This window comes from Massilia sp. DWR3-1-1, assembly GCF_049898325.1.
Lineage (GTDB): Bacteria > Pseudomonadota > Gammaproteobacteria > Burkholderiales > Burkholderiaceae_D > JAFCUW01.
In genome coordinates, this window is record NZ_JAFCXL010000017.1 from 56,396 (window position 1) to 114,066 (window position 57,671).

34 protein-coding genes (1 of these 34 cut by a window edge) are annotated in these 57,671 nt (G+C 63.8%); 27 read left to right on the forward strand and 7 right to left on the reverse strand.

Annotated features, from left to right (window positions below; all coding sequences use genetic code 11):
* Positions 1-51 precede the first annotated feature (51 nt).
* Together ntrC and corA are read left to right on the forward strand one after the other, a co-directional pair.
* Positions 52-1,599 carry a nitrogen regulation protein NR(I) gene (ntrC, locus tag ACP7EY_RS17605; RefSeq protein ID WP_426195869.1) on the forward strand — a complete coding sequence of 516 codons (1,548 nt, stop codon included), beginning with the start codon at positions 52-54 and terminating at the stop codon, positions 1,597-1,599.
* Between the two features lie 281 nt (positions 1,600-1,880).
* Complete coding sequence (gene corA, locus ACP7EY_RS17610; RefSeq protein ID WP_426195871.1) at positions 1,881-2,852, forward strand: magnesium/cobalt transporter CorA; 972 nt, start codon at positions 1,881-1,883, stop codon at positions 2,850-2,852.
* 37 nt (positions 2,853-2,889) lie between these two features.
* Here corA and ACP7EY_RS17615 read toward each other — a convergent pair whose 3' ends face one another.
* Positions 2,890-4,518: an NAD(P)/FAD-dependent oxidoreductase gene (locus tag ACP7EY_RS17615; RefSeq protein ID WP_426195873.1), complete on the reverse strand. Its 1,629-nt coding sequence runs from the start codon at positions 4,516-4,518 to the stop codon at positions 2,890-2,892.
* A gap of 507 nt (positions 4,519-5,025) precedes the next feature.
* Here ACP7EY_RS17615 and ACP7EY_RS17620 point away from each other — a divergent pair.
* Positions 5,026-8,130: a TonB-dependent receptor gene (locus tag ACP7EY_RS17620; RefSeq protein ID WP_426195875.1), complete on the forward strand. Its 3,105-nt coding sequence runs from the start codon at positions 5,026-5,028 to the stop codon at positions 8,128-8,130.
* A 146-nt stretch (positions 8,131-8,276) separates the two neighbouring features.
* On the opposite strand, the gene ACP7EY_RS17625 is transcribed toward ACP7EY_RS17620, so the two are convergent.
* The gene (locus ACP7EY_RS17625) at positions 8,277-9,002 is read right to left on the reverse strand and encodes a 16S rRNA (uracil(1498)-N(3))-methyltransferase (RefSeq protein WP_426195877.1); all 726 of its coding nucleotides are present in this window, start codon (positions 9,000-9,002) and stop codon (positions 8,277-8,279) included.
* A gap of 161 nt (positions 9,003-9,163) precedes the next feature.
* On the opposite strand from ACP7EY_RS17625, the gene tkt reads away from it, so the two are divergent.
* From tkt to ACP7EY_RS17640, 3 genes are all read left to right on the forward strand, one after another.
* A complete protein-coding gene (tkt, locus tag ACP7EY_RS17630; protein WP_426195879.1) occupies positions 9,164-11,152 on the forward strand; it encodes a transketolase in 1,989 nt (662 codons plus the stop codon).
* Between the two features lie 72 nt (positions 11,153-11,224).
* Entirely contained in the window at positions 11,225-12,238 is a 1,014-nt protein-coding gene (gene gap, locus ACP7EY_RS17635) for a type I glyceraldehyde-3-phosphate dehydrogenase (protein WP_426195880.1), read from the forward strand.
* A gap of 316 nt (positions 12,239-12,554) precedes the next feature.
* Positions 12,555-15,356 (forward strand): TonB-dependent receptor domain-containing protein, encoded by a 2,802-nt coding sequence (locus ACP7EY_RS17640; protein ID WP_426195882.1) that lies wholly within the window; start codon positions 12,555-12,557, stop codon positions 15,354-15,356.
* A gap of 66 nt (positions 15,357-15,422) precedes the next feature.
* Here ACP7EY_RS17640 and glnE read toward each other — a convergent pair whose 3' ends face one another.
* Positions 15,423-18,191, reverse strand: coding sequence for a bifunctional [glutamate--ammonia ligase]-adenylyl-L-tyrosine phosphorylase/[glutamate--ammonia-ligase] adenylyltransferase (gene glnE, locus ACP7EY_RS17645; protein ID WP_426195884.1), 2,769 nt, complete (start codon positions 18,189-18,191; stop codon positions 15,423-15,425).
* A 186-nt stretch (positions 18,192-18,377) separates the two neighbouring features.
* Here glnE and ACP7EY_RS17650 point away from each other — a divergent pair, with 186 nt between their 5' ends.
* From ACP7EY_RS17650 to tldD, 3 genes are all read left to right on the forward strand, one after another.
* On the forward strand, positions 18,378-22,637 hold the full coding sequence (locus ACP7EY_RS17650) for a YhdP family protein (RefSeq protein ID WP_426195886.1): 4,260 nt from the start codon (positions 18,378-18,380) through the stop codon (positions 22,635-22,637).
* A 26-nt stretch (positions 22,638-22,663) separates the two neighbouring features.
* Positions 22,664-23,461: a carbon-nitrogen hydrolase family protein gene (locus tag ACP7EY_RS17655; RefSeq protein ID WP_426195887.1), complete on the forward strand. Its 798-nt coding sequence runs from the start codon at positions 22,664-22,666 to the stop codon at positions 23,459-23,461.
* Between the two features lie 218 nt (positions 23,462-23,679).
* Positions 23,680-25,140 carry a metalloprotease TldD gene (tldD, locus tag ACP7EY_RS17660; RefSeq protein WP_426195889.1) on the forward strand — a complete coding sequence of 487 codons (1,461 nt, stop codon included), beginning with the start codon at positions 23,680-23,682 and terminating at the stop codon, positions 25,138-25,140.
* A gap of 313 nt (positions 25,141-25,453) precedes the next feature.
* Here the strand turns inward: tldD and ACP7EY_RS17665 are convergent, their stop codons facing one another.
* From ACP7EY_RS17665 to ACP7EY_RS17675, 3 genes are all read right to left on the reverse strand, one after another.
* On the reverse strand, positions 25,454-25,711 hold the full coding sequence (locus ACP7EY_RS17665; RefSeq protein WP_426195891.1) for a hypothetical protein: 258 nt from the start codon (positions 25,709-25,711) through the stop codon (positions 25,454-25,456).
* Between the two features lie 123 nt (positions 25,712-25,834).
* On the reverse strand, positions 25,835-28,699 hold the full coding sequence (locus ACP7EY_RS17670) for a TonB-dependent receptor (RefSeq protein ID WP_426195893.1): 2,865 nt from the start codon (positions 28,697-28,699) through the stop codon (positions 25,835-25,837).
* A 254-nt stretch (positions 28,700-28,953) separates the two neighbouring features.
* Positions 28,954-29,160 (reverse strand): hypothetical protein, encoded by a 207-nt coding sequence (locus ACP7EY_RS17675; RefSeq protein ID WP_426195894.1) that lies wholly within the window; start codon positions 29,158-29,160, stop codon positions 28,954-28,956.
* Here ACP7EY_RS17675 and aroG point away from each other — a divergent pair.
* A complete protein-coding gene (gene aroG, locus ACP7EY_RS17680; RefSeq protein ID WP_426195896.1) occupies positions 29,159-30,217 on the forward strand; it encodes a 3-deoxy-7-phosphoheptulonate synthase AroG in 1,059 nt (352 codons plus the stop codon). The two genes, ACP7EY_RS17675 and aroG, sit on opposite strands and share 2 nt — an antisense overlap.
* 100 nt (positions 30,218-30,317) lie before the next feature.
* Here aroG and ACP7EY_RS17685 read toward each other — a convergent pair whose 3' ends face one another.
* Positions 30,318-33,104 carry a TonB-dependent receptor gene (locus tag ACP7EY_RS17685; RefSeq protein ID WP_426195898.1) on the reverse strand — a complete coding sequence of 929 codons (2,787 nt, stop codon included), beginning with the start codon at positions 33,102-33,104 and terminating at the stop codon, positions 30,318-30,320.
* A 562-nt stretch (positions 33,105-33,666) separates the two neighbouring features.
* Between ACP7EY_RS17685 and ACP7EY_RS17690 the strand changes: the two genes are divergently transcribed.
* The 17 genes from ACP7EY_RS17690 to ACP7EY_RS17770 form a co-directional block, all read left to right on the forward strand.
* The gene (locus ACP7EY_RS17690) at positions 33,667-34,605 is read left to right on the forward strand and encodes an ABC transporter permease (RefSeq protein WP_426195900.1); all 939 of its coding nucleotides are present in this window, start codon (positions 33,667-33,669) and stop codon (positions 34,603-34,605) included.
* Positions 34,602-35,627, forward strand: coding sequence for an ABC transporter permease (locus tag ACP7EY_RS17695; protein ID WP_426195901.1), 1,026 nt, complete (start codon positions 34,602-34,604; stop codon positions 35,625-35,627). Before ACP7EY_RS17690 ends, ACP7EY_RS17695 begins: the two co-directional genes overlap by 4 nt.
* Positions 35,624-37,324 carry an ABC transporter ATP-binding protein gene (locus ACP7EY_RS17700; protein ID WP_426195903.1) on the forward strand — a complete coding sequence of 567 codons (1,701 nt, stop codon included), beginning with the start codon at positions 35,624-35,626 and terminating at the stop codon, positions 37,322-37,324. The genes ACP7EY_RS17695 and ACP7EY_RS17700 overlap by 4 nt, the downstream gene beginning before the upstream one ends.
* 33 nt (positions 37,325-37,357) lie before the next feature.
* On the forward strand, positions 37,358-38,320 hold the full coding sequence (locus ACP7EY_RS17705) for a VTT domain-containing protein (protein ID WP_426195905.1): 963 nt from the start codon (positions 37,358-37,360) through the stop codon (positions 38,318-38,320).
* 133 nt (positions 38,321-38,453) lie between these two features.
* Positions 38,454-39,470, forward strand: a complete 1,017-nt coding sequence (locus ACP7EY_RS17710) for a glucokinase (RefSeq protein WP_426195907.1) — start codon at positions 38,454-38,456, stop codon at positions 39,468-39,470.
* A gap of 396 nt (positions 39,471-39,866) precedes the next feature.
* A complete protein-coding gene (gene scpB / locus ACP7EY_RS17715) occupies positions 39,867-40,667 on the forward strand; it encodes an SMC-Scp complex subunit ScpB (protein ID WP_426195909.1) in 801 nt (266 codons plus the stop codon).
* Entirely contained in the window at positions 40,651-42,672 is a 2,022-nt protein-coding gene (gene rluB / locus ACP7EY_RS17720) for a 23S rRNA pseudouridine(2605) synthase RluB (protein ID WP_426195911.1), read from the forward strand. Before scpB ends, rluB begins: the two co-directional genes overlap by 17 nt.
* 340 nt (positions 42,673-43,012) lie before the next feature.
* Positions 43,013-43,501: a ribosome maturation factor RimP gene (rimP, locus tag ACP7EY_RS17725; protein WP_426112334.1), complete on the forward strand. Its 489-nt coding sequence runs from the start codon at positions 43,013-43,015 to the stop codon at positions 43,499-43,501.
* A complete protein-coding gene (nusA, locus tag ACP7EY_RS17730) occupies positions 43,498-45,063 on the forward strand; it encodes a transcription termination factor NusA (RefSeq protein WP_426195913.1) in 1,566 nt (521 codons plus the stop codon). The genes rimP and nusA overlap by 4 nt, the downstream gene beginning before the upstream one ends.
* A gap of 46 nt (positions 45,064-45,109) precedes the next feature.
* A complete protein-coding gene (infB, locus tag ACP7EY_RS17735) occupies positions 45,110-47,971 on the forward strand; it encodes a translation initiation factor IF-2 (RefSeq protein ID WP_426195915.1) in 2,862 nt (953 codons plus the stop codon).
* An 81-nt stretch (positions 47,972-48,052) separates the two neighbouring features.
* On the forward strand, positions 48,053-48,472 hold the full coding sequence (rbfA, locus tag ACP7EY_RS17740) for a 30S ribosome-binding factor RbfA (RefSeq protein ID WP_426195916.1): 420 nt from the start codon (positions 48,053-48,055) through the stop codon (positions 48,470-48,472).
* Between the two features lie 91 nt (positions 48,473-48,563).
* Positions 48,564-49,484 carry a tRNA pseudouridine(55) synthase TruB gene (gene truB, locus ACP7EY_RS17745; protein WP_426195917.1) on the forward strand — a complete coding sequence of 307 codons (921 nt, stop codon included), beginning with the start codon at positions 48,564-48,566 and terminating at the stop codon, positions 49,482-49,484.
* 172 nt (positions 49,485-49,656) lie between these two features.
* Positions 49,657-51,489: a translational GTPase TypA gene (gene typA / locus ACP7EY_RS17750; protein ID WP_426195918.1), complete on the forward strand. Its 1,833-nt coding sequence runs from the start codon at positions 49,657-49,659 to the stop codon at positions 51,487-51,489.
* Positions 51,490-52,100: 611 nt separating this feature from the next.
* A complete protein-coding gene (locus ACP7EY_RS17755) occupies positions 52,101-53,882 on the forward strand; it encodes an OmpA family protein (protein ID WP_426195920.1) in 1,782 nt (593 codons plus the stop codon).
* A gap of 8 nt (positions 53,883-53,890) precedes the next feature.
* The gene (locus tag ACP7EY_RS17760) at positions 53,891-55,468 is read left to right on the forward strand and encodes a hypothetical protein (RefSeq protein ID WP_426195922.1); all 1,578 of its coding nucleotides are present in this window, start codon (positions 53,891-53,893) and stop codon (positions 55,466-55,468) included.
* Positions 55,465-56,313 (forward strand): hypothetical protein, encoded by an 849-nt coding sequence (locus ACP7EY_RS17765; RefSeq protein ID WP_426195924.1) that lies wholly within the window; start codon positions 55,465-55,467, stop codon positions 56,311-56,313. The genes ACP7EY_RS17760 and ACP7EY_RS17765 overlap by 4 nt, the downstream gene beginning before the upstream one ends.
* A 131-nt stretch (positions 56,314-56,444) precedes the next feature.
* Positions 56,445-57,671, forward strand: the beginning of a protein-coding gene (locus ACP7EY_RS17770) for a TonB-dependent receptor (RefSeq protein ID WP_426195926.1). It continues 1,329 nt past the right edge of the window; 1,227 of the gene's 2,556 nt are visible here — the first part of the coding sequence; the start codon lies at positions 56,445-56,447; its stop codon lies off the right edge, out of view.

A 57,671-nucleotide genomic window follows, 5' to 3' on the forward strand; every position in this document is an offset into this window, starting at 1 on the left:
CCTCTAGATCCCACATCATTGAAGATCCAAAATGCGGGAAAGCGCCATTACATGAAACCAATCTGGATTGTCGACGACGACGCCTCCATCCGCTGGGTGCTGGAAAAAGCCCTGGCGCGCGAAAACCTCGCCACGCGCAGCTTTGCCAACGCTCGCGACGCCATCGCCGCACTCGAGACCGACACGCCGCAAGTGCTGGTGTCGGACATCCGCATGCCCGGTGAGTCGGGCCTGACCCTGCTGCAGGAAGTCAAGACGCGCTTCCCGGGCTTGCCGGTGATTATCATCACGGCCTTCTCCGACCTCGACTCGGCCGTTGCTGCCTTTCAGGGCGGCGCCTTCGAATACCTGGCCAAGCCCTTCGACATCGACAAGGCCGTCGAACTGATCCGCCGCGCCCTCGAAGAGAGCCTGCGCGAGACCAGCGTCGAGTCGGCGCCCGCCGACACCCCGGAAATCCTGGGCCAGGCGCCGGCCATGCAGGAGGTATTCCGCGCCATCGGCCGCCTGTCGCAGTCAAACGTGACGGTGCTCATCACGGGTGAATCGGGCACCGGCAAGGAACTCGTCGCGCGCGCCCTGCACAAGCACAGCCCGCGCGCCGGCCAGCCTTTCATTGCCCTCAACACGGCGGCGATCCCCAAGGACCTGCTCGAGTCGGAACTGTTCGGCCACGAGCGGGGCGCCTTCACGGGCGCCCAGGCGACCCGGCGCGGCCGTTTTGAACAGGCCGAGGGCGGCACCCTTTTTCTCGACGAAATCGGCGACATGCCCTTCGATTTGCAGACGCGCCTGTTGCGGGTGCTGTCGGACGGCCATTTCTACCGGGTGGGCGGACACCAGCCCATGAAAGCGTCGGTGCGCGTCATTACCGCCACCCACCAGAACCTCGAGCAGCGCGTGCGCGACGGTTTGTTCCGCGAAGATTTATTTCACCGCCTCAATGTGATCCGCCTGCGCCTGCCCAGTTTGCGGGAGCGGCGCGAAGACATCCCCATTTTGGTGCGCCACTTTCTGGTGCAAAGCGCCCACCAGCTGGGTGTCGAGGTCAAGCGCATGAGCGACGTGGCGATGCACTTTTTGGCCAGCCGCGATCTGCCGGGCAATGTGCGCCAACTGGAAAACCTGTGCAACTGGATCACCGTGATGGCGCCCGGTCAGACCGTCGAGGTCAAGGACTTGCCACTGGAACTGACCCAGGGCCAGGAGACGCCGTCGGAATGGGCCTCGAGTGCGCCGACGCCGTCCTCGCTGGCCGCTGCCGTACCGGCTTCGCCGCTGGGCGGCCAGACGGGCGGCGACGTGCGGCCCCTGCCAGTACCGTTGACGCTGCCGGGATCGATCACCACGCTGGCCCAACTGGGCGCCGCTGGCGGCTGGGTCGGCCTGCTCGAGTTGCAGGCGGCGTCGATGCTCAGCGCCGGCCAGTCCGAGGTGATGGACGTACTGGGCAAGCAGTTCGAGTCGGCGCTGATCAAGACGGCGCTCAAGCACACGCACGGCCGCAAGAACGACGCCGCGGTGCGCCTGGGCATCGGCCGCAACACCATCACCCGCAAGATCGCCGAACTGGGGATCGACGGGGCGCGCGAAGAGTAGACCATCAAGCAAAAGTGAACCCTTACTTTTGCTTGGGTTAGTCAGATAAAAATGCCCTCGGCAAAGCCGAGGGCATTTTCAGTTTACGCAAACCCGATGCTGTTCATGCTTCGCCTCGGGGGCCATTGATCGGTTCGCTTCCCAGCAATGCGTTGCCGCTGCCGTCTGGCGCCTGCTAGAGTACTGAAACGTGCTGGGGCGCATCGCTGGTGCGCCGCTCCCTCCCTGATATCGCTGGCCCTGGCCGGGGATCGCTGTCGCTGGATTATTTACGGAACCTCATGCTCATCAATTGTGTCGCCTACCAGGAAGGCAAAAAGCTCTCCGATATCCCCGTCGCCGATATCAGCGATTACCTGGAAAAGCCGGAGACCTTCGTCTGGGTGGCCCTGCGCGACCCCGATGCCAGCGAGCTTGCCGAAGCCAAGCTGGAATTTAATCTGCATGAACTGGCCGTGGAAGACGCCGCGCGGGGCCACCAGCGGCCCAAGATCGAGGAATACGGCGACTCGCTGTTCGCCGTCATCCAGACGGTCGAGCTGGTCGAGGGGGAGGCCGAGTTGCACGTGGGCGAAGTCGATGTGTTTGTCGGCCCCAATTACGTGCTGTCCTCGCGCCGCAATACCACCCAGGGCTTTCTGGGCGTGCGCGCGCGCGCCGAGCGCGAGCCGCACCTGCTGGCGCAGGGCTCCGCCTTTGTCCTGTATGCGCTGATGGATGCCGTCGTCGACCGTTACTTTCCCGTTGCAGACAAGCTCGAAGCGGAACTGGAAACCATCGAGAGCAATATTTTTACCCAGGGCGCCCAGCGCGCCAACATCAAGCGCCTGTACGAACTGAAGGCACGCGTGCTGACCTTGCGCCATGCCGTCATGCCCCTGATGGAAGCGGTGGGGCGCCTGTATGGCGGGCGCGTGCCGGCCCTGTGCCTGAACACCGAGGATTATTTTCGCGACATCCACGACCACCTGGTGCGCATCGCCACCACCCTCGACACCATCCGCGACACCATCAGCACGGCGATCCAGGTCAACCTGTCGATGGTGGCGATCGATGAGAGCGAAGTGAACAAGCGGCTGGCGGCCTGGGCGGCCATCTTCGCCGTCTTCACCGCCTTCGCCGGCGTATGGGGCATGAACTTCAAGTTCATGCCCGAACTGGAGTGGAAGTGGGGCTATCCGATGGCGGTGGCCTGCATGGTGGTGGTGTGCCTGTACATGCACCGCCGCTTCAAGAAATCCGGCTGGCTCTAACTAAACGGACCGGTTCGGCAGGCGAGGGCGAGCCTGCTCAGGGCGCCATCGCCAGTGCCACCGCTTCGGCCACCTTGATGCCGTCGACGGCCGCTGACAGGATGCCACCGGCGTAACCGGCGCCTTCGCCGGCGGGAAACAGGCCGCGGGTGTTGAGGCTTTGCAAGTCGTCGTCGCGCCGCTTGATGCGGATCGGCGAGGAGGTGCGCGTTTCCACGCCCGTGAGCAGGGCGTCCGGATGAAAGTAGCCCTTGATCTGCTTGTCGAAGGCGGGGAAGGCTTCGCGCATGGCCTCGATCGCATAGGCGGGCAGGGCGCTGGCCAGGTCGGTCAGGTGCACGCCCGGGGTGTAGGAGGGCGCCACCGAACCGAAGGCGGTGGAGGCGCGGCCGGCGACGAAGTCGCCCATCAACTGGCCCGGCGCATCGTAGGTGCCGCCACCGAGGGCGAAAGCGCCTTCTTCCAGGCGGCGCTGGAGGGCGATGCCGGCCAGCGGATGGTCCGGATAGTCGCTGGGGGTGATGCCCACCACGATGGCGCTGTTGGCGTTGCGTTCATTGCGCGAATACTGGCTCATGCCGTTGGTGACCACCCGGCCCGGTTCGGACGCGGCCGCCACCACGGTGCCGCCCGGGCACATGCAGAAACTGTAGACCGAGCGACCGTTGGCGGCATGGTGCACCAGTTTGTAGTCGGCCGCGCCGAGGATCTTGTTGCCGGCGTTGGGACCGAAGCGGCAGGTGTCGATCAGCGACTGCGGGTGCTCGACCCGGAAGCCGATCGAAAACGGCTTGGCCTCGATATACACGCCCCGTTCGTAGAGCATTTCAAAGGTATCGCGGGCGCTGTGGCCGATCGCCAGCACCAGGTGGCGGGTAGCGATGCGCTCGCCGTCGGCCAGCACCACGCCGCGCACCTGGCCATTGCCGCTGCTGTCGCGTTCGATCTCGACATCGCTGACCTTGCTGGAAAAACGGTACTCGCCGCCCAGCGCGGTGATGGTCTCGCGCATTTGCTCGACCATCTTGACGAGGCGGAAGGTGCCGATGTGGGGCTTGCTGACGTACAAAATTTCCTCGGGTGCCCCCGCCTTGACGAACTCCATCAGCACCTTCCTGCCGTAGTGCTTGGGGTCCTTGATCTGGCTGTACAGTTTGCCATCGGAAAACGTGCCGGCGCCGCCTTCGCCGAACTGCACATTCGATTCCGGGTTGAGCACCCGCTTGCGCCAGAAGCCGAAGGTATCGACCGTGCGCTCACGCACTTGCTTGCCCCGTTCGAGGATGATCGGGCGCAAGCCCATCTGCGCCAGCACCAGCGCCACAAACAGGCCGCACGGCCCCGTGCCCACCACCACCGGGCGCTCGCCCGTGTGATGGCCGGCCGCCTGCAGGCCGCCGGCGACAAACTGGTAGCTGGTGTCGGGCGAGGGGCCGACATGGGCGTCGGCTTTGAGCCGCGCCAGCACCGCCGCCTCATCGCGTACCGACACATCGACCGAATAAATCAATACGATGGCCGATTTTTTTCTGGCGTCGTAACTACGCTTGTAGATCGACAGTGCCAAAAGGTCGCTGTCGTCGACCCCGAGGCGGGTCAATACGCTTGCGCGCAGGGCCGTTTCGGCGTGATCGAGAGGCAATTTCAGTTCATTAATACGCAACATGGCGGTGCAGGGCAGAGAGGGAGGAGGCCGCCATTTTACCTGAGCCGGGCCCGCATCAGTGCTGCATCGCACTGAGGGCCAGGCACATCGGAAAATGGACAGGCCCGCCCTGTTTCTCCGATATTCTCCGAAAATTGCACGTACGTCGCTTAAACGAAGCGATTGCCACGCCCGCAAACAGGCGTCGCAGAAAACATCTGGTGCAATGCACCAATTTGGGGCGTTTGCTGCACCAAAAAAACAGGCGAAATTGAAGTGTTGTTTATATGCACGCTGGTAAATGGCGAACATTGACACTGCTCGTTTCGATATGGTTCCATGTACAACTTAAATATTGTTGATAGCAATCAAACGATGTTTATCATTTCGTCCATTGGGCGAGCGGTTTTGTAGTAGTGGGGAACGACGCAGATTTACCGTGATTTAACGTAAACCTTTACCCAAGCCACGTAAACCTTTACCCAAGCCGATCCACTAGAGACGCTTAAAAAACAATTAGGAAATCACATGTTTAGAAAAACTGTTGTGGCGCGCGCACTTACCATCGCATTCAGCTCGGCTGCTTTGTCGGTGGCAGTGATGCAGCCGGTGATGGCGCAGTCCAGCGCAACCGGTAATGTCTACGGTACGGTCGATGCGCCAGCTGGTGCGACTGTCAATTTGCTCAACACCGACACTGGCCTGCGTCGTACCGCCAGCGTCGACGGAGCAGGACGTTACTCGGTTACTGCTTTGCCAATCGGTCACTACCGCGTCGAACTGATTCGCGCCGGTAAGGTTGCTCAGACGGCCGAAGTCGATCTGATCATCGGCCAGGGTGTCGAAGCGTCGTTCGTGGCAAGCACGGGTGCCGTGCAAAAAGTTGAAGTGAGCGGCCGCCGCTCGCGCATCGACGTTTCCAATACCAACAACGGCGCCGTGTTTACCGCCCGCGAACTGGCCAAGCTGCCGGTTGCGAGCAACCTGAGCGCGGTGATTCTGCTGGCCCCTAACACCACCAAGGGCGACTCTGCCTACGGCAATGCCAACAGCTTCGGTGGCGGCGGCGTGTCGGAAAACTCGTACTACATCAACGGCTTGCCAGTAACCAATCCGCTGACGCAGACGGGCTCGACGGAACTGCCGTTTGGCGCGATTGCCCAGGCATCGGTCATCACCGGCGGCTTCGGCGCGGAATTCGGCCGTTCGATCGGTGGCGTTTTGAACGTCACCACCAAGAGCGGTACCAACAACTGGGAAGCGGGCGCACTGTTCAGCACCCAGCCGAACTCGGCGCGTTCCAAGTCGAAAAACATCTACTACGATGAAACCGGCAATGCGGACAACGTCAAGACCAATGGCAAGCTGTATCAGCAGCGTGACCTGATCACCACCGGAACCCAGCAGTATGGCGTGTACATGGGCGGCCCGCTGATCAAGGACAAGCTGTTCATGTTCTACGCGATCGACCAGACCGAAACGCGCACCGGCAACCCCAACTCCACCGACAGCACCACGCTCGCGCGTGATGGCTGGTTCGACACCAAGACGGCACAAACCCGTTACGTGTTGAAACTGGACTGGAATCTGAACGACAACAACCGTTTTGAATTCACCTCGATCGGCGACAATTCCGACGTCAATCTGCGTCGTTACGGCCTGAACGCCGACGGCTCGCACACGAGCACCAAGTACAGCGAGCGCACGGACCGCAATGCGGCTTCGACCGGTTCGTACTCGAACGCACTCAAGTATGTCGGTCAGATCACCGACGACGTCACCTTCACCGGTTTGTACGGCCAGTTGCGCAATCCGCGCGGCGTGACGTTCGAGAACTACGACGTCAACAGCCAGCTGTACGCGGTCTCGTCGACCGTGGCCGGCCGCGAACCTGGCCTGCTGGCCGCTGGTGGTTACACCAACTTCCAGAAATTCTCGGGTAACATCACGCCGCCCGGCACCGACAACGTCAAGTCCTACCGTGCCGACCTGGAGTGGAAACTGGGTAGCCACACCGTCCGCGCCGGTCTCGACCGCAACGACATGGATTCGACCAACGCCGGCCTGTTCACCGCTGGCGGCGGCACCTGGACCTTCCGTCGCGTTCCTAACGGCACCGCCGGCGCGACCGTGTCGAACAATGTCTCGCTCAGCCGCCCTGCCATCGTCGCCAACTACGGTGGCCTCGGTACCCAGGGTTACTACGTGACCAAGTTCCAGTTCTCCAGCCTGACTTCGGCAAGCGCATCGCAGCAAGCCCAGTACCTGGAAGACCGCTGGCAAGTCACCAAGAACCTGCTGGTCACTGGCGGTATTCGTAACGACCAGTACACCAACAGCAATGGCGATGGCGTCAAGTTCATCGACATGAAACGTGAAATCGCACCGCGCCTGGCCGCATCGTGGGACGTCAACGGTGACTCGTCCGTCAAAGTGTTCGGTAGCGCCGGTCGTTACTACCTGCAACTGCCAACCCAGGTGGCAGCCCGTGCCGCCAGCCGTTCGACCTACATCCAGCAAGACTTTACCTACACCGGTATCGACGCCCTGGGTCAGCCGACCGGTTTGACCGCGATCAACCAGCCAGGTTCGCCAGATGGCGAACTGGGCCAGGCAAAAGATCCACGTTCCGTCGTCATGAAAGACCTCAAGCCGAACTATCAGGATGAAGTCACCCTGGGTTTTGAGCAGTCCTTCAATCCTTCCTTGAACTTCGGCGCCAAACTGACCTACCGCAAACTGGGCGCTGGTATCGATGACAGCTGCGACACCCGCCCAATGCTGGCGTACTCGGACAAGGTCGGCCTGCAACAAAAAGGTCGTGACTACCTGCCTTGCTACATCTTCAATCCGGGTTCGGCTGCCACCTTGTGGGTCGAGGGCCATGACAACAACGGACTGGCCATTCCAGGTTCGGGCCGTTACGTGACCTTCACCGAGGAGCAACTGGGCTTCCCGAAAGCGGAACGCAAGTACAAGGCGGTCGATCTGTTCGCCGAGCACCCAATGCGCAACGGCTGGTATGGCAAGATCAACTACACCTGGTCGCGCAGCACCGGTAACATGGAAGGCCAGACCAACTCGGATACCGGCCAGCTCGACGTCGCTACCACGGCTAACTGGGATTATCCAGAGTTCATGGCCGGCACCAACGGCGTGCTGCCGAATGACCGTACCCATCAGTTGAAAGCCTTCGGTTTCTACCAGCTCACCCCTGAGTGGTCGATCGGTGGTAACGCCCTGGTGCAGTCGGGTCGTCCTAAAGTCTGTATCGGCACCGACCTCGATGCTGAAGATGGCTTGAAGAACCCACTGTACGGCGCGACCTACGGTGGTCCTGGCTACGGCAATGTCTACATGTGGTGCAACGGTTCGGCCGCACCACGTGGCACCATCGGTCGCATGCCTTTCGAAAAACGTCTGGACATGAACCTGGTGTACTCGCCGTCGTTGATCAAGGGCCTGGCATTCAAGGTTGACGTCTTCAACGTCTTCAACAAGCAGGAAGCCTTGACCCGTCAGGAAACCTACGATGCAGGCGATGGCGCTGTCCAGGCAAGCTACAACCGGGTTCGTGCTTACCAGACCCCGCGTTCGGCCAAGTTCACCGTGCAATACGATCACAAGTTCTGATCGTCCTGGTCTGCTGGAGCCGCCGCGCTCCAGCACTTGACTGCAAAAAACCGCCAGCATCGCGCTGGCGGTTTTTTTTCGCGCATGGCGCCTTGCCCCTCAATGCCTCGCTGTGCGCCACGGCCTGCCCGTGGCGCGGTTGTATCTCAGTGTTCGCCCCAGATGGCGGCCAATGTGGCCAACACGGCCAGCCCGGCCGTTTCCGTGCGCAGCACGCGCGGTCCCAGGCCCAGCGCGATGGCGCCGCCTTCCAGCGCTGCCGCTTCTTCCTCGTCCGTCAAGCCCCCTTCCGGTCCGATCAGTACCGTCAGCGCCTGCGGCGCCCGCGCCGCTGCCCATGCGGCCAGTGGCTGTTGTGCTCGCGGACTGAGCAGGATGCGCTGCGCGCCGCCGGCGCTGGCAGTGAACTCGCGCAGTTGGGACAGGGGCGCCAGCGCTGGCAAGCGGTTGCGACCGCTTTGTTCGGCGGCGGCGACGATAATGCCTTGCCAGTGCGCATGGCGTTTCTCGGCGCGCTCGCCGCTCAGCCGCACCACGCTGCGCTGGGCCAGCACGGGCACGATCGCCGCCACCCCCAGTTCGACCGATTTTTCGATGATCCAATCCATCTTGCCCGCCTCCGGCAAGGCTTGCACCAGCGTCAGCGGGTAGGGCAGTTCGCACTCGCGCGCCGTGAAGGCGAGGATGCGGGCGCTGGCGCCTTTCTTGTCGAGCGTGAGCAGTTCGGCGTCGAACTGGCCGCCTTCGCCATTGAACAGGGTCAGCGTTGTGCCCGGCTGCAGGCGCACCACCCAGGCATGGTGGGCGACGGCGGCAGGCAGGTCGATGGTGGCGCCGGCGGCGAGCGGTTGGGGGCAGTAGAAACGTGGCATGAAAGACCTGTCGATGAGGGCAATGGCGGGCTGAATAATCTGCCGCATTTTAAGGCGCAGCCCCTCACTCTGGTAAAATAGTTGGCTCAGCGCCGCCGGTTCCCGCCGCCGGCGTGCCGCTTTCCCGTTCCACGACCTGACCTATTCGACCCATGAAACCTATGCAAACCACTACCAAGATGGCCAACGCAATCCGCGCTTTGGCAATGGACGCTGTCCAGAAAGCCAACTCCGGCCACCCTGGCATGCCAATGGGCATGGCCGACATCGCCGTGGCGCTGTGGGATGGGCATTACAAGCACAATCCGGCCAACCCGTCATGGGCCAACCGCGACCGCTTCCTGTTGTCGAACGGTCATGGCTCGATGCTCCATTACGCGCTGCTGCACCTGTCCGGCTACGAGCTGAGCATGGACGACCTGCGCGCCTTCCGCCAGTTGCACTCGAAAACCCCGGGCCACCCGGAAGTGGACGTCACCCCCGGCATCGAAACGACCACGGGCCCGCTGGGCCAGGGCCTGGCCAACGCGGTCGGCATGGCGCTGGCTGAATCGCTGCTGGCGGCTGAATTCAACAAGCCGGGCCTCGACGTGGTCGACCACACCACCTATGCCTTCCTGGGCGACGGTTGCCTGATGGAAGGCATCTCGCACGAAGTGTGCTCGCTGGCCGGCACCCTGGGCTTGAACAAGCTGATCTGCCTGTATGACGACAACGGCATCTCGATCGACGGCAAAGTCGAAGGCTGGTTCACCGACGACACCCCGGGCCGCTTCGAAGCGTATGGCTGGAACGTCATCCGCGCGGTCGACGGCCACGACGTCGCCGCTGTCGCCGCCGCCATCGCCCTGGCGCGCCAGGCCAGCAAACCCACCCTGATCTGCTGCAAGACCATCATCGGCAAGGGGTCGCCCAACCTGCAGGGCGGCGACAAGGTGCACGGCGCCGCGCTGGGCGAGACCGAAGTCGCTGCCGTGCGCGCCTACCTGCACTGGGACGCTGCGCCGTTCGAGATTCCTGCCGATGTCTACGCTGCCTGGGACGCGAAAGTTGCCGGCGCCGCCGCCGAAAGCGCATGGAACGCCACCTTCGCCACCTACCGCGCCCAGTTCCCCGCCCAGGCGGCCGAGCTGGAACGCCGTATGGCCGGCAACTTGCCCGACAATTTCGAGTCCACCTTGGCCGCGGCGATCGCCACCTGCGTCGACAAGAAAGAAAACATTGCCACCCGCAAGGCCAGCCAGAACGCCATCCAGGCGCTGGCGCCCGTGCTGCCCGAGTTCCTGGGCGGTTCGGCCGATCTGACCAGCTCGAACCTGACCAACTGGAAAGAAAGCGTCAACGTCCGTTCCGGCAAGCCGGGCAACCATATCAATTACGGCGTGCGCGAATTCGGCATGAGCGCCATCATGAACGGCATCGCCCTGCACGGCGGCTACATTCCGTTCGGCGCGACCTTCCTCACCTTCTCCGACTACAGCCGCAATGCCCTGCGCATGGCCGCGCTGATGAAACGGCGTTCGATCTTCGTGTTCACCCACGATTCGATCGGCCTGGGCGAAGACGGCCCCACCCACCAGTCGGTCGAGCACGTCTCGTCCCTGCGCCTGATCCCCCAACTCGACAACTGGCGTCCGTGCGACACCGTCGAGTCGGCTGTCGCCTGGGGTGCGGCCGTGCGCCGCCATAACGGCCCGTCGACCCTGATCTTCTCGCGCCAGAACCTGCCCTACCAGGAGCGCACGGCGCAGCAGATCGCCGACATCGCCCGCGGCGGCTACGTGCTGCAAGATGCCGCCGGTGCCAGGATCATCCTGATCGCCACCGGTTCCGAAATCGAGCTGGCGGTCAAGGCCGCCGCCGCGCTGACGGCGCAAGGCGTGGCCGTGCGCGTGGTGTCGATGCCGTCGACCGACGTGTTCGACCGCCAGGATGCTGCCTACAAGGCCAGCGTGCTCACGCGCGGCGTGCCGCGGGTGGCGATCGAAGCGGGTGTGACGGACTTCTGGTACAAATACGTGGGTCTCGAAGGCGCCGTGGTGGGCATCGACAGCTTCGGCGAATCGGCCCCTGCACCCGAGTTGTTCAAGCATTTCGGCTTTACCGTCGACAACGTCGTGGCCAAGGCCATGATCGTGTTGGCCCAATAAAACAAGAGCGGCCGCGGCCGGCCCGTCCGGTCAGTGGCCTATAAAACGGTTTTTATTACTGAGGAGCAGAAAATGACGATCAAAGTTGCCATCAATGGCTATGGCCGTATCGGCCGCAACGTGTTGCGCGCTTTCTACGAGGGCGGCAAGAAACAGGACATCCAGATCGTTGCCATCAACGACCTGGGCGACGCCAAGTCGAATGCCCACCTGACCCGCTATGACACCGCCCACGGCAAGTTTCCCGGCACCGTCACCGTCGATGGCGACAATATGATCGTCAACGGCGATCCGATCCGCGTGTTCGCCCAGCGTAACCCCGCTGAAATTCCATGGGGCGAGCTCGGCGTCGACGTCGTGCTCGAGTGCACGGGCTTTTTCACCACCAAGGAAAAGGCTTCGGCCCACCTCAAGGGCGGCGCCAAAAAGGTCATCATCTCGGCCCCGGGCGGCAAGGATGTCGACGCCACCATCGTCTACGGTGTCAACCAGGACGTGCTCAAGGCCACCGACACGGTCATCTCGAACGCCTCCTGCACCACCAACTGCCTGGCACCGCTGGTCAAGCCCCTCAACGACGCCATCGGCATCGAAACGGGCCTGATGACCACCATCCACGCCTACACCAACGACCAGGTCCTGTCGGACGTCATGCACGAAGACTTGCGCCGCGCCCGTTCGGCCACGATGAGCATGATCCCCACCAAGACCGGCGCTGCCGCCGCGGTGGGCCTGGTGCTGCCGGAACTCAATGGCAAGCTGGACGGTTTCGCCATCCGCGTGCCGACCATCAATGTCTCGCTGGTCGACCTCACCTTCATCGCCAAGCGCGACACGACGGTCGAGGAAGTGAACGCACTGATGGAAAAAGCCGCTGCCGAAGGTCCCCTGAAGGGCATCCTGACGTACCAGACCGAACCGCTGGTATCGATCGACTTCAACCATAACCCGGCCTCGTCGAATTTCGATTCGACCCTGACCAAGGTGTCGGGCCGCCTGGTCAAGGTGTCGTCGTGGTACGACAATGAGTGGGGTTTCTCGAACCGCATGCTCGACACCACCGTGGCACTGATGAACGCCAAGTAAGCGTCGCGCTGGCCAATCAACCCGGACTGCGGTCCGGGTTTTTTTACGCCTGTGCAAACTGGTCTTCAATTGTAAAATGGTTTAGGCATTTTGCATAAAATAACAACACATTTCGTGACATTTCCACTAATTAGTCAGCGCGATCTTTACGAAAATTAACATCCTGTGCGATTCTTCTCCCCCTGCGTACTTACTGCGCAGGCAGACGACGACGGTGTAGTCGCTTACTCGACAAGACCGAGAATAATTTTCACAGGGGAATTTTTTGAATCACAAGTTTTTACTCAAGCATAGTGTTGTAGCAGTTGCACTGACGATGGCATCGTCGCAGTTCGTCCAGGCCCAGGAAGCCGCGCAGCCCATCACCAAGGTCACCATCACTGGCTCGAACATCAAGCGCGCCGAAAAAGAAGGTACTTCGCCGGTCGAAGTGATGACCGCCAAGCAGATCGCCGCCACCGGCGCCAGCACGGTCCAGGACTTGCTGCACTCGATCCCCGCCTTCGGTTCGGGCTCGTCGATCGACGTCGTCGACGGCAGTTTCTCGAAAGGCGCTTCGACCGCCTCGCTGCGCGGTCTCGGTTCGTCCTCCACCCTGATCCTGTTGAACGGCCGTCGCATCACCGCGTCCGCCTACGCCGACCCGAACCAGGGCAAATCGGCCGTGTATGACCTCAACACGATTCCCATTTCCGCCATCGAGCGCGTGGAAATCTTCAAGGACGGCGCGTCGGCCGTCTACGGTTCCGACGCCATCGCCGGCGTGGTCAACTTCATCACCAAGTCCGAATACAAGGGCGCCCAACTGTCGGCCAACTATTCCGGCAACGGCAAGAATGAATTCAACCGCAAGGCCGTCAACGGCATCTTCGGTTTCGGCGACCTGAACAAGGACCGCTACAACGTCTTCGTCAGCGCCGATATCGCCGAGCGGGGCCGCACCATGATCAGCGACGTCGATGCAATCGACAAGACGCGCCTGGCCGCCATCAACAACCGCTTGAATCCCTTGTCGAGCAACTTGAGCGACCAGGCCTTCTTCTACCGCGAGCGCACCCCCAATCTGCGCAATTTTGCCAACAGCTACGCCTTGCGCGCCGACGTCATCAACCGCACCAATTGCCCGACCGGCAACCAGGTCACCGGTGACATGGCCGCCAACAATCTGCTGGCCACCTCGACCCTGGTCGGCCGCACGTTCTGTAACTTCAACCTGAACGACTACACCGAAGCACAGGGCACCGGCAAGGACTACAACGTGCTCTCGCGCGCGACCATCCAGTTGTCGCCGGACGTGCAGTCGTTCACCGAATTCGGTTACAGCCGCTCGGACCGCGACTACCTGGGCGCGCCGCGCTCGTTCCAGAGCACCTCGCCGAGCACCGTGTTCTCGACCGGCGCCGCGCAGGACTTCCAGATCATCCTGCCAATCGGTCACCCGGACAATCCATTCCCGACCTCGCGTTCGGCCGTTGGCCTGCGCATGAACGCCAAGGGCGGTTCGGACAACAAGAACGAAACCGTGCGCCTGGTCACCGGTCTGAAGGGCACCACCGGCGCCTTCGACTGGGAAACGGCGGCCATGTACAACCGCAATGAGCGCACCGAGAACTACTTCGGCCTGCTGTACCGCCCGACCCTGGCGCGCATCATGACGGAAAACCGGACCCTGGCAGCGACCCTGGCCGATCCGACCTCGACCGCCACCGTCACCAACCGCAATTTCTCGCAGGTCGTCCAGCTCGACGCCAAGGCCTCCACCACCATCGGCAAGCTCCCTGGTGGCGATATCGGCCTGGCCTTCGGTGTTGAAGGACGCCAGGAAAAAATCGGCCTGACCCCCGACGTGCTGACCCAGCGCGGCGACATCGTCGGCCTGGCCAACTCGGCCATCGACGGCAGCCGCAAGGTCTATTCGGCCTTCGTCGAAACCCGCACGCCGTTCGCCAAGACGTTCGAAATGGACTTCGCCGCCCGTTACGACAAGTACCCGAACGACAAGAGCTTCGTGCCGAAAGTGGGCGCCAAGTGGGACATCAGCCCGATGGCCACCGTGCGCGGCACCTTCGCCCGCGGTTTCCGTGCGCCAGCGCTGATCCAGGTCTCGCCAGGCGGCGTCCAGTCGTTCTCGACCGTGACTGACACGGCCCGTTGCCCCGATGGTGTCAAGCCGCTGACCGGCGCCGACCAGGTCGATTGCTCGAAAGGTATTTCCAGCTTGTCCGCCGGCACCCCCGGCCTGGCCCCGGAAAAATCGAAGAGCTACTCGCTGGGCCTGATCCTGGCGCCAACCCGCGACATCGACGTGCTGATCGACTACTACAACATCCGCAAAGAGCAGGAAACGGCTTTGCTGAGCGCCCAGTACGTGATCGATCACCCGGACCTGTACCCAGGTGCGGCCGTGCGCGCCACCAACGTCGGTTCCCTGCTGGTCGATGGCAGCGGCAAGCCGATCCCGGGCACCGGTCCTTTGACCGCTGTCAACCGTTCCTACGTCAACCAGGGCAGCACGCAAGTGTCGGGCCTGGCGTTCGAAGTTGCCATGCGCAAGTCGCTGGGCGACCAGGGCACCCTGTCGGGCAAGCTGAACTGGGAATACGTCATTGACTACACCCGCGCCGAGCGCCCGGGTGAGGCGGAAGCGAATGCGGCCGGCACCGCCGGCGGTATCTCGGACTGGGCCACCAGCGTGGGCGACATTCCCCGCAACCGTGGTTCGTACACCCTGAACTGGACGCGCGGCGTGCACGCCCTGAGCGGTTCGGTCGACTACGTCGGTCCCGTGTCGCTGCTGCGCCGTTCGGAAAACACCAACGTCTACGCGGTGCCATACTGCCATTACGGCGTCGGTCAGCCAAGCACGGCCTACCAGTTGGGTGGCCTGGCGAAATTCAGCGACTACTCGAACGGTACCTGCGGCGTCAACAGCTGGACCACCTTCGGTATGTCGTACACCTACACGGGCGTGAAAAACCTGTCGGTCAACTTCAACATCCGCAACCTGCTCGACACGGCAGCGCCGTACGATCCACGTTACGCGGTGGGCGGTTACAACACCCAGCTGCATAACGGCTATGGCCGCTTCTTCAAGCTGAGCGCGACCTACACGTTTTAAGTTGCCGCAGTTGTAGTGCCATCGAAAGCCGCCCGCAGTTCCGGGGCGGCTTTTTTCATGGCCCGTTCAGTCCGCCGCGCCGAACATCGCCTGCCACAGCGCCGTCACCGCCTGCGCGTGACCGGCCACCAGCGCCGGCGCCACCCGCGCATTGTCCTGGCCCTGCAGGCGCACCTGGTGTTGCAGGCGGCGCATGGCGCGGTAGGCGTCGGCCACCGCCAGCGCAAGGGCAGGATCGATCAGGCCCAGTTCGCCGCAGGTTTTCAGCAGGGCGATGTTGCCGCTGTTGGCGGTCAGCCGGGGCCAGGCGTGGGCGTGGCGCAGCACCAGGTACTGCACCATGAATTCGATGTCGATCATGCCGCCGGCGCCCTGCTTGAGGTCGAAGCCGCTGCCGGGCGCCTGCGCCTTGTGCATGCGCGCGCGCATGGCCAGCACTTCCTGGCGCAGCAGCGTGTCGTCGCGCTCGCGCATCAGCACCAGTTGCCGAATCTGTTCGAAGCGCGCGCCGATGGCGGCGTCGCCGGCGCAAAAACGGGCCCGCGTGAGCGCCTGGTGCTCCCACACCCAGGCCGCGCTGGTCTGGTAGCGCTCGAAGGCGGACAGCGAGGACACCAGCATGCCGGAGGCGCCGTCCGGGCGCAGCGCGGTGTCGATGTCGAACAGGATGCCGGCCGAGGTGTGCGCCGTCATCCAGGTGATGAAGCGCTGGGCCAGCCGGGCATAGTGGGCGGCGGCCTCCTGGTCGTCGTCGTCGAACAGGAAAATGACGTCGAGATCGGAGACATAACCGAGTTCCTTGCCGCCCAGCTTGCCGTAGGCGATCACGGCGAAGCGGGGCACCTCGCGGTGCCGCCTGGCCACGGTCAGCCAGGCCGCCTTGATGGTGGCCTCGACGATCAGGTCGGCCAGCGCCGACAGGTAGTCGGCCAGGCGCTCGACCGACAATTCGCCGGCCAGGTCCAGCGCCAGCAGGCGAAACAGCTGGGCGTGGTGGAAGTCGCGCAGGATGTCCATCTGCCGCTCGGTGTCGCCGGCGGCGCCGTCGAGCTGGCCCTGCAGTTCGGCCGCCAATGCCGGGCAATCGGGGCCGGCACCGCTCACCCGGTCGTCGAGCAGTTCGTCGAGCAGGATCGGGTGCTGCGACAGGAACGTGGCGGCCCAACCGGACGCGTTCATCATGCGAATGACGCGCTCGAGCGTGTGCGGGTATTCGGTCAGCAGCGACAGGTAGGAGGCGCGCCGCGCCACCGCCTCGAAAAAGTCGAGCAGGCGCGCCAGCGTGGCGCCGTGGCGGCCCACCCCGGCTTCCTTGATGACGCGCGCGATCAGGGGCAGGGCGGCGTTGAGCAGGGCCAGCAGCCTGGTGCGGCTCGCTTCCGGCATCGCCTGCAGGCGCGGCGCGTGCCAGGTCGCCATCAGGCGGCGGGCGGCGGCGCCGGCCTCGTCAAAGCCCAGGCCGGCCAGGCGCGCTTCGATCGCCGCCAGGTTGTCGATGTCGGCCTCGCCGCCGCTCGAGTGCAGCTGCATGCTCTCTTCGCCGTCTTCGCTGCCGGCGACCTTCTCGCTGAAGATGGCGTCGAACTGGGCGGCCACGAAGCGGCGGTGGCCGTCCAGCTGCGCCAGCAGGGTGGCCGCGTCCGCCAGGCCCATCATGGTGGCCAGCAGGGCGCGTTCCGCCTCGCCACCGGGCACCGTGTGGGTCTGGGCATCGTCGCGGTATTGCAGGCGGTGCTCGAGATTGCGCAGGAAGGTGTAGGCGTCGAGCAGGGTGCCGACGGTGTCGCGCGGCAGCAGTTCCTTCTCGGCCAGCACCGCCAGCGTGGCGCGGGTGGAGCGATCGCGCAGGGCGGCGTCGCGGCCGCCCCGGATCAGCTGGAACACCTGGGCCAGAAATTCGATCTCGCGGATGCCACCGCGGCCCAGCTTGACGTTGTTGCTGCGGTCCGGGTGCAAGCGTTCCTGGCGGTCGACTTCGGCGCGGATCTGGCCGTGCATGGTGCGGATGGCGTCGATCACGCCGAAATCGAGGTAACGGCGGTACACGAACGGGCGCACGATGGCGTCGAGGGCGGCGATGTCGGCCGCCGTGCCGGTGACGGCGCGCGCCTTGACCCAGGCGTAGCGCTCCCATTCGCGGCCCTGGACGATCAGGTAGTGCTCGACCATCGACAGGCTGGCCACCAGCGGGCCAGAGTTGCCGTTCGGCCGCAAGGCCATGTCGACGCGGAACACGAAACCGTCTTCGATCACTTCAGACAGGGAGGCAATCAGTTTTTTGCCCAGCCGGCTGAAAAACTCGTGGTTCGACAGGGGGCGCTGGCCGGCGCCGGCGGCGCAGTCGCCGTCTTCCGGATAGACAAAGATCAGGTCGATGTCGGACGAGACATTGAGTTCGCCGCCGCCTTGCTTGCCCATCGCCAATACCATCAGTTGCTGGGGCAGGCCCGATTCGGCGCCCGTCGGCATGCCGTGCTGGGCCACCATCTCGTCCATCAGGGGCGCCAGCGCGCAGGCGATGGCGAAGTCGGCCAGCGCCGTCATCGTCGCCACCACCTCGGCCAGGTCGGCCTGGCCGGCCAGGTCGCGCTCGATGAGCGTGCACACGACCAGGTTGCGCAGGCGCCGCAGGCCGCGTGGCAAGGGCAAGGGCGCGGCGCCCGCATCCCGTTCACGCTGCAGTTCCGCGCCGAAATCGCAGCGTTCGAGCGATAATTGGGCCAGGGCGCTCAGGCGCGCGGCGCGCGCGGGGTCGGCCGCCAGCCAGCGTTGGTAAAAGTGCGAATAACTGGCGGGATCGACAAGGTGCGGGGCTGCGTGCGGGGCTGCGTTCATGGGAGGCGGGGCGCTTATTTACGGTTGAGGGAGAGGCACGGTCGATAGCGCGGTCGTACGCAAGCGCCAGCTTCATCAATGGCGCTTCTGCCGGCCGGGCGATGCGGTAAAATTGCGACCGTGCTTGCAGCAGAACGATGGTAAGCCAGGCGGCGGCGTTGGCGCAAGCGCGCCGCCCGCACCACATTGATTGCGAACCCCTGGCCGAGGCCGGCCTTTTTTTGCGCGCTGCGCGCGGGCCGACGCCAGGGGTTCTTTTACGCGAGTACCCCTATTAACCATCTGATCGACAGCCAGGCAACCGAGGGCGTCAGCGCGCACCCGCCCCTGGCGCAGCGCTGGCGCAGTCTGCGCGCGGCCTGGCGGCTGTGCGATCGGGCCTCGCACCACATCCTGGGCTGGACCGTGCGCTTCGCGCTGCTGGTGTATTTCGCCTTCGCCATCCTGTTCCTGCTGCTGCGCTACGTGGTCCTGCCTAATATCGACTATTACAAGGGCGATATCGAGCGCCTGGCCAGCCGCGCCGTGGGCAACCAGGTGTCGATCGCCCGGATCTACGCGTCCTGGCAGGGCTTGCGGCCGAATCTGTTCCTGGGCGACGTCGTGCTGCGCGACGGCCAGGGCCGCGCCGTGCTCAGCCTGCCCAGCGTGTCGGCCACCTTCGCCTGGTGGACCGTGCTGGCCGGCGATGCCCGCTTCGAATCGCTCGAACTGATCCGGCCCAGCCTGGACGTGCGGCGCGATGCCAGCGGCCGCCTCAGCGTGGCCGGCATCGTGCTCGACAACAAGAAGGGCGGCGCCCCGAATGACTGGGCCCTGCGCCAGCACCATATCGTGATCCGCGACGGCCGCATCGACTGGACCGACCTGCAGCGCCAGGCGCCCACGCTGGCGCTCGAGCGGGTCGAGCTGAGCCTGACCAACAACTGGAACCGCCACCGCTTCGCCATGCACGCCACGCCGCCGCCGGCGCTGTCGGCGCCGCTCGACGTGCGTGCCGATTTCAGCAGTCCCCGCTTTGCCGTCAGCCGCGCCGCCGTCTCCCTGTGGAAGGGCGAACTGTACGCCGACCTGCGCGACACCGACCTGGCCGCCTGGAAACCGTACCTCGACTATCCGTTTGCGCTCAACCAGGGCAAGGGCTCGGTGCGCGCCTGGCTCACGCTGGACCAGTCGCGCCTGGCCGGCTTTACCGCCGACCTGGCGCTGAGCGCGGTGGCGCTGCGGCTGGGGCCCGAGCTGCCCCCGCTGGCCCTGCGCCAGGTCAGCGGGCGCCTGTCGGCCAGCGAAACCATCGGTCCCGTCGCCACCGCCGGCACGCCCACTTTTGGCAAGCACGGCCACCGCATCTCGCTCGATCAGTTCGCCGTCGTCACGGCCGACGGTGTCAGCCTGCCGCCCACCACGCTGGCGCAGTCGTACACGCCGGCCGCGCGCGGCAAGCGCGAAAAAACCGTGATCAGCGCGCGCGCGCTGGACCTGGCGCTGGTGGCCCAGTTGGCCGCCCAGGCCCCGCTCTCGCCGGCCGAGCGCAGCCTGCTGGCCGAACTGGCGCCGCGCGGGCGCCTGCGCAATTTTTCGGCGGAGTGGGAAGGGCGCTATCCGTCCTTGCCGACCTGGCGCGTGCGCGGTCAGCTCGAGCAACTGGGCCTCAATGCCCGGCCACCCCGGCTGGCGGTGGCAAAAACGGCCAGCCGCGAGGCGGTCACGGCCATGCCGGCCATTCCCGGTTTCGATCACTTGTCCGGTACCATCGACGCCAGCGAGCGGGGCGGCACTGTCGAGCTCGATTCGCCCCAACTGCGCATCGAGTTGCCCCAGTGGTTCGCCGACCCCGCCATCGACTTCGACAAATTCGACCTGCGCGCGCGCTGGCAGTATCCCCGCCCTGACCAGGTGGCCGTGCAGATCGACCAGTTCGAGGCCGCCCAGGGCGCCTTGCACGTGCGCCTGCACGGCAAGCATGTATTGCCCCTGGTGCATGGCAAAGGGGCGGGCGAGGCCGACCTGCATGGAGAGCTGACGGGTTTTTCCATCAAGTCGCTCGATCGCTATCTGCCCCTGCAAACGCCGGCGCACCTGCGCGCGTGGCTGGTCGGTGCGCTCGAGGACGGCATGCTGCAGGACGCCACCGTGCGCCTGCGCGGGGACCTGTCGCATTTCCCGTTCCAGGCCGACACGGCGTTCGAGCGCAACCGCGGCGAATTCCGCGTCGCCGGGCGGCTGGAAAACGCCCGCCTCAATTACACCCCGGGCCACCTGGGCAAGGACGGCAAGTCGCCCCTGTGGCCGCTGGCCGAACGTATCAATGGCAGCATCGTGTTCGACCGCACGCGCATGGACATCAAGGCCGACAGTGCGAGCACCGCGGGAGTCGCCTTGAGCAACGTCAAGGCGGTGATCCCCGATTTGCTCTCGCGCGACATGCAGCTGGAAATCGACGGCAGCGCCAGCGGGCCCCTGCAGGAATTTTTACGCTACGTGGGCGCCAGCCCCGTCACCGACTGGATCGGCCACTTTACGGACGACGCCCGCGCCAGCAACGGCGCCCGGCTGGGCCTGAAACTGCGGCTGCCGCTGGCGCACCTGCCCGACACCAAGGTGCAGGGCGTGCTGCAACTGATGAACAACGACATCACCCTGTTCGACGATCTGCCACCCTTGCAGGCGGCCCTGGGCAAGATTGAATTTACCGAGCGGGGCGTCTCGCTCAACGGCGTTGGTGCCAGTTTCCTGGGCGGACCGCTGGCGCTGACGGGGGGCACCCAGAAAGACAACAGCATTCTCATCAAGCTCGCTGGCCAGCTCAGCGCCGACGGCTTGCGCAAGGCCTGGCCGGCGCCGGCGGTGCAGCGGCTGACCGCGTATTTCAGCGGCGAGACGCGCTTTACGGGCGCTGTCGCCGTGCGCGACCACCGGGTCGACGTGACGGTCGACTCCAGCCTGGCCGGCATGGGCCTGGGGTTTCCCGCGCCCCTGTCGAAGAGCGCCGCCGTCGACACCATGCCCTTGCGGTTTGTCCTGAGCGGGCAGGCCACCGGTGACGCCGCGCTGGCGCGCGATGAAATTCGCCTGTCGATCGGTTCGGCCATGACCGCCCGTTACCTGCGCCAGCGGCAGGGCAAGGGGCCGTGGACGGTGCTGCGGGGCGGCATCGGCGTCAACGTGCCGGCGCCCGAACCGGACAGCGGCGTGATGTTCAACGTCAATATGAAGTCGCTCAATGTCGACCAGTGGATGGCCCTGGGCAGCGCGGTGGCGGGGCCGGCGGCGGCGGATGCGACCGCGGCCGCCGGTCCGCAGGGCCTGGCCCAGTATGTGACGGCCGACGTCCTGTCCGGTCGCGCTGACGAGCTGATCATCGCCGAGCGCAAGCTCGACAACGTGGTGGTGGGCGTGTCGCACCTCAAGTCGAGCTGGCAAGCGAACATCGACTCGCGCCAGGCCTCTGGCCACATCACCTGGAACGAGCCGGCCAACGGCCAGGGCCTGGGCAAGGTGACGGCGCGCCTGGCCACCCTGATCATCCCCGAGTCGGCCGCCGCAGAAGTGAAGGATTTGCTGGAAAGCAGCAAGAGCGCGGCCGCCACCATTCCCGGTCTCGACATCGTCGCCGACCGCTTCGAACTGTTCAACAAGCCGCTGGGCAAGCTCGAACTGGTCGCCAGCAACGAACGGGTGGCGGCCGGCCGCGAATGGCGCATCAACCGGCTGTCGATGGTCAATCCGGATGGCGAGCTCAAGGCGACCGGCAAGTGGCTCATCCGCGAAGGCAAGAGCACCACCAATCTCAACTTCAACCTCGACATCGCCGACGCCGGCCGCCTGCTCGACCGGCTGGGCTTTCCGGATACCTTAAAGCGGGGCAAGGGCAAGCTATCGGGCGACGTCAGCTGGAATGGCTTGCCGTACTCGCTCGACGCGCCCAGCCTGTCGGGCACGATTGCCCTCAATGTGGCGGCCGGCCAGTTCCTCAAGAAGGATCCGGGCGCCGCCAAATTGCTGGGCGTACTGAGCCTGCAAGCCTTGCCGCGCCTGCTCAAGCTCGATTTCCACGACGTCTTTTCCGAAGGCCTGGCGTTTGACGGCATCAATGCCACGGCCGTGATTGCCAAGGGTGTGCTGAAAACCGACAATCTCAAGATGTACGGGGTGGCCGCCACCGTGCTGATGGACGGCAGCGCCGACATCGCCAACGAATCGACCAATCTGCGCGTGGTGGTGGTGCCCGAATTTAACCTGGGCACGGGCCCGCTCGTGTATGCGCTGGCGGTCAATCCCGTGATCGGCCTGGGCAGTTTCCTGGCCCAGCTTTTCCTGCGCGCACCCATGATGGAGGCGTTGACTTACGAAATGAAGGTGGAGGGGCCGTGGAAGGCGCCGGTGGTGACCAAGCTGGCCAAGCGTACCGTCGTTGCCCCCGCTGGCGTACCGCCCGCCCCATGAACGGTGTCCATTCAAGAAGGTAAAACATGACAAAAGTTGCCGCCATTCAAATGATTTCGACGCCAGACGTCGCCACCAACATCGCCACCGCGCGTCGCCTGGTCGCGCAGGCGGCCGCCACCGGCGCGACCCTGGTCAGCCTGCCCGAGTACTGGCCCATCATGGGCTTGCAGGACACCGACAAGGTCGACCACGCCGAGCACGACGGCGCCGGTCCGATCCAGGATTTCATGGCCGGCGCCGCCCGTGAGCACGGCATCTGGCTGGCCGGCGGCACCTTGCCCTTGCACTCGCCCAGCGCCGGCAAGGTAATGAACACGACGCTGGTCTACAACCCGCAGGGCGAGGCGGTGGGCCGTTACGACAAGATCCACCTGTTTGGCTTTCAGCAAGGCGACGAAGCCTACGACGAGGCGCGCACCATCGTGCCCGGTGCCGACGTCGTCACCTTCACCGCGCCGTTCGGCAAGGTGGGTCTGGCCGTGTGCTACGACCTGCGCTTTCCCGAGCTGTTTCGCGCCATGGGCGACTGCGCCCTGATGCTGGTGCCGGCTGCCTTCACCCACACCACCGGCAGCGCCCACTGGGAAGTGCTGCTGCGCGCCCGCGCCATTGAAAACCAGTGCTACGTGCTGGCGGCGGCGCAGGGCGGCCTGCACGCCAACGGCCGCCGCACGTACGGCCACAGCCTGTTAATCGATCCGTGGGGTACAGTGACGGCCATGCTCGAAGAAGGCGAGGGCGTGGTGGCCGGCGAGATCGACCAGGCCCTGATCGACAGCGTGCGCGCGAGCTTGCCGGCGCTGCGCCATCGCCGCATGTAAGGGGCGTTTGAGCGGGTGACCTGGCTGCCCTGTCCGGGCCCGGCCCGGCGTTCATGGCGACCAGGTGCGCGCACCGGGGCGCCATTTCCACGCGGTGAACAAGCAACTGAACCGGATTGACGTCACTTCGCCTTTTCCCGGCGTCGCCGGGGGCCTTGTCTGACTGTCCCCAACCAAAAGGTGGTTTATACTTTTGGGTGATTACTTAAGGATGCACCATGACCCCATTTGAACCGAACTTGTCCACCCTGGCGGTGGCCCGCGATATTTTGCTGACCCCGTTCGGCCTCGATGAATCGAAGCTGCTGAAAACGCTGGGGACGATGTTCACCCACAAGGTCGATTACGCGGACCTGTACTTTCAGTTTACCAAGAGCGAAGGCTGGAGCCTGGAAGAGGGCATCGTCAAGACGGGCAGTTTCTCGATCGACCAGGGCGTTGGCGTGCGCGCCGTGTCGGGTGATCGCACGGCCTTTTCCTATTCGGATGAAATTTCCGAAAGTGCGCTGCTGGAAGCGGCCGCCGCCACCCGCACCATTGCCCGCGTCGGCAGCGGCAAGATCAAGGTCGCTGGCGCCACCGTGCCCACGGGCGGGCGTTCGCTGTACCTGCCCAACGACCCGCTCGATTCGCTCGACGCCACCGCCAAGGTGAAACTGCTCGAGCGCGTGGAAAAAATGGCCCGTGCCAAGGACCCCCGCGTGGTGCAGGTGATGGCGGGCCTGGCCGGCGAATACGATGTCGTGCTGGTGGTGCGCAGCGACGGCGTGCTGGCGGCGGACATCCGGCCGCTGGTGCGCGTGTCCGTCACCGTCATCGTCGAACAGAACGGCCGCCGCGAAATGGGGTCGTCCGGCGGTGGTGGCCGTTTCAGTTATGGTTATTTCAGCGACGCCGTGCTCGATCGTTACGCTACTGAAGCGGTGCAGGCGGCCGTCGTCAATCTTGACGCCCGTCCGGCGCCGGCGGGTCCCATGACGATCGTGCTGGGGCCGGGATGGCCTGGCGTATTGCTGCACGAGGCGATCGGCCACGGCCTTGAAGGCGACTTCAATCGCAAGGGTTCCTCGGCGTTCTCCGGCCGCATTGGCGAGCGCGTGGCCGCCAAGGGTGTCACGGTGGTCGACGACGGCACCTTGCAGGACCGCCGGGGCTCGCTCAATATGGACGACGAGGGCAATCCGACCCAGTGCACGACCTTGATCGAAGATGGCATTTTGCGTGGCTACATCCAGGACACGATGAATGCGCGCCTGATGAAAATGCCGGTGACGGGCAACGCCCGCCGCGAATCGTTTGCCCACCTGCCGATGCCGCGCATGACGAACACGTACATGCTCGCCGGCGACAAGGACCCGGCGGAAATTCTCGCCTCGGTCAAGAATGGCCTGTATGCGGTCAATTTCGGCGGTGGCCAGGTCGACATCACCAACGGCAAGTTCGTCTTCTCGGCCAGCGAAGCGTACATGATCGAAAACGGCAAGGTGACCTACCCCGTCAAGGGCGCAACCCTGATCGGCAACGGCCCGGACGTGCTCAACCGCGTCTCCATGATTGGCAACGACATGCGCCTCGATTCGGGCGTGGGCGTGTGCGGCAAGGAGGGCCAGAGCGTGCCCGTGGGCGTGGGCCAACCGACTTTGCGTATTGAAGATGTGACGGTGGGGGGGACGGGATAATCAAACAAAAGTGGAAACCTACTTTTGTTTGGCTTGAATGGAGAGGACCTTCAAAAGAAGGCAAAAAAAGTGGAAACCTACTTTTTTTGGACTGACTGGAGAGAACCTTAAAAGGAAGGGCACAAAAAAAGTGGAAACCTACTTTTTTTGGACTGACTGGAGAGAACCTTAAACGGCAGGGCGAAAGTGAACGCCACTTTCGCCCTGGTACAGTCAGAGAAAAAGCCTCGGCAAAGCCGAGGCTTTTTCAGTCACGCAACCCCGATTTATGCGCGCTCCGCCGCGATGATGGACTGGAGTGGGCTGCTAACTTTTAGAGCGTGAAATACATGCTTTTGCGTTCTGCCGTGAGCGTCGAGGAACGACTCGCAGCTAATTCTCGTTCGGTCCAGTCCCTGGCATCTCGCACGCCGATAACGTCCATCATCGCGGCGAAGCTTGCACAAATCGGGGTTGCGTTCACCCCAAATTTTCCCGGCTCTGCCGGGAAAGATTTGCCTGACCAATTCAAACGAAAGTTGTTTTTTACTTTCGTTTGGCGTTTAAGGTTCTTACCGATCAAGCCAGACAAAAGTAGGTTTCCACTTTTGTCTGATCTTCACGTTTAAGGTTCTTACCGATCAAGCCAGACAAAAGTAGGTTTCCACTTTTGTCTGAACGCTTCAAAAGTAGGTTTCCACTTTTGTCTGAATGTTTAGAATTTGTGACGGAACCCCACACTCAGATACCGTCCCAGCGCACCGCTATAGTCAAGCGGGTTATAGGACGTGGCGCCATAGGTCAGCGGGTCGAGCGGCGCCACCTTGTCGAACACGTTCTGGATGGTGGCGAACATTTCGCTGTTCGGGCCAAGGGTCCAGCGGCCCGTCAGGTCGAGCGTGGTGAACGAGGCAATGCGGCAGCCGTTCGGTGCGTCCGCACCGTTGGCGAAGTGCGAGGCGCAGCCGTCCGGGTCGTTCTTGAACAGCACGTTCTTGATGGGCGCTCGGTAATTGACCACGGCCGATAAACGCCACGGCGCCAGGTCCCAGGTGGCCCCCAGGTTGACCCGGTCGTCCGGCGTGCCGATGCAATTGGTGACGTCGCAGTTGCCATGGGTGCCGGCGAAGTCGCGCGTGCTGCCGTCCTGCTCGGTACGCTGCCACTTGAACAGGTGCGTCCACTTGACGTCCATGCCCAGCGTGCCCCGCCCCGTGCCCAGGTTGAACGCGGTGCGCGCATCGAGGTCGACCCCGCGGACCTTGGTCTGCGCCGAGTTGACGTAGCGCGCCAGCACGGCCGTGATGGCACCCGGGTCGCCAGGGATGCCCGTGGCGGTGGACGGGTCGCGCGAGACACTGCCGGCCGCAATGGCCGCGTCGGTCTGCTCCTGGTTGATCTCGTTCTTGCGCTTGATCTGCCAGAAGTCGATCGATACATTGGTGCGCGGCAGCGGGTCCCAGATGGCGCCGATCGACCAGTTGCGCGATTTTTCCGGACTGAGCGCCCGGTTGGGCGAGGTGATGATGGCGATCGAGGCAGGGTCGCAGGCCGCCGCCACCCCCAGGTTGCAGCGCAGCGGATCGCTGGCGGTGGAAAACGCGGCCAGACCGCCCACGCCATTCTCAGCCGCACTGGGCGCCCTGAAGCCCTTGGCGAAATTGGCACGCAGGGCCAGTTCGCGCAGCGGCGTCCACTTGACGGCGATCTTCGGCGTGTAGGCATTGCCCACGTCGGAAAAATGGTCGGCGCGGATGGCGCCCGATAATTCGACGCTGCTCAGCACCGGCGCCAGCACTTCGGCGTAGGCGGCGGTGACGTTGCGCTTGCCGAAGTAGGCGGAATAGCCCAGGCCGATGATGTTGCCCGTCTCCGTGCCGGCGGTCGGGTTCAGTTCGGTACGCTCGCGGCGGTACTCGGCACCCAAGGCCACCCCCAGCGGACCACCGGGCAACTGGCCGAATTCGCGCGTGGCCTTGAAATCGATCTGGGCGATGCGCGTTTCGGCCTGGTTGCTGATGGTGGGCGACAGGGCGGCGTACAAGGCCGCCGAATTGAGGCCGGCGTTCTCGCCGATGCGCCAGATGCTGCCCGGCGGCAGCGCCGCATAACGGGGATTGGCGCTGGCAGCGGCGATGTTGGCCACCGTCGGGTTGAGCAGGGCGAAGGTGACGTCGCGCTGCAGGAAGCCGTCACGGTCGTTGGAGACCCGGTTGGCCGAAAACAGCAGGGCGCTGTCGATGTCCCAGTTGAACCAGCTGCCCTTGATGCCGGCCACCGCGCGACCGAACTTGGACTTGATGTCGCTGGTGCGGGGACCCACATCGGCCGCCAGGTAGCGCAGCCGCGCCACGCTGCCGAAATACGGGTTGTCCGGGTGGTTCGCGCCCAGGGCGACGGCGGCGTTGCTGACGGGGCCGCCCGGATAGCCCACCGAGCCGCTGATGGTCGACGGCGTGGTCGAGGAGTTCGATTCGCTCCAGTAGTAGTTGAGCTCGCCGTAGGCCTGCATGGCCGGCGAAATCTGGAACGTGCCGCGGCTAAACAGGTTGTACGAGTTCTGGCGGGGCTGGATCTGGCTGTACTCGCGCTGGGCGTCGGTCAGGCAACCGCCGCCCGGGTCGCCCTGCGGGTGGGTGGTGAAGTTGCGGCAGTCGGCGCCGGGAAAGGTGCGGGTAAAGCCCAGGCCGGCGAGGTTGCCCCGGTTGTAATAGTCGAGCGTGGCAGGATTGCGCACATTGCCGTTGACGGCACTGCCGGCGGCGTTGTTGGTGGTGATGGCGCCCGTGCCGCCCAGCGCTTCCTGCGCCGAGAAACCGTAGTTGCGCAGGTCCGAGCGGCCGATGTAGCGGCGCCCGTCGCGGTCGCGGTTGTAGACTTCGCGCTTGCCGCCGAATTCCAGGCTGAACAGCATGTTGTAGCGGTCGGTGTCGAGACTGCCGAAGCCGTGGGTGATGGCGAGGCGACCGTCGCGACCATCCCAGTAGCGTGATTCGCCGAAGCTGCCGCGCACCGAGGTGCCCACGAAATCGCGGCGCAAGATGACGTTGACGACGCCGGCGATGGCGTCGGAGCCGTAGATGGCCGAGGCGCCACCCTTGAGAATTTCAATGCGCTCGACGGCGTCGCTGGGGATGATGTTGAGGTCGGTAAAGACTTTCTGGCCGTCGTCGGCCAGCCCGTACGGGGCGATGCGGCGGCCATTGAGCAGCACCAGCGTGGAGGCGGCACCCAGGCCACGCAGCGAAATGCCGGACGCGCCCTGGGCGAAGCCGCCGCCGAAATTGGTCGGCACCGAGCCCTGGTTGTCCACCGCCAGCGTTTGCAGCAGTTCGGCCACCGTGCTGCGGCCCGTTTTTTCGATGTCGGCACGGTTCAGGGTTTGCACGGCGGTGGAACTTTCCGCCTCGGCCCGGCGGATATTCGAGCCGGTGATTTCTACCCGCGCGATGGGCTGGCCGGCCTGCGCCACCTGGGCCGTGGCGGGGGGCGCCACCAGGCCAAGGGCGGCGCCGACCCCGGCACAGGCGCCACCGACGTAGAGCGTGCGAAGCGTCCGGGACAGTACAGTTTCATTCATGTCGAACTCCATGGGTAAGGGCGTTTCCATGCGGCTAGACTTGGCGCAACAAATCCGCACGGAAATGTTATGCGAGCGCAAGGCAGTGCCGGCGTTATCGGGATGTCAGCATCGAGTTTTGCATCGGACGACCCGATGCAAATGAGGTACATCAAACGGGTTTGCCTTAGTGGCAAGGGTGTGGGATCGCCGCAACTGGACTGGGGTTGGTATTTCCAACCGACAAAGCGCTTGCCAAGCCGCGTCCCTTGTTGCTATAGTCGTTCAACGTTTTCGGGACCGCCATGCACGCTGCGCTGTTGTTTACCTGCTTTTTTTACTTTAGCCATTCCAGCCAACAGGCGGTGGAGTAGCGGCAGGTTTTCGCAGAAGCAAACCGGAACCAGCAGAACTCGATCAACCGCCAGCGATGGCGGTTTTTTTTTAGCCCGACATTTTTGAACCCGCACGGAGAACAGCATGCAACGCACCGACGATTTACGCATCCGCGAAATGAAGGAATTGACGCCACCCTCGCACCTGATCCGCGAGTTTGCCTGCAGCGAGGCGGCCGGCGCCACCGCGGCCAACGCGCGGGTGGCGCTGCACCGCATCCTGCATGGCCAGGACGACCGCCTGCTGGTGGTGATCGGCCCCTGTTCGATCCACGATCCGAAGGCGGCCATGGAGTATGCGCGGCGCCTGGCCGCGGTCCGCCGCGAGCACGCCGGCGACCTCGAAATCGTCATGCGCGTGTACTTCGAAAAGCCGCGCACCACGGTGGGCTGGAAGGGCCTGATCAACGACCCCTACATGGACAACAGTTTCAGGATCAACGATGGCCTGCGCATGGCGCGCGAACTGCTGCGCGACATCAATGAACTGGGCCTGCCTGCCGGCACCGAATTTCTTGACGTGATCAGCCCCCAGTACATCGCCGACCTCATCAGCTGGGGCGCGATCGGCGCCCGTACCACCGAGTCGCAGGTGCACCGCGAACTGGCGTCCGGCCTGTCGTGCCCGGTCGGCTTCAAGAACGGTACCGACGGCAACATCAAGATCGCCGTCGAGGCCATCAAGGCGGCCTCGCAGCCGCACCACTTCCTCTCCGTCACCAAGGGCGGCCATTCGGCCATCGTGTCGACCAATGGCAACGAGGATTGCCACATCATCCTGCGCGGTGGCAAGACGCCCAATTACGACGCCGACAGCGTCGACGATGCCTGCCGCCAGATGGCCCTGCAAGGCCTGGCGGCACGCCTGATGATTGACGCCTCCCACGCCAACAGCGCGAAAAAGCCGGAAAACCAGGTGCCCGTGTGCGCCGACATCGCCGGCCAGGTGGCGGCCGGTTCCGACCGCATCATCGGCGTGATGGTCGAATCGAACCTGGTGGCGGGGCGCCAGGACCTGGTGCCGGGCAAGGAGCTCGTCTATGGCCAGTCCGTCACCGACGGCTGCATCGACTGGGACAGCAGCTTGCAGGTGCTCGACACGCTCGCCGCCGCGGTGCGCCAGCGCCGCGTGCGCCACGAATAAACGCCCCGCGGTGCGGGCATAAAAAAAGGGCGCTGATTTCTCAGCGCCCTTTTTACGTTGGAACCGGCCCGCTTCGATACCAGCGGGCCAGCCTTACGTCTTAGAACGAGTAACGTGCACCGGCCTTGAAGTAGCGGCCGATGGCGCCGGAAGCGTCCATCGGGTTGTAGCTCATGCCGCCGTAGGTCAATGGATCGAGTGGTGCGATCTTGTCGAACAGGTTGCTGACCGAACCGAACAGTTGAATGTTCTTGCTCAGGTTGTAGCGTGCCGACAGGTCGACCGTGGTGAACGATGCCAGTTTGCAACCGTTTGGTGCAGGGGTGCCGTTGGCAAAGGTCGAAGCGCACAGGTCGCCTTCAAACAGGACGTTCTTGATGTCCGAACGGTAGTTGGCGCTGGCCGTTACGTTCAGGGCATTCCAGTCCCAGCCAGCAACCAGGCTGATCTTGTCTTTTGGCGTACCGGCGCAGTTCGAGGTATCGCAGTTGCCGTGGGTGCCGGCGAACTGGTACTTGACGGTGGCCGACTCAGCACGCATCCACGACGCGATGTGGGTCCAGGTCAGACCGACCGTGCCACGACCGTAGGTGCCCAGGCCGAAGCGCTGCTTGACGTCCAGATCGACACCCTTGATCTCGGTGTAGCTCGAGTTGCGGTATGGCGCTTTGGAGATCAGCAAGGTACCCGTGTTCGGGATGGCGATACCGTTTGTACCGATCAGGTTGTTATCCGAACGCACGGCGGTCGGCAGGGCCGCCGCTTCGCTGTACGGCAGCGGGTTGATCTCGTTGCTGCGCTTGATCTTCCAGGCGTCCAGCGACAGGCTGGTGTTGTTCAGTGGATCCCACACCAGGCCCAGGGTGGCGCCTTTCGATTTTTCCGGGCTCAGGTTCGGGTTACCGACCTTGACGGCGGCGATCGAAGCGGAGCAATCGTTGGTGCTGGCGCCGGCGGCAGGTACACCACCTGGGCAGCGGATCGGGTCACGCGCGGTGGCGGTACCGGTCGATTGCGATTCGACACCTGCTTCGGCAGGGCCCGGTGCACGGAAACCTTCCGAGTAGGTGCCGCGCAGCGCGAAGGTGCGCACCGGGGTCCACTTGGCGCCCAGTTTCGGGGTGGTGGCCGAGAAATTGGCGTACTTGTCGTAACGGGCGGCGGCGGACAGTTCGACCGTTTTCAGGATCGGTGCTGCCAGTTCGACGAACACGGCCGACACGTTGGTGTCGCCCTTGGCGGCCACGTACGACGAGTTGATGCTGCCGTCGATGGTGCCCGACAACGATGGGTTGTCGAGTTTTTCACGGCGGTGTTCCGCGCCCACTGCAACGCCGAGGGCGCCGCCTGGCAGCTGGAACCACTCGCGCGATGCCTTGAAGTCGACGATGTCGAGCTTGGTCGTCGAGTGCGAGGTCGCCGTCGTCACCATCGCTGCGTACAGCGAAGCTGGGTTCTTGCCAGCCTGGGTGCCCAGGTAGTACGGGAAGTACGGGCTGGCCGAGTTGCCCAGCGCTGCCGCGACCACGTTCATGTTGAGCATGTTGCTGTAAGCAAGATCGAGGGTCGATTGCGAGTGCACATAGCCGGCATCGAAGTCCCAGCCGAATTTGTTGCCTTTGACGCCAACGACGAAGCGGCTGAAGGCGTTGTCGGCCGAACGGGTGCTTGGGCCCACGTCAAATGCCGAGTAACGCACGCGCACTGGCACGCCGTACGGGTTCTGCGGGTGATTGGCGGCCAGCACGATGGTGGTGCCGGCGCCCGAACCGAAGTTCTTCACACCGGTCGGGTAGGTGGCGTTCGGCGGGAAGGCGATGGTCGGGGTGATCGACGGCGGGGTCAGCGTGAAGGCGGTGTCGCGCTTCGAGTAGCCGGCTTCGGCGTAGACCTGCAGGTCGCTGTTGATGATCTTGGTGCCGCGGGCGTACAGATTGCCGCCGTTGATTTGCGGCTGCATCGAGCGGAACTGGTCAGCGTGCCATACGCAGCCATTGGCCGGGACGGGCTGTACCGAGGTCGAGAAAGTGCCGCAACCTGGCAGGTATTCGTAGACGTTGGTGAGCGGATTGCGGATCGCACCGGTCGGGGTCGCACCAGCGACGCCGCTGCGGATGTCGCCGGCGGCGAACTGGGTGGCCAGCGGGTAGCCGTACGGGCGCAGGTCGCCAGCGCCGATCCAGGCGCGACCGGCGCGGTCCTTGTTCAGCGTTTCATTGTTCTGGTACAGCTCGGCGTTGATCAGGACGTTGTAGCCGTCGTTGTCCAGGTCGCCCTTGCCCCAGGTCACGGAGGCTTTGCTCATTTCGCCGTCGCGATAGCGCGATTCGCCCAGTTCGACCTTGGCAGTCAGACCCTGGTAGTTCTTTTTCAGGATGATGTTGACCACGCCGGCGATGGCGTCAGCGCCGTAGGTGGCCGAAGCGCCATCCTTGAGGATCTCGATGCGTTCGACCGCTTCCATTGGCACCGTCGACAGATCGGTGAAGCTTTTCTGGCCGTCATCGGCGCGGGCGAACGGTGCCATGCGGCGGCCGTTGAGCAGCACCAGCGTCGACGTGGCACCGAGGCCGCGCAGCGAAATGGCGGTCGAACCGGCGGCGAAACCATTGCCGAAGCCGGTAGGCAGCGAACCGGCGCCGTCGGCGGTCAGGGTTTGCAGGTACTCGGCAACCGTGCCCTTGCCCGATTTGGCCAGGTCAGCGGCGGTAACCACTTGCACCGGCGAGGCGGTCTCGGCGCTCGCGCGCTTGATGCTCGAACCGGTGATTTCGACGCGCTGGATTGGCGCGGCGGAAACGGCTTCTTGCGCCATGGCAGGCTGGGCCAGGGCGATTGCCGCCAGGGCCAGCGATACCGCTTGGGCGACGGCTGTCTTTTTGTACATGGTAACTCCAGTAAATACGTGATTGAAAACGGTGGCCGCGGCGCATGCATATGCGCCTTGCAGATTAAAACCGAGAAAAACTTACTCGGTTCGGCCCGCAAACGCAGCAGATCGATCGCTATGCGTGAAATTTTTCGATGAAACAGATTTTCAGGCGCTGTCATCTGACCACCGGCTTGGGGGGGTGTCAATCCCGCGCCTTTTGCATTTTTGTGGCGATACAACACATTCGCATCCCCGTAGTGTTGGATTGGTCGTAATTGACGCGGTGTAAGATTCAGTAAAAAGCTGCTAAGTCTGTGTAAAGAAAGGTAAAAATCCTGCAACTGGCTTGTATTTTTGACCTTTTTTGGCCGTGGCAAAATTCATACATATCAAAAATAATTATTTCTTTGGCGTGCGCCGGGATCCAGTGTGCGGTCGCCGATTTGTTGTAACCAAACAACAGAAGGGGGCGCGGCGACTGCCATGGATGTGCCAACGGCGGCCCTGAAATGCGCTATCGTTACGCCTTTTCCACGGCCCCGGCCGTTCATCGACGCCTTCAGCCCGGACTTCAATCATGCTTGCCTACATAGTGCGTCGCCTGTGGCAGATGCTGCCCACGATGGCCGGGGTGGTGCTGCTGGTGTTTGTCCTGTTTAACTGGGTGGGCGGCGATCCCGCCTATCTGCTGGCCGGCAAGATGTCCTCGGCCGAACAGATCGCCAATATCCGCCGGCAACTGGGGGTCGACCAACCCGTCTGGGTGCAACTGGGGATCTTTGTCCGGCAAATCGTCGCCTTCGATTTCGGCAACGCCTGGAGCACGGGCGAGCCGGTCGGCCAGATCATCCTCAGCCGACTGGGGCCGTCGCTGACGGTGCTGGTGCCGCTGACCATCCTCGAGACCCTCATCGCGGTGGCGCTGGCGCTGGCCATCGCCTTCGTGCGCGGCTCGCTGCTCGATCGCACGGTGATGGTCGCTTGTACCGTTGGCATGTCGATCTCGATCCTGGTCTACATTTGCGTGCTGCAATACGTGCTGGCTTACCAGCTCGGCTGGTTTCCCGTGCAGGGCTGGGGCACGGGGCTGGGCGAGAACCTGCTCCATTACGCCGCCTTGCCGATCCTGATCGGGCTGGCCGTGTCGATCGCCCCCACCTTGCGCCTGTACCGCAGTTTCGTGCTCGACGAAGCGGGCCAGGACTACGTGCGCACGGCGCGCGCCAAGGGCCTGGGCGAACGCCGCATCCTGTGGGTGCATGTGCTGCGCAATGCCGCCATCCCCATCATTACCCACGTCATGGCGAACTTGCCGGCGCTGCTGATCGGCGCCTTCCTGCTCGAGCGCTTTTTTGGCATTCCCGGTATCGGCCGCGAAGTCATCCTGGCCGTTGAGCGCAGCGATTTTCCTGTCATCAAGGCGATCACCGTCTACGTCGCCGCCGCCACCATGCTGTTCAACCTGCTCACCGACCTGCTGTACCAGGCGGTCGATCCGCGCGTGCAGTTGCAATGACGGACGCCCCTGCACGTGGTGCCGGCGCCTCGGCCGGCCTGTGGACGCTGGCCTGGCGCCGCCTGCGCGCCGACCGCCTGGCGATGGCCGCGCTGGCCGTGCTGGCCGCCTTCGCCGTGCTGCTGTCGCTGGCGGCGGCGGGGCTGGTGGCCGCCGACTGGGAGACCGAGGCGGGCGTGAGCTATGCGCCGCCGTCCTTCCTGGGCGCCGGTGGCAGCGCTCCCGCCGCCGCCGCCCAGGTCCAGGCGCCACTGGCCGAGAACCCCTTCGACCCCCTGCAAGCGGACATCGCGGCGATTCGCGCGCAGGGCGGGGCGGGTGCAGCGGCGGTGGCCGCGCGCCGTGCCAGCTTGCCGTTCGGCGCCGACAAGTGGGGCCACGATATCGTCAAGAAAACCATCAAGGGCGGGCAGACCTCGGTCGTCGTCGGCCTGGTCGCGGCCTTGCTGGCGGTGGGGCTGGGCACCCTGTTCGGCGCCCTGGCCGGCTTTTACGGGGGCGTGGTGGATGACCTGTTCAACTGGTTCTACAGCATTTTTACGGCGATCCCCTCGATCCTGATGATCCTGACGGTGGCGGCGGTGCTGCAGCACAAGGGCGTCGGCACCATCGTGCTGATCCTGGGCCTGACCGGGTGGACGGGGCCGTTCCGCCTGATGCGCGCCGAATACATGAAACACAAGGTGCGCGAATACGTCATGGCTGCCGATGCCATCGGCGCCTCCGACTGGCGCAAGATGTTCGCGCATATTTTCCCCAACGTCAGCCACGTGGCGCTGGTGCAGCTGTCAATCCTGGTGGTCGGCTTCATCAAGGCCGAGGTGATCCTGTCCTTCCTGGGCTTCGGCGTGCCGGTCGGCACCGTGTCCTGGGGCAGCATGCTCAATGAAGCGCAGACCGAACTCATTCTGGGCAAGTGGTGGCAACTGGCGGCCGCCGCCACCGCCATGGCGCTGCTGGTGACGGCGTTTTCCCTGCTCACCGACGCCTTGCGCGACGCCCTCGATCCGAAACTCAAATGACGCCCGCCGACCCTTCCATGCTGTTACAGGTGCGCAACTTGCGCGTGCGCTTTCGTGTCGACAAGTTTTCCAGCGTCGAGGCCGTCAAGGGGATTTCCTTCGATGTGCCCCGCAACGCCACCGTGGCGCTGGTGGGCGAGTCTGGCAGCGGCAAGTCGGTCAGCTCGATGGCCGTGATGGGCCTGCTCGACCCCGCCATCGCCAGTGTCGACCCGGCCAGCAGCATCGTGTTCGACGGGCGCGAGTTGCTCGGCTTGCCGCTGGCCCAGCGGCGGCGCCTGTGCGGCAAGGACATCGCCATGATTTTTCAGGAGCCGATGTCGTCCCTCAATCCCGTCTTCACGGTCGGCTTTCAGATCGGCGAAGTGCTGCGCCTGCACTTGGCGATGGGGCGCCGGCAGGCGCGCGCGCGCACCATCGACCTGCTGCGCGAAGTGGGCATTCCCGATCCCGAGCGCAAGATCGACGCCTACCCCAGCCAGATGTCGGGCGGCCAGCAGCAGCGCGTGATGATCGCCATGGCGATTGCCTGCGAACCGAAGCTGCTCATTGCCGACGAACCGACCACGGCGCTCGACGTGACGATCCAGCAGCAGATCGTCGAACTGCTGGCGGCGCTGCAGCGGCGCCGCAACATGGCGGTGCTGTTCATCACCCACGACCTGGCGCTGGTGGGAGAGATGGCCGACCAGGTCATCGTGATGCGCCACGGCGAGGTGCGCGAAAGGGGGGCGGTGCAGCAGATTTTCCAGCAGCCGGCCGACCCCTACACGCGCGCGCTGCTGCTGTGCCGGCCGAAGCTGGACCAGCGGCCGCTGCGCCTGCCCGTGATCGATGAGGTGCTCGCCGGCGGTGGCGCCGGCGCCGCGGCGGCCCCGGCGCCCCAGCGCCAACGGGGCAGCAGCCCCCTCGACGTGCCCTTGCTGGTGGTCGAGGGCTTGTCGAAAAGTTTTTACAGCCGCGCCGGCTGGTTCGGCAAGCGCGAGTTCAAGGCGGTCGAGAACGTCTCATTCACGCTCGCCAGGGGCAAGACGCTGGGCGTGGTGGGCGAATCGGGCTCTGGCAAAAGCACCGTCGGCCTGACCTTGCTGCGCCTGCACCGGGCCAGCGCGGGCAGCGCCCATTTCGAGGGGCGCGACCTGTTCGCCATGACGGACGCCCAGTTCCTGCCGTACAAACGGCGTATCCAGATTATCTTCCAGAATCCCTACGCCTCGCTCAACCCTCGCTTCACGGTCGGCCAGATCCTGCTCGAGCCCATGCGCATCCACCGCATCGGCGCCAGCGACGGCGAACGGCTGGCGATGGCCGAAGCGCTGCTGCGCCGGGTCGGCTTGCCCACCGCGGCGCTGCAGCGCTATCCGCACGAGTTTTCCGGCGGCCAGCGCCAGCGCATTGCGATTGCCCGCTGCCTGACGATGCAGCCGGAAATTCTCGTCTGCGATGAATCGGTGTCGGCGCTCGACGTGTCGGTGCAGGCCCAGGTGCTCAATCTGCTGCAGGATCTGCAGGATGAATTTGGCCTGAGCTACGTGTTCATCTCGCACGATCTGGCGGTGGTGAAGTACATCGCCGACCAGGTGATGGTGATGCACCACGGTCACGTGGTCGAACTGGCCGATTCGGACGTGCTGTACCGCGACCCCCGGCACGCCTACACAAAAACCTTGCTCAGTGCCATTCCGAAGGGGGCGTGAGCCGCCGCCGGCAAATTCCGCTACCATCTGCCCATGTCCCAACTCGTTCACCTGATTCAAACCTACGGCGTGCTGATCGTCTTTGGCACCGTGCTGCTCGAGCAGATCGGCCTGCCCATTCCCGCCATGCCCATGCTGATCGTGGCGGGGGCGCTGGCCGCCGGCGGCGAAATCAGCTGGGCCGCGGTGCTCGCCGCCAGCGTGGGCGCCTGCCTGATCAGCGATTATTTCTGGTTCAAGGCGGGGCGCTTTTATGGCAAGCGGGTGCTGCGCCTGCTGTGCAAGATTTCGCTCTCGCCCGATTACTGCGTCAGCCAGACGGAGGACAAGTTCCGCCGCTGGGGCGCGAAATCGCTGCTGGTGGCCAAGTTCGTGCCCGGCTTTAACACGGTGGCGCCGCCGCTGGCTGGCGCCATGGGCACCACCACGCCCGTGTTCCTGGTCTATAGCGTGCTGGGGGCGCTGCTGTGGAGCGCGGTGGGGATCGGCATCGGCATGCTGTTCAAGGATGGCATCGACGACGTGCTGACCACCCTGGAAACCATGGGCGGGGTGGCCCTGTCGGGCCTGCTGGTGCTGCTCGCTGCCTTTATCCTGTACAAGTATGTGGAGCGGCGGCGCTTTCGCAACAGCCTGCCGGCCGAGCGCATCGGCATGGATGAGCTGATCGCCTTGCAAGGCAGCGGCGCGGCGCCCCTGATCATCGATGCGCGCAGCCTCACCGCCCGCGAACTCGAGGCCGCCATTCCCGGCGCGCTCGCGTATGCGGCCTGCGAGCCGGGTCAACTGATGGCCTCGCTCGACAAGGACCGCCACATCGTCGTCTATTGCAGCTGTCCAAACGACGTCACCGCAGCCCAAGTGGCGCGGCAGTTTGTCGCCAACGGCTTTCACCGCGCCCGCGCCCTGCACGGCGGGCTCGACGCCTGGAACCGCGCGCAGGCGCCCGCCGACGCTGCCGCACCGGCCACTCCGCGCGAAAAGCGCGTAGTCTGACTACTCGCTGTGCGCCGGCACCTGTCATTTGACGAGGTGGCCGGCCGGGGTAGGGTGGCGCCAGTCACCGTTGATGTACTTTAACTACAAAGATTGCTTGCGTCCTTGGCCAGAATTCCTTAAGCTTGGCCGCATGACATCGACTTTCCACGACGCGCCGCCCTTGTCGGCATTTTCCGACGGCCCGCGCCTGCTCGCCGACATCGGCGGCACCAACGCCCGCTTCGCGCTCGAGACGGCGCCGGGCCAGTTCGTCCACATCGAAGTGCTGCCGTGCGCCAGTTTCGCCACGCTCGAACTGGCGCTGGCCGCTTACTGCGCCATGCCGGACGTGGCGGCGCTGTTGGCGGCGCCGATCCGCCACGCCGCCATCGCCATCGCCAACCCCGTGGTGGGCGACGTGGTGCGCATGACCAACCATCACTGGGAATTTTCCATTTCCGCCCTGCAGCGGTCGTGCGGCTTCACCACCCTGGTGGTGGTCAACGATTTCAGTGCGCTGGCCTACGCCGTGCCGCAACTGGCGGCCCACCAGAAGGAAAAAATCGGCGGCGGCACGGCGCTGGAGGGCGCCCCGCTGGGCTTGCTGGGCGCGGGCACGGGGCTAGGCGTGTCGGGCTTGATTCCCATCGACGACCAGTGGACGGCGCTGCGCAGCGAAGGCGGGCACGTGACGTTTTCGCCCGCTAATGCGCAGGAGCTCGCCATCCTGCAATTTGCCTGGACCCGCTTCGAGCACGTCTCGGCCGAGCGTCTGCTCTCCGGTGGCGGCCTCGAGCTCATTTACAGTGCGCTGGCGCAGCACCTGGGCGCGCCCGACGAGGCGCTGGCGGCGCCGGCCATCGTCGAGCGCGCCCTGGGCGGGCAGTGCGCGCTGTGCGACCAGGTGGTCGAAGCGTTTTGCGGCATGCTGGGCACGGTGGCGGGCAACCTGGCCGTCACCCTCGGCGCGCAGGGCGGTATCTATATAGGCGGCGGCATCGTGCCGCGGCTGGGAGCGCGCTTTGCCGCCTCGTGCTTCCGCCGCCGCTTCGAGCAGAAAGGCCGCTTCGTCCACTACCTGGCGCAGGTACCCACCTGGGTCATCACGGCGCAGTACCCGGCCTTCCTGGGCGTGTCGGCCCTGCTGGCCGAGCAGCTCGCCGCCTGACGGCGTCGCTGGCGGCCCTGGCGTGTGCCACCGCCGGTTTTATGGGGTACAATGGGCGCAGTGTGAAGTGACGATGTCGATCGTTCTTGCGTTGCGCGCGCCCAGCCCCGGCTGCGAAGCGGCCGCAAAAAAGAAGCGTTTCGCTTTAGAATCAACGGCTTGGCGCCTGCGCGCCCCTTGCCCGCTGATGGGTGGCCCCGCGCAAGCGGCCCCCGCGCCTTCAACATTCTATCGGTAGCAATCGAGCCCTTTGCCTCCCGGCGCCGGTGCTTGACGCCAGTTTCGACGACAACTGTGTGTCCGTCGGCCTCTTGCAATGACGGCCGTCTGCTGCGTTGTTCAGTTTAAGTAAATTTCTTTTTGCATTGCCTTTGCAAGATCCGTTGACACATCGCTATGAATACTGATGAGGCCAAGCGTGTCCTCGAGACCGCGCTGTTATGCGCGCGCGAGCCGCTGTCCATCTACAGCATGAAAAAACTGTTCGTCGATGCCGATGACCATGGCAGGACCACGGGTGGCGCTTCGGCCGCGCCCGGGGTCGAGGTCGAACGGATCAAGTTGATGCTCGAAGAACTGCACCACGATTGGCAGGAGCGGGGTATCGAGCTCGTCAGTCTGGCCAGCGGCTGGCGCTTTCAAAGCCGGCCGGAGATGAAGGTGTACCTCGATCGCATGAGTCCGGAAAAGCCGCCCAAGTATTCGCGGGCCACCATGGAAACGCTGTCGATCATCGCTTACCGCCAGCCCGTCACGCGCGGCGATATCGAGGAAATCCGCGGCGTGACGGTCAATTCGCAGACCATCAAGATGCTCGAAGAGCGGGGCTGGATCGACGTCATCGGCCACCGCGAAGTGATCGGCCGGCCCGCTTTGCTGGGCACGACCCGGCAGTTTCTCGATGACCTGGGATTGAACAGCCTGTCCCAGTTGCCGCCCTTGCAGCAAGTGGCCCTGAACAATGAGGGTGGCGCAATGGCGGCGCTGGAAGCGGCCCTGCAGGAAAATTTTGACAAAGCGGCGGCCCAGGTGGCTGCCGGTAACGAAGGCGCGGGCGGCATTGCAGTCGCGGCCGGCTCCAATGCTTCACTTGCTGAAGCTCCCATTTACGACGCTGCGCCAGAGACACCGGTTGATGCCGCGCCAGGTCAGCAGACCTCAGACATTTCAGATATAAATAATGAACACAACAATTAAATCCCCTGATTCCGACCTGCCTGGCGCCGCCGTTGCCGTCGACAAGCCTAAACGCCGCACCAAGGCGCAGATCGAGGCCGACAATGCCGCCGGCATCACCAAGCCCCGCGCCAAGCGCGCCAAGCCGGCCGCCGAGGCGGACGGCGCCAGCGTCTCGCCGGCCGCTGCGCCAGCGGCCGTCGAGATGCTGGCGCCAGCGGACGACCATCCCGTGGTCCAGCGCAAGGCGCGCCCCGCCAAGGTGATTCCCGCCAAGGCCGCCGCCGCCGCTGCTGCTGCCGAAGCGGCCGCCGCCGCGCCGGCAGCGTCCGACGAGGGCGATGCGCCGCGCCAGGAGCGTGGTCCGCGCACCCCGCGCGGTCCGCGCCAGATGCGTGAGCAGCGCCAGATGCGCGAGCCGAAGCCGCAGCGTCCCGCGCGCGATGGCCGTGGCCCGCAGGGTGCGCCGGTCGATGCCGCCCATCCGGGCGAGGACGGCGCCATCGCCGTCGTGGCCGGCGAGCATGTCCGCCCCGAGCGCGGCCCCCGCCCCGAGCGCGCCGCCGACGCCAAGCCGCGCGTGAAAAAGAACAAGAAGGGCAATCCCGGCCTGCAGCACCACAAGAAGGCCCGCGGCGGCGATGATGCCGATGCGGTGTTCTCGTACGTCACCTCGGACGACTTCGATGCCAACGACGGCGGCCGCGGCCAGAGCGCCAAGGTCGTCAAGCGCGACCTCACGTCCGACGACGACGCACCGAAACTGCACAAGGTACTGGCCGAAGCGGGCCTCGGTTCGCGCCGCGACATGGAAGACCTGATCGTGGCCGGCCGTGTCTCCGTCAACGGCGAGCCGGCCCACATTGGCCAGCGCATCCTGCCGTCCGACGCCGTGCGCATCAACGGCAAGCTGATCCAGCGTAAAGTGAGCACCAAGCCGCCGCGCGTGCTGGTGTACCACAAGCCGGCCGGCGAAATCGTCAGCGCCGACGATCCGGAAGGCCGCGCCTCCGTGTTTGATCGCCTGCCGACCATGAAGGCCGGCAAGTGGCTGGCCGTGGGCCGGCTCGACTTCAACACCGAGGGCCTGCTGCTGTTTACCACCTCCGGTGACCTGGCCAACCGCCTGATGCACCCCCGCTACAACATCGACCGCGAGTACGCCGTGCGCACCCTGGGCGAGCTCGAAGAGGGCATGCGCCAGAAACTGCTGGCCGGCGTCGAACTCGAAGACGGCGTGGCCTCGTTCACCAAGATCGCCGATGGCGGCGGCGAGGGCATCAACAAGTGGTACCGCGTGGTGATCGGCGAAGGCCGTAACCGCGAAGTGCGCCGCATGTTCGAGGCGGTCGGCCTGACCGTCTCGCGCCTGATCCGTACCCGCTACGGCGCCATGACCTTGCCGAGCAGCCTCAAGCGTGGCCGTTGGGAAGAGCTGGAAGAAAACGATGTGCGCTCGCTGCTGACCGCGTTCGGCGTCGAAAAGAAAGGCGAGAAAGTCGCGCCCGACAGCCGTGGCCCGAAACCGAAAGGCGCCGCCGCCGCGGGTGGCTTCAGCCCCGCCCGCGTGCCTGGCGAAGTCGACGGCAACCGCGCCGACCGCGACACCAACCGCAACGTCGATCCGTTTGCCGGCACCGCCGGCCGTGGTCGCGGCGGCCGCAGCCAGGGTCGCAACACCCCGCTGGTGGGCGCCGGCTACGGTGGCATGGCCGGCGGCCATCCCACCGGTGGCGACGCGCCGGCGTTCACGCCTGGCAATGGCCAGGGGCCGCGCGCCAAGGGTCCCGGTTTTAAAGGTGGCAAGCCGCAAGGGCAGGGTCGTCCGGGCGGCGGCGGTGGCGCCGGTGGTGCCGGGGGGGCCGGTCGTTCCAGCGGCGCGCCGGCCAAGGGCCCGCGCCAGCCCGATCCCCTGCAGACCACCTTTGGCTTCGGCAATGCCGGTGGCGGCTCGCGCCGTCCGCAGGGTCCGCAAGGCCCCCGCAACGCCGACCAGGGCGCGCCGCGGCGCGGCCGCCGCGGCTAAAAAGGGCGGCCGCACGCTTGAAAAACGGGGCGCGCGGCGCCATCTGCGCCAAACCTCCGTTGATCGTGCAGTGCAGCAATCATGTGTTGTTTGATCGTTCATTTGACGTCGCTGCGATTGCAGGGTATGTCAAAAAGCGCTATAATCGCTAACCTGATAAAAGTTGTTACGAAGTGGTCGCATCGGTGTCAACCCATCGGTCCATCGCGCAAGCGCTTTGATCTGGTTAAAGATTTTGGAGGGATGGGCATTTGCCCATTTTTTTTTGGTAAAACGTTTTTGTTGTCCTGGCGTTCGACGGGCCGGATGGCGCGAACGGACAGGGTCCTGGAGAAGTCGATTGCAGCAGTTTGATTTGATCGCCAAAACGGTAACCGGGCTGGGCTATGACCTCGTCGATGTGGAGCGGGGCGAGCGCGGCATTTTGCGCGTGTATATCGATTTCACCGCCGCCGACGCGGAAGAAAAAGGCCTGATCACGGTCGAAGACTGTGCCACCGTCAGTCACCAGTTGTCGCATGTGCTGACGGTCGAGAATGTCGCTTACGAGCGCCTGGAAATCTCGTCGCCGGGGCTCGACCGCCCGGTGCGCACGATGGCCGACTTCGAGCGCTTTGCCGGCGAAGAGTGCACGGTCAAACTGCGCACGGCCTTTCCCGGCAGTGCCAACCGCAAGACCTACACGGGTATCTTGCAGGCGCCGCAGGGCGACAAAATCGGTTTGGAATTTGAAAGCAAGGATGGTCCGGCGCAGTTGGAGTTTACGCTGGCGGACCTGGATAAGGCACGTTTGGTGCCGCAGGTGGATTTTAAGAAGGGCAAAGCATGAGTCGCGAAGTATTGTTACTGGTAGATGCGCTGGCGCGCGAGAAAAACGTCGATAAGGATGTCGTCTTCGGCGCACTCGAATTCGCCCTGGCCCAGGCCACCAAAAAGCGTTACGAAGGCGAAGTCGACATTCGCGTGTCGATCGATCGCGATTCCGGCGAATTCGAGTCCTTCCGTCGCTGGCACGTGGTGCAAGATGACGCCGGCCTGCAATTGCCCGATCAGGAAATCCTGCACTTCGAAGCCGTCGAGCAAATTCCCGACATCGAAGTGGACGAATACATCGAAGAGCCGATCGAGTCCGTTGAATTCGGCCGCCGCTTCGCCCAGGACACCAAGCAAGTGGTCCTGCAGCGCGTGCGCGATGCCGAGCGCGAACAGATCCTGGTCGACTTCCTGGAGCGGGGCGATTCGCTCGTGACCGGCACCATCAAGCGGATGGAGCGGGGCGACGCTATTGTCGAGTCCGGCAAAATCGAAGCCCGCCTGCCACGCGACCAGATGATCCCGAAGGAAAATCTGCGCATCGGCGACCGTGTCCGTGCCTACATCCTGCGCATCGACCGCAATATGCGCGGCCCGCAAGTGATCCTGTCGCGCACCGCGCCCGACTTCATCATGAAGCTGTTCGAACTGGAAGTGCCGGAAATCGAGCAGGGCCTGCTGGAAATTAAATCGGCTGCCCGTGACGCTGGCGTGCGCGCAAAAATCGCCGTCTACACGGCCGACAAGCGCATCGACCCCATCGGTACCTGCGTCGGCATGCGCGGTTCGCGCGTGCAGGCCGTCACCGGTGAACTGGGCGGCGAGCGCGTCGACATCGTGTTGTGGTCGGATGATCCGGCCCAGTTCGTGATCGGCGCCCTGGCCCCGGCCAATGTGTCGTCGATCGTGGTCGATGAAGAAAAACACGCCATGGACGTCGTCGTCGACGAAGAAAACCTGGCCATCGCGATTGGCCGCTCGGGACAGAACGTGCGCCTGGCCGCCGAACTGACGGGCTGGAAAATCAACATCATGACGGCCGAAGAGTCCGAGAACAAGGCAGCGGCGGAAACCGCGGCAGTACGCGCCCTGTTCATGGAAAAACTCGACGTCGACCAGGAAGTGGCCGACATCCTCGTCGAAGAGGGCTTTGCCTCGCTGGAAGAAATCGCCTACGTGCCGATCTCGGAAATGCTCGACATCGAATCGTTCGACGAAGACACCGTCAACGAGCTGCGCACCCGGGCCCGTGATGCGCTGGTCACGGAAGCGATCGCTTCCGAAGAAGGCCTCGAGGGCATGGACGAAGCGCTGGTCGGCCTGGAAGGCATGGACCGTACCACCGCCGGCAAGCTGGGCCTGGCAGGCATCAAGTCGGTGGAAGCATTTTCCGGCCTGGCCTACGACGAGTTCGGCGCGATCCTGGCATTGCCAAGCGAGCGTGCCCGCGATCTGATCAAGAATGAATTTAACGATGTGACCGACGACGAGATGAAGCTGGTCGACGCAAAGTATGACGACCGCGCCAAGGCGCTGCAGGCGAAAGCCTGGAGCCTGGCAGAAGTGGCCAAGGCTTAATTTGCGAATCATTATCATCTCAGCGACACATAGAAAAGAGGACTGAATGGCGAGTAACAACGTAGCCCAATTTGCCACCGAACTGAAGATGCCTGCAGACTTGCTGCTGACGCAGCTGCGTTCTGCCGGCGTCGAGAAAAGTTCGACGTCAGATCCATTGTCGAAAGATGATAAGGATAAGCTGTTGAACCACCTGCGCCGTACCCACGGCGCGGCGGCCGACATGGAAAAGAAGAAGATCACGCTGACCCGCAAGGAAACTTCCGAGATCAAGCAGGCTGACGCTTCTGGCAAAAGCCGCACCATCCAGGTGGCGGTCAAGAAAACGCGCACCTTCGTGCAGCGTGAAGAGCCTGTGGCGCCGGTGATGGCAGCGCCGGCTCCGGTCGCTCCCGTGATCGACGCCGCCGAAGTGGCGCGCCGCGAGGAAGAGGCGCGCCGCCAGGTCGAGCTGATCGCTCGCCAGGAAGCGGACCTGCGTGAAAAGCAGGAACGCCTGGCCAAGCTCGATGCGGAGAAAGAAGCCCAGGCCAAGCAGGCCGAAGCTGATGCCAAGAAGCAGGCTGCCGAAGAAAACAAGCGCGCTGCCGCCGCTGCCGCGGTGACCGCCGCCAACGCTGGCGCCGCCGCTGCCGACGACGCTGCAAGCGCCGCCGCCGCCGCCGCCAAGAAAGCTGCTGACGAGGAAGCGAAAGCGAAACTTGCCACTGCCGCCAAGGAAGCTGCCGCCCGCGCCGAAGCGAACGACCGTGCCCGCAAGGCCGTCGCCGACGAAGTTGCCCAGATCAAGGCCATGATGAACGCGCCCCGCCGCGCCATCAAGGCCCCTGAGCCGGTCGCGCCGCCCGTGGCCGCCATCAAGCCGAAAACGGCCGAAGGCACGCTGCACAAGCCCGCCGACAAGAAGCCTGGCGATAAGCCGGCCGATGCCAAGAAAGTCCTGGGACCGGACAAGAAGTCGATCAAGTCGGCCAATGTCTCCTCGACCTGGTCGGACGACGCCAAGAAACGCGGTACCACGGGCGCTATCAAGCCACGCGGTAACGTCGGTTCCGGCGGCCGTGACGGCTGGCGCGGTGGTGCCAAGGGTGGTCGTCGCAATTCGCACTCGGACGATCGCGAAACCAATTTCCAGGCGCCGACGGAAGCGGTCATCAAGGACGTTCACGTTCCTGAAACCATCACGGTTGCCGAACTGGCGCACAAGATGTCCGTCAAGGCATCCGAAGTCATCAAGCAATTGATGAAACTGGGCCAGATGTGCACGATTAACCAGGTGCTGGACCAGGAAACGGCGATGATTCTCGTCGAAGAAATGGGCCATAAAGCATTTGCCGCGGCAGAAGACGATCCGGAAGCCTTGCTGGCCGATCAGGGTGAGCACGCCCACTTCGAGTCCGTCTCGCGCGCACCGGTGGTCACCGTCATGGGTCACGTCGACCACGGCAAGACCTCGCTGCTCGATTACATCCGTCGTGCCAAAGTGGCGTCCGGCGAAGCGGGCGGCATCACGCAGCACATCGGCGCTTACCACGTCGAAACGCCGCGCGGCATGATCACCTTCCTCGACACCCCGGGCCACGAGGCGTTCACCGCCATGCGTGCCCGCGGCGCCAAGGCAACGGACATCGTCATCCTGGTGGTGGCGGCGGACGACGGCGTGATGCCGCAAACGAAGGAAGCGATCGCTCACGCGAAAGCGGCCGGCGTGCCCCTGGTGGTGGCGATCAACAAGATCGACAAGCCGGGCGCCAACCTGGATCGCGTGACGCAGGAACTGGTCGCCGAACAAGTCGTGCCGGAAGAATACGGTGGCGAGTCGCCCTTCGTGCCAGTGTCGGCCAAGACCGGCTCCGGTATCGACGATCTGCTCGAACAGGTGCTGCTGCAGGCCGAAGTGCTGGAACTGAAAGCACCGATCGATGCGCCAGCCCGTGGCCTGGTCGTCGAAGGCCGTCTCGACAAGGGCCGCGGTCCGGTCGCGACCATCCTGGTCCAGTCCGGTACCTTGCGTCGTGGCGACGTCATCCTGGCCGGTTCCTCGTTCGGCCGCGTGCGCGCCATGCTGGACGAAAACGGCAAGTCGATTTCCGAAGCGGGTCCATCGATCCCTGTGGAAATCCAGGGCTTGACCGAAGTGCCGGTGGCCGGTGAAGAAGTGATGGTCATGGCCGACGAGCGCAAGGCGCGTGAAATTGGTCTGTTCCGTCAAGGTAAGTTCCGTGATGTCAAACTGGCCAAGCAGCAAGCTGCGAAGCTGGAAAACATGTTCGACCAGATGGCCGAAGGCGAAGTCAAGAACCTGCCGATCATCGTCAAGACCGACGTGCAGGGTTCGCTCGAAGCGCTGGTCAGCTCGCTGCAGAAGCTGTCGACCTCGGAAGTGCGCGTGCAAGTGGTGCACTCGGCCGTTGGCGGTATCACGGAGTCGGACGTCAATCTGGCGGTGGCCTCGAAAGCGGTCATCATCGGCTTCAACGCCCGTGCCGATGCACAAGCGCGCAAGCTGGCCGAGTCGAATGGTGTGGATATCCGTTACTACAACATCATCTACGACGCCATCGAAGAGATTCGTGCCGCGCTGTCGGGCATGCTGGCACCGGAAAAACGCGAAACCGTTACCGGCCAGGTCGAGATTCGCCAGGTCATCCTGGTGTCGAAAGTGGGCGCGATTGCCGGTTGCCTGGTCACCGATGGTGTGGTCAAGCGTGTTTCCTCGGTCCGCCTGCTGCGCAACAACATCGTCGTGTGGACTGGCGAAATCGAATCGCTCAAGCGCTTCAAGGACGATGCGAAAGAAGTTCGCGCCGGTCTCGAGTGCGGTCTGTCGCTGAAGAACTACAACGACATCCAGGTTGGCGACACCCTGGAAGTGTTCGAAGTGCAGGAAATCGCCCGCACGCTGTAAGCGGCAATTGACGCATCGCGGGGCGCCATCGGCACAATGCTGATCGGCGCCCCGTGTTTTTATATCGAGTAAGAAAAAATCATGGCCAAACACAGTAAAAACATCCCCGCGCGCGGCTTGCGCGTGGCGGATCAAATTCAAAAAGACCTGTCGGTGATCATCGCCGGCGGTTTGAAAGACCCCCGCATCGGCATGGTCACCATCACCGAGGTGCAACTGACCCCCGATTACGCCCACGCAAAAGTGTTTTATACGCTGCTGAGCGACAAGAAGGAGGTCATCAAGAACACCAACGACGGCTTGCAGGCAGCCTCCGGCTTCATCCGCAACCAGCTGGGCAAATTGCTGCACATCCACACCCTGCCGGCGCTGCATTTCGTGCACGACAGCTCGACCTCGCGCGGCATGGAATTGTCGCTGCTGATCGACCAGGCCAACAGCAGCCGCGCGGCCGATGCCGAGCCGGACGCGGTGCCGGACGAAGATTCGCCAGCGCTCTAAGCTGGGCCCAAGTTCAACCAGGCCATTGCTTTCTGGCTGTATCACAAAGTCACAATAGGGCAGGCGCCGTCGGCGCCCGTCCGCATATTCCATGAAGCCAACACACACCAAAAAGCCGCGCGACCTCGTCGATGGCGTGCTTCTGCTCGACAAGCCGGTCGGTCTGTCCTCGAATGACGCCCTGATCAAGGCGAAACGCATCCTCAACGCCAAGAAGGCTGGCCACACGGGCACGCTCGACCCCTTCGCCACCGGCTTGTTGCCCTTGTGCTTCGGCGAAGCGACCAAGTTCTCGCAGGATCTGCTGGAAGCGGACAAGACCTACGAGACCACGGTCCACCTGGGCATCACCACCAACACGGGCGACACCGAGGGCGAAGCGATCGCCACCCACGAAGTCGATGTCACGGTCGCGCAGATCGAAGCCGTCCTTGCGCAATTTCGCGGCCCGATCCTGCAAGTGCCGCCCATGTACTCGGCCTTGAAGCGCGATGGCAAGGCGTATTATGAATATGCGCGCGAAGGCATCACGCTCGAGCGCGAAGCGCGCCCCGTGACGATTCTCAGCCTGAAATTTTTGGAATATTCTGCGCCTTTTTTGAAATTATCTGTCACCTGTTCCAAGGGCACGTATATTCGCGTGCTGGGCGAAGACATCGGCAACGCCCTCGGCTCCGGCGCCCACCTGAACGCGCTGCGCCGCACGCAAGTGGGGCCGCTGGGCATCGACGCCATGGTCACGCTGGAAGACATGCAGGCCAATCCGGCGCCCCTGTCGATGCTGGCGCCCGTGGACGCCTTGCTGGCCTCGTTTCCCGCCGTCATGCTGACGGAAGAACTGGCCAAGCGCTTCTTGAATGGCCAACGATTGGCACTGGGCAAGGAAGAAATTGCCGTGCCGGCTGAGCAGGGCAGGGTGCGCGTGTACCTGGGCGACAAGCTGCTGGGCACGGCGCAGTTGCAGGAATATGCGATCCTGGCGCCGGAGCGGCTGATCGCTTTCCTGGGCTAGGCAAGGGAAAGCAAGGGTTTGCCGTGCCAAGCCCTTGAAATTACGCACCTTTTCCCGGAGGACAATGCAATGTGCTTGCGAGCGTGCTATACTCGTCGGTTACCGCAATTCGATTCATCGTACAACTTCGTACACCGCGTACCCCGTACGCCTCTCTCAGTCCATTACGACCATGTCTACTCAAAAACGCGCTATTCGTAACATCGCCATCATCGCCCACGTCGATCATGGTAAAACCACCCTGGTCGACCAGCTGCTGCGTCAGTCCGGCACCTTCCGCGAGAACCAGCAGGTCGATACCCGCGTGATGGACTCGAATGATCTCGAGAAGGAACGCGGCATTACCATTCTGTCGAAGAACTGCGCCGTCGAATACGAAGGCACCCACATCAACATCGTCGACACCCCAGGCCACGCCGACTTCGGCGGCGAAGTCGAGCGCGTGCTGTCGATGGTTGACTCGGTGCTGCTGCTCATCGATGCCCAGGAAGGCCCGATGCCACAGACCCGCTTCGTCACCCGCAAGGCGCTGGCGCTGGGCCTGAAGCCGATCGTCGTCGTCAACAAGGTCGACCGTCCAGGCGCGCGTCCGGACTGGGCCATCAACCAGACCTTCGAACTGTTCGACAAGCTGGGCGCCACCGACGAGCAGCTCGACTTCCCGATCATCTACGCATCGGGCCTGAACGGCTACGCCGGTCTGACCGAAGACGTCCGTGACGGCGACATGAAGCCTTTGTTCGACGCCATCCTGCAATACGTGCCTGTGCGCGATGACAATCCTGACGGTCCCCTGCAGATGCAAGTGACTTCGCTCGACTACTCCTCGTACGTCGGCAAGATCGGCATTGGCCGCGTCAACCGCGGTCGTGTCAAGTCCGGCATGGACGTCATCATCCTGAACGGCCCAGGCGCGACCCCGATCAAGGGCCGCATCAACCAGGTGCTCAACTTCAAGGGTCTCGAGCGCGTGCTGGTCGATGAAGCCGTCGCTGGCGACATCGTCCTGATCAACGGCATGGAAGACATCGGCATCGGTTCGACCGTGTGCGCACCGGACACCCCGGAAGCGCTGCCAATGCTGACCGTCGACGAGCCGACCCTGACGATGAACTTCATGGTCAACAACTCGCCACTGGCCGGCCGCGAAGGCAAATTCGTCACCAGCCGCCAGCTGCGTGACCGTCTCGACCGCGAACTCAAAGCCAACGTCGCCCTGCGCGTGGCGCCGACCGACGACGACACCGTGTTCGAAGTTTCGGGCCGTGGCGAATTGCACCTGACGATCCTGATCGAAAACATGCGTCGCGAAGGGTTCGAATTGGCCGTTTCGCGTCCTCGCGTGGTCTACAAAATGGTCGATGGCGTGCGCCACGAGCCGTTCGAAAACCTGTCGGTGGACGTCGAAGAAGTCAACCAGGGCGGCGTCATGGAAGAACTGGGCCGTCGTCGTGGCGACCTGCAGAACATGGAATCGGATGGCAAGGGCCGCGTGCGTCTCGAGTACCGCATTCCTGCCCGTGGCCTGATCGGCTTCCAGGGCGAGTTCATGACCCTGACCCGCGGCACCGGCCTGATGAGCCACGTGTTCGACGCTTACGGTCCTGTCGACAACACCCGCGGTGAAATGGCCGGCCGTCGTAACGGCGTGCTGATCTCGCAGGATGACGGCGCCGCTGTCGCCTACGCCATCTGGAAACTGCAGGAACGTGGCCGCATGTTCGTCGTGCACAACGATCCCGTCTACGAAGGCATGATCATCGGTATCCACTCGCGTGATAACGACCTGGTCGTCAACCCGATCAAGGGCAAGCAGCTCACCAACGTGCGTTCGTCCGGTACCGACGAAGCAGTGCGCCTGGTGCCACCTGTGCAGATGTCGCTCGAATACGCGGTCGAATTCATCGCCGACGACGAGCTCGTCGAGATCACCCCGAAATCGATCCGCCTGCGCAAGCGCTACCTGAAAGAAAACGAGCGCAAACGCGCTGGTCGCGACGCGTAATTCGTCCGTGACATACAAAAGCCCGCTGATGCGGGCTTTTTTTTCGCCACTGCTTCCGTCAACCCCCTGCGGTGAACCTGTGCGTACTGCCGAGGTCAAACCTGCTCGAGCGATCGCGTGCGTGTACTGCAATTCGTCTGGTGCATCATTCACGTCGAGAATGTGAACGCCTGTTCAGCACGACTGCGGCCTGGCCGCGCTGCGTGCCGTCGTTGGATTTATTCGCCAAATTAAATCACACGAGCCAAAAAATATCTGCACCGCCTTAATGATCACCAATTCTCACGCATACCTTCTCATTTTGATTTTTAAAATTAATATTGTGATAATTTGTGACAATTGCCTGTTTAATTATTCTCGCTGCTTGCCAGGCAGCTGCTGTTGGCGTCGTGATAGTCGTCATTTTCTTGCATTTCGCATTGATTGAAAACTGTTTCGCCGCAGTGGGCGGAACAGAAACTTGCAGCGTCGATCAAGCATCATTACAATCGTACGATAGCCAAAATGACAATCACGGTGCGTTGCGCACTTTGATGCGCATTCACACTGTGGGTGTGGTCCTCACTATAAAAACAATTGCTCGCGCTAACACTCCGGATAAGGTAATACCCATGAAATTTTCTTCACTCAAGCAGGTCACTGCGGCCGGCGTCGCCTTGTGCGTCGCCGGTTGCGCCACCGCACCGGGACAGCAAGGCATCGGCGAGGGATTGACGAATACGTTCAACAACCCGGATCCCTGTTCCAATAATGCCCGCAACACGGGCATGGTGGCGGGTGCGCTGGTGGGCACCCTGATTGGCGCCAAGCTTGGTGACAAGGACCGCGGCGCCATGCTGGCCGGCGCGCTGCTGGGCACCACCGTGGGCGGCCTGATCGGCGCCGACATGGACAAGCGCCGTTGCGACATGGCCAAGGTGGCCCATGATTACCAGTTGCGCATGACCTTTGCCGCGGTCACCAGCGATGGCGGCGTGATGAGCGACGCGGCGCTGAGCCGTTCCGGCAATGCGGCCGACGTCAAGAAAAACGCCATCGGCAACGTGGTGTCGGTGCAGGACGAGGGCGGCCCGGGTGGCCACTTCGAAAGCAATTCGGATGTGCTGACCCGGCGCGCCGAGCAGTATTTCTCGGCCATCGCCGACGTGTACAACCAGGCCAAGCTGGCGCAAAGCATTGCCGACCCCGTCAAGCGGCAGCAAAGCCTGCAGGCGGGCGCTGATCGCAAGCTGTTATTGGTCGGCCACACGGACGATACCGGTTCGTCCAGCCTGAACGCCGAACTGTCGGAGCGCCGCGCCAAGGCGGTGGCCCAGTACCTCGAACGGCGCGGCATCCCGCGCGAGCAGATTTATTACCAGGGGGGCGGCGAAGTGTACCCGGTGGCCGACAACCACAGTGAAGCAGGGCGCGCGGAAAACCGCCGGGTGGAGATCGTCGAACTGAGCAGCGGCGCCAACCTCAGCAAGTACCTCGAAGCGCGCCGCTCGAATTACCAGTTTTATCGCGCCGTGCCGACCAGGCCCGAGGCATCCAGCACGGCCACCACGGCCAGCACGGCCGTCGCCACGGGCGCCGCACCGCGCCGTCCGGGCTCGCCATCTGGCACAGCCACGCCGGTGGCCGGCGCCAAGGGCGAGGCCGCGCGCATCGCCAAAGCCGCGCCAGCGGCCGCGGAGGCAGGCCGCCCGGCCGATAAAGTGGTCAGCAATAAAGCCGCCGAGAAGGCCGGGGCGCCAGCCGCCCCGGCAGCGCGCGCGGCCGCCGCCGTGACCCCCGCCAAGGCATCCCCCCTTAAAACCAGCGGCAAGCAGATCGATTTTGGCGGCGCGCCGCTGGCCCAGACCACCCTGGCCGCCGCCAGCGTGGGCAAACTGGCCCACCAGCGTCCCCTGTTCTCCCTGATCAGCAGCGCCTACGCCGATGACGCCCCGGTGCTGTCCGATTGCTCGCAGGACCGGCCACGCGTGTCCGGCGCGGTGCGCGCGCTCAAGGATGGCGCCACCTATAAAGTGGCCGAGCATGTGCCCGGCCTGTACGGCAAGAGCTGGACCGAGCGCGTCAATGGCCACCAGATCGTCATCAACCGGGTCGCCGTGCTGGCCAGCGAAGCGACGCTGGCGCAGATGCCCGAACTGAAGGTGTATGCCGATTACGATCCGGTCGCCAATCGCAATCCGAAGCCGGACGTGTCGATGCGTCCCGAAGTCAATACCTACCTGGGCGAAGGCGGCATCCTGTACCGCCTGTTTACCGCCGGCGCCGGCGGCATGCAATGCGTCGATATTGTGTACAACCGCAATGGCGGCACCGTCGCCAAGGGCGGCAATATCGTCTATGCGCACGATAACCGCCTGTACGTTTCCGCTTTTAAACCCGCCATCGCCAACTAAGAACCATCATGTTATCCGACCTTATTCATACTTATCCCGTCCTGCTGTGGACGCTGGTGTACACGCTCGTTGCGGCGCTCGTCATTTCGCTGTTGTGGGATAAACTCAAATGGTGGTGGCTCAATACCTGGTACAGCTTCCCGGCCATTGGCAAGCTCAATAGCCTGTCGAAAGATCTGCACCAACTGCAGGATGGCAGCGGCTGGTTCAAATCCGAGCGCACCCTGTGCCAGGACTATAAAACCTTCGTGCAGGTGCAGTCCGAATACGATTTCGAACAGCGCATGACGTATTTGCACAAGGCGGGCGATAACGGCCGCTCGCTGACGCCATTGGCGATCTGGGTGCTGGTCATCGGCTTCGTGTTTATCGAAGCGCAGGGTTTCAGTTATGTGCTGGCCGGTTACACCGTGCCGGGCGCCAGCGAAACCACGCAAAAATATGCCGCCGTCGGCATCGCCTTTATCGTTTCCGCCCTGTGCGTCTTGCTGACCCACTTTGCCGGCCACGAGTTGTATATTTCCATGAAAATCAAGCGCGCCCGCAAGGACTGGATCGAAGACGGCGGCAAGAGCAAACTGCGCAGCCGTTCCATGCCCCTGACCACCGCCCAGCATATTGACGACGATCTGCCCGAGTACACCCAGGTGAGCAACCGGGTGGGCACCGAGGCGAGCTTCGTGGTGGCCTGGGCCACCCTGGCCTTCGTGCTGATGATCGCCATCGGCGCCACCTACGTGCGGGTGCAAAGCGCGAATAAACTGATGGGCGACATCGTCACCACCCAGAAAGCCGAACTGAAAGAGCGCACCACCAGCGCCGCCGGCCTCGATCTGGCCAAGCCCACCACCATTCCCGAGGCCGATGGCAAGGTCAGCCAGGACGCCGACGGCAGGGCCGTCGACGAAGCGGCAGCCTACGATCTGCACGGCTACTGGGTGACGTTTGCCATCCTGGCCGTCCTGTTCGTGTTTCTGCAGGCGCTGGGCGTGTTTTTTGGCTATCGTTGGGGGTTCGCCGGCGAAAACAGCAAGGCCGCCTTCAAGGCCCTGGGCAAAGGCCGCTTCCTGACCTATGGCGACGTGCGCAATGCATCGCAGCAGTACATCGACAAGGCACAAAACCAGCTGGAAAACTTGCATCAACGAATGATCCAGCGCCATGCGGAGCAGGGCAACGGCGTGGCCATTCATCCCAACAAGTCCTTCCTGGAATTCCTCGACAGCACCGAGCAGCAGGACGCCGCCTATCGCAACAAAAAGCGCGAGGCCCATCACGCCCAGCAAAAACAGGCTGACGAGGATCTCCAGCGTTCGCAAAAACGCGTGCCGTCGACTGCGCCGGTCGCGCCCGTCGCCGCTGCCGTGACCGCCCCGTCCGCGGCCCCCGCCGCCCACGACGAGCAAGTCGAAGCGGCGCTGCGCCAGCTCGAGCAACTGGGCGACGACGCCCCCGCCAAGCTGGCCTACCTGGACACCTTGCCGGAAGCCGTGTTCGACGCCGTCAAGGCAGTACTGCAGCAGCGCAAGCTGGCCAAGGAATCGGCGAAGAAGCAGCGCGCGGCCGAGATCGAGGATTTGCTGTGATCGCGCGCACGGCAATGATGGTCGCGGCGGCCCTGCTGTGTGGCAGCGCCTGCGCCGCCGTCGAGGATGCAGTGCCCAGTTGTTATGATCACAAGCTGGGCGTGACGGCCGCTGCCAGCAGCACCGAACTGTTCATCCTGGTCGATCAGACGACGTTGTTCGATGCAACCTTGCAACAGCAGGTGGCCGACAATGTGCGCTTGTTCATGGGGCCAGGCAATGCCTTTTCGATCATGACGTTTTCCGCGTTTTCGCAGGGGCGTTACGCCCAGGTGGTCAGCGCCGGCAACATCGAAGCGGCCATCGGTGCGGGCCTGCGTGACGATATTTCCAAGCCCTTGCTGAACAAATTCGACGCCTGCGCCAAGCGCCAGCCGCAAATTGCCATGCAAGCGATCGGCACGGCACTGCGCACGGCGTTTGCCGGCGCCAACCCCGATCTGGCCAAGTCGGATGTGATGGCATCGTTCAAATCGATGTCGAGCCGGGTAAAGAATTCGCCGGCCAGTCGCAAGATCGTGCTGATCGCCTCCGACATGCTGGAAAACTCGTCCGTCAGTAGTTTTTATGACGGCAAGGGCATGTCGGTCAAGAACGTCGATCCCGCCAGGGAAATCAAGCTGGCCGCCGACAACGACCTGTTTGGCGACTTCGGCGGCGCCAGGATCTACGTGATCGGCGCCGGCCTGCTCTCCGACGATGCCAAGAAGGGCAGCAAGTACCGCGATCCCAAGACCATGCGTTCGCTGATCAATTTCTGGAACCAGTATTTCCAGAAGTCGAACGCGGCCGTGGTGGAGATCGGCCAACCGGCCTTGCTCAATAACATTAGCCTGGGCCGCTAAGGGCAGGGCCAGGCGGGCTGGCCCGATGGCAACGCTGCCGCGCGCGTGCGGCAGAGTTGCCATAAGTAATTACCTTGTCATATAGTAAAGCTACCATCGCCACTTTCATTGATCTCAACTGAAAGTGGCATATGCAGCTTGCAACCCGTCCCCCCTCTCCACAGCAAGCATTGCGCCTGACGGCACTGGCGCTGGGCATCCTGTGCGCCTTCGATGCACGGGCCCAGCAGGCCGCTGGGCCCAATGCCGACCTCGGCACTGACAGCGTGGTTCACATTGCCGGCCAGCGCGCCAGCATTCGCAAGGCCGTGCTGCAGCAGGAGGCGGCCAACAACATCGTCAGCGTGGTCAGTGCCGATGACATCGGCGCACTGCCCGATATCAATGCCGCCGAAGCGCTGGCCCGCATGCCCGGCATCTCGGTGCAACGCGACCAGGGAGAAGGACGTTACGTCACGGTGCGCGGCCTGGGCCCCGACCTGAACACGGTGACGATCAATGGCGCGCTGGTGCCGGCGCCGGAAAACGGCCGGCGCGGCGTCTCGCTCGACGTTATTCCGGCAGGCATGATCCGCACCTTGCAAGTGATCAAGACCCTGACCCCGGACATGGACGCCAACTCGCTGGGCGGAACCGTCGACGTGCAGACCCTGTCGGCCTTCGACCTGCGCGGGCGCACCCTGACCTTGAGCGCGACGGGCGGCTACAACACGCTGTCGCACGATAAAAGTCCGGGCTTCGGCCTGTTCTGGGCCGATCGCTTCCTCGACGGCAAACTCGGCGTGGCCATCGGCGCCAGCGGCGAGCGCCGCCGGCTGGCGTCCGACGACGTCGAAACGGGTGGCGCCTGGACGGCATCGGGGCGCCTGACGGCCCTCGAGTTGCGCGATTACCAGCCGGTGCGGGAAAACCAGGCCGTCGGCCTGAACCTCGACTACCATCCGCAGACGGGCCAGGCGCTCTACCTGCGCTCGTTCCACAGCACGTTCAGCGATGATGAGCGGCGCGATCGCCTGACCATCAGCAACATCACGGGAGGCTCGGCGGCCGAAGGCGACATCGTCACCGCGCGCGCCGAACGGCGCCTGCGCGAGCGCAAGTACACCCGCAACATCGATTCGCTGGTGGTGGGCGGCGACCTGGCCGTGCAAGAGTGGACGCTCGCTGCCCGCGCCGGCAGCAGCAAGGCCGGCGAGGACCAGCCGAATGCCTTGAACGACGTCCAGTTTCGCCAGAATGGCGTGACGGGTATTTCGTTCACCGATACCCGCTTGCCCGTGCTCAGTGGCCCGTCGAGCTTGTACGACGCCAGCAAATACAACCTCACCGCCATCACCTACCAGGGGCGCGTGAGCGAT

Excerpts from the sequence above, each read along its gene's own strand:
- ACP7EY_RS17700 (WP_426195903.1), top strand. The coding sequence starts at position 35,624 with ATGACGCCCGCCGACCCTTCCATGCTGTTACAGGTGCGCAACTTGCGC.
- ACP7EY_RS17675 (WP_426195894.1), bottom strand. The coding sequence starts at position 29,160 with ATGCTGTTCTCCGTGCGGGTTCAAAAATGTCGGGCTAAAAAAAAACCG.
- infB (WP_426195915.1), top strand. The coding sequence starts at position 45,110 with ATGGCGAGTAACAACGTAGCCCAATTTGCCACCGAACTGAAGATGCCT.
- tkt (WP_426195879.1), top strand. The coding sequence starts at position 9,164 with ATGCAAACCACTACCAAGATGGCCAACGCAATCCGCGCTTTGGCAATG.
- rbfA (WP_426195916.1), top strand. The coding sequence starts at position 48,053 with ATGGCCAAACACAGTAAAAACATCCCCGCGCGCGGCTTGCGCGTGGCG.
- ntrC (WP_426195869.1), top strand. The coding sequence starts at position 52 with ATGAAACCAATCTGGATTGTCGACGACGACGCCTCCATCCGCTGGGTG.
- ACP7EY_RS17755 (WP_426195920.1), top strand. The coding sequence starts at position 52,101 with ATGAAATTTTCTTCACTCAAGCAGGTCACTGCGGCCGGCGTCGCCTTG.
- glnE (WP_426195884.1), bottom strand. The coding sequence starts at position 18,191 with ATGAACGCAGCCCCGCACGCAGCCCCGCACCTTGTCGATCCCGCCAGT.
- typA (WP_426195918.1), top strand. The coding sequence starts at position 49,657 with ATGTCTACTCAAAAACGCGCTATTCGTAACATCGCCATCATCGCCCAC.
- aroG (WP_426195896.1), top strand. The coding sequence starts at position 29,159 with ATGCAACGCACCGACGATTTACGCATCCGCGAAATGAAGGAATTGACG.
- truB (WP_426195917.1), top strand. The coding sequence starts at position 48,564 with ATGAAGCCAACACACACCAAAAAGCCGCGCGACCTCGTCGATGGCGTG.
- corA (WP_426195871.1), top strand. The coding sequence starts at position 1,881 with ATGCTCATCAATTGTGTCGCCTACCAGGAAGGCAAAAAGCTCTCCGAT.
- ACP7EY_RS17710 (WP_426195907.1), top strand. The coding sequence starts at position 38,454 with ATGACATCGACTTTCCACGACGCGCCGCCCTTGTCGGCATTTTCCGAC.
- ACP7EY_RS17655 (WP_426195887.1), top strand. The coding sequence starts at position 22,664 with ATGACAAAAGTTGCCGCCATTCAAATGATTTCGACGCCAGACGTCGCC.
- tldD (WP_426195889.1), top strand. The coding sequence starts at position 23,680 with ATGACCCCATTTGAACCGAACTTGTCCACCCTGGCGGTGGCCCGCGAT.
- gap (WP_426195880.1), top strand. The coding sequence starts at position 11,225 with ATGACGATCAAAGTTGCCATCAATGGCTATGGCCGTATCGGCCGCAAC.
- ACP7EY_RS17640 (WP_426195882.1), top strand. The coding sequence starts at position 12,555 with ATGGCATCGTCGCAGTTCGTCCAGGCCCAGGAAGCCGCGCAGCCCATC.
- ACP7EY_RS17625 (WP_426195877.1), bottom strand. The coding sequence starts at position 9,002 with ATGCCACGTTTCTACTGCCCCCAACCGCTCGCCGCCGGCGCCACCATC.
- ACP7EY_RS17760 (WP_426195922.1), top strand. The coding sequence starts at position 53,891 with ATGTTATCCGACCTTATTCATACTTATCCCGTCCTGCTGTGGACGCTG.
- ACP7EY_RS17620 (WP_426195875.1), top strand. The coding sequence starts at position 5,026 with ATGTTTAGAAAAACTGTTGTGGCGCGCGCACTTACCATCGCATTCAGC.
- rluB (WP_426195911.1), top strand. The coding sequence starts at position 40,651 with ATGAACACAACAATTAAATCCCCTGATTCCGACCTGCCTGGCGCCGCC.
- ACP7EY_RS17695 (WP_426195901.1), top strand. The coding sequence starts at position 34,602 with ATGACGGACGCCCCTGCACGTGGTGCCGGCGCCTCGGCCGGCCTGTGG.
- ACP7EY_RS17670 (WP_426195893.1), bottom strand. The coding sequence starts at position 28,699 with ATGAATGAAACTGTACTGTCCCGGACGCTTCGCACGCTCTACGTCGGT.
- ACP7EY_RS17690 (WP_426195900.1), top strand. The coding sequence starts at position 33,667 with ATGCTTGCCTACATAGTGCGTCGCCTGTGGCAGATGCTGCCCACGATG.
- nusA (WP_426195913.1), top strand. The coding sequence starts at position 43,498 with ATGAGTCGCGAAGTATTGTTACTGGTAGATGCGCTGGCGCGCGAGAAA.
- ACP7EY_RS17685 (WP_426195898.1), bottom strand. The coding sequence starts at position 33,104 with ATGTACAAAAAGACAGCCGTCGCCCAAGCGGTATCGCTGGCCCTGGCG.
- ACP7EY_RS17705 (WP_426195905.1), top strand. The coding sequence starts at position 37,358 with ATGTCCCAACTCGTTCACCTGATTCAAACCTACGGCGTGCTGATCGTC.
- scpB (WP_426195909.1), top strand. The coding sequence starts at position 39,867 with ATGAATACTGATGAGGCCAAGCGTGTCCTCGAGACCGCGCTGTTATGC.
- ACP7EY_RS17615 (WP_426195873.1), bottom strand. The coding sequence starts at position 4,518 with ATGTTGCGTATTAATGAACTGAAATTGCCTCTCGATCACGCCGAAACG.